General features: G+C 71.4%; 59 protein-coding genes (2 of these 59 cut by a window edge). 24 read left to right on the top strand and 35 right to left on the bottom strand.

The window, feature by feature from the left end; translation table 11 throughout:
* The 4 genes in view from AB0H62_RS22350 to AB0H62_RS22335 are tightly spaced (at most 19 nt apart) and all read right to left on the bottom strand, a layout consistent with a single transcriptional unit that may run on beyond the window.
* Positions 1 to 29 carry the beginning of a polysaccharide deacetylase gene (locus AB0H62_RS22350; RefSeq protein WP_360587872.1) on the bottom strand. Its footprint begins 805 nt before the window's first position, so only the first 29 of its 834 coding nucleotides appear in the window; its start codon is at positions 27 to 29; its stop codon lies off the left edge, out of view.
* On the bottom strand, positions 26 to 1174 hold the full coding sequence (locus AB0H62_RS22345) for a C45 family peptidase (RefSeq protein ID WP_360587870.1): 1149 nt from the start codon (positions 1172 to 1174) through the stop codon (positions 26 to 28). The genes AB0H62_RS22350 and AB0H62_RS22345 overlap by 4 nt, the downstream gene beginning before the upstream one ends.
* Positions 1175 to 1182: 8 nt before the next feature.
* Positions 1183 to 2484, bottom strand: a complete 1302-nt coding sequence (locus tag AB0H62_RS22340; RefSeq protein WP_360587868.1) for an MFS transporter — start codon at positions 2482 to 2484, stop codon at positions 1183 to 1185.
* Positions 2485 to 2503: 19 nt separating this feature from the next.
* Positions 2504 to 3223, bottom strand: coding sequence for an SDR family oxidoreductase (locus AB0H62_RS22335; protein WP_255637830.1), 720 nt, complete (start codon positions 3221 to 3223; stop codon positions 2504 to 2506).
* Between the two features lie 138 nt (positions 3224 to 3361).
* Between AB0H62_RS22335 and AB0H62_RS22330 the strand changes: the two genes are divergently transcribed.
* Positions 3362 to 3982, top strand: a complete 621-nt coding sequence (locus AB0H62_RS22330; protein ID WP_255637829.1) for a hypothetical protein — start codon at positions 3362 to 3364, stop codon at positions 3980 to 3982.
* A 9-nt stretch (positions 3983 to 3991) separates the two neighbouring features.
* Positions 3992 to 4774, top strand: a complete 783-nt coding sequence (locus AB0H62_RS22325; protein WP_220239450.1) for a methyltransferase domain-containing protein — start codon at positions 3992 to 3994, stop codon at positions 4772 to 4774.
* A gap of 37 nt (positions 4775 to 4811) precedes the next feature.
* Here the strand turns inward: AB0H62_RS22325 and AB0H62_RS22320 are convergent, their stop codons facing one another.
* Positions 4812 to 5378, bottom strand: a complete 567-nt coding sequence (locus AB0H62_RS22320) for a hypothetical protein (protein ID WP_360587865.1) — start codon at positions 5376 to 5378, stop codon at positions 4812 to 4814.
* 298 nt (positions 5379 to 5676) lie between these two features.
* Between AB0H62_RS22320 and AB0H62_RS22315 the strand changes: the two genes are divergently transcribed.
* The 3 genes from AB0H62_RS22315 to AB0H62_RS22305 all read left to right on the top strand — a co-directional run bounded on the left by AB0H62_RS22315 (position 5677) and on the right by AB0H62_RS22305 (position 8292).
* Positions 5677 to 6456, top strand: coding sequence for a serine protease (locus AB0H62_RS22315; protein ID WP_360587863.1), 780 nt, complete (start codon positions 5677 to 5679; stop codon positions 6454 to 6456).
* A 102-nt stretch (positions 6457 to 6558) separates the two neighbouring features.
* Positions 6559 to 7464 (top strand): AraC family transcriptional regulator, encoded by a 906-nt coding sequence (locus AB0H62_RS22310; RefSeq protein ID WP_360587861.1) that lies wholly within the window; start codon positions 6559 to 6561, stop codon positions 7462 to 7464.
* 102 nt (positions 7465 to 7566) lie between these two features.
* Positions 7567 to 8292 (top strand): alpha/beta fold hydrolase, encoded by a 726-nt coding sequence (locus AB0H62_RS22305; RefSeq protein ID WP_360587859.1) that lies wholly within the window; start codon positions 7567 to 7569, stop codon positions 8290 to 8292.
* A 4-nt stretch (positions 8293 to 8296) separates the two neighbouring features.
* Here the strand turns inward: AB0H62_RS22305 and AB0H62_RS22300 are convergent, their stop codons facing one another.
* The 3 genes from AB0H62_RS22300 to AB0H62_RS22290 all read right to left on the bottom strand — a co-directional run bounded on the left by AB0H62_RS22300 (position 8297) and on the right by AB0H62_RS22290 (position 11143).
* A complete protein-coding gene (locus tag AB0H62_RS22300; protein ID WP_360587857.1) occupies positions 8297 to 9505 on the bottom strand; it encodes a hypothetical protein in 1209 nt (402 codons plus the stop codon).
* 333 nt (positions 9506 to 9838) lie between these two features.
* Complete coding sequence (locus tag AB0H62_RS22295; RefSeq protein WP_360587855.1) at positions 9839 to 10246, bottom strand: MmgE/PrpD family protein; 408 nt, start codon at positions 10244 to 10246, stop codon at positions 9839 to 9841.
* 3 nt (positions 10247 to 10249) lie between these two features.
* Positions 10250 to 11143 (bottom strand): LysR substrate-binding domain-containing protein, encoded by an 894-nt coding sequence (locus AB0H62_RS22290; RefSeq protein ID WP_360587854.1) that lies wholly within the window; start codon positions 11141 to 11143, stop codon positions 10250 to 10252.
* A 229-nt stretch (positions 11144 to 11372) separates the two neighbouring features.
* Here AB0H62_RS22290 and AB0H62_RS22285 point away from each other — a divergent pair, with 229 nt between their 5' ends.
* Positions 11373 to 12656 (top strand): MFS transporter, encoded by a 1284-nt coding sequence (locus AB0H62_RS22285; RefSeq protein ID WP_360587852.1) that lies wholly within the window; start codon positions 11373 to 11375, stop codon positions 12654 to 12656.
* On the opposite strand, the gene AB0H62_RS22280 is transcribed toward AB0H62_RS22285, so the two are convergent.
* Complete coding sequence (locus AB0H62_RS22280) at positions 12622 to 12867, bottom strand: hypothetical protein (RefSeq protein WP_360587850.1); 246 nt, start codon at positions 12865 to 12867, stop codon at positions 12622 to 12624. The two genes, AB0H62_RS22285 and AB0H62_RS22280, sit on opposite strands and share 35 nt — an antisense overlap.
* Before the next feature lie 96 nt (positions 12868 to 12963).
* Here AB0H62_RS22280 and AB0H62_RS22275 point away from each other — a divergent pair, with 96 nt between their 5' ends.
* Positions 12964 to 13479 (top strand): DUF2716 domain-containing protein, encoded by a 516-nt coding sequence (locus AB0H62_RS22275; RefSeq protein WP_360587848.1) that lies wholly within the window; start codon positions 12964 to 12966, stop codon positions 13477 to 13479.
* Here AB0H62_RS22275 and AB0H62_RS22270 read toward each other — a convergent pair.
* The 8 genes from AB0H62_RS22270 to AB0H62_RS22235 all read right to left on the bottom strand — a co-directional run bounded on the left by AB0H62_RS22270 (position 13462) and on the right by AB0H62_RS22235 (position 20608).
* Positions 13462 to 14040: a TetR/AcrR family transcriptional regulator gene (locus tag AB0H62_RS22270; protein ID WP_360587846.1), complete on the bottom strand. Its 579-nt coding sequence runs from the start codon at positions 14038 to 14040 to the stop codon at positions 13462 to 13464. The two genes, AB0H62_RS22275 and AB0H62_RS22270, sit on opposite strands and share 18 nt — an antisense overlap.
* 14 nt (positions 14041 to 14054) lie before the next feature.
* Positions 14055 to 15359, bottom strand: a complete 1305-nt coding sequence (locus AB0H62_RS22265; RefSeq protein ID WP_360587844.1) for a chloride channel protein — start codon at positions 15357 to 15359, stop codon at positions 14055 to 14057.
* A 3-nt stretch (positions 15360 to 15362) separates the two neighbouring features.
* A complete protein-coding gene (locus tag AB0H62_RS22260; RefSeq protein ID WP_255637827.1) occupies positions 15363 to 15794 on the bottom strand; it encodes a nuclear transport factor 2 family protein in 432 nt (143 codons plus the stop codon).
* Between the two features lie 67 nt (positions 15795 to 15861).
* Positions 15862 to 17019 (bottom strand): acyl-CoA dehydrogenase family protein, encoded by a 1158-nt coding sequence (locus tag AB0H62_RS22255; RefSeq protein ID WP_360587842.1) that lies wholly within the window; start codon positions 17017 to 17019, stop codon positions 15862 to 15864.
* 61 nt (positions 17020 to 17080) lie between these two features.
* The gene (locus AB0H62_RS22250; RefSeq protein WP_220239437.1) at positions 17081 to 17815 is read right to left on the bottom strand and encodes an SDR family oxidoreductase; all 735 of its coding nucleotides are present in this window, start codon (positions 17813 to 17815) and stop codon (positions 17081 to 17083) included.
* Between the two features lie 45 nt (positions 17816 to 17860).
* Positions 17861 to 19039: a thiolase family protein gene (locus AB0H62_RS22245; protein WP_360587839.1), complete on the bottom strand. Its 1179-nt coding sequence runs from the start codon at positions 19037 to 19039 to the stop codon at positions 17861 to 17863.
* Between the two features lie 143 nt (positions 19040 to 19182).
* On the bottom strand, positions 19183 to 19761 hold the full coding sequence (locus AB0H62_RS22240; RefSeq protein WP_220239435.1) for a TetR/AcrR family transcriptional regulator: 579 nt from the start codon (positions 19759 to 19761) through the stop codon (positions 19183 to 19185).
* 118 nt (positions 19762 to 19879) lie between these two features.
* Complete coding sequence (locus tag AB0H62_RS22235) at positions 19880 to 20608, bottom strand: DsbA family protein (protein ID WP_354874439.1); 729 nt, start codon at positions 20606 to 20608, stop codon at positions 19880 to 19882.
* A gap of 185 nt (positions 20609 to 20793) precedes the next feature.
* Between AB0H62_RS22235 and AB0H62_RS22230 the strand changes: the two genes are divergently transcribed.
* The gene (locus AB0H62_RS22230; RefSeq protein ID WP_220239433.1) at positions 20794 to 22416 is read left to right on the top strand and encodes an AMP-binding protein; all 1623 of its coding nucleotides are present in this window, start codon (positions 20794 to 20796) and stop codon (positions 22414 to 22416) included.
* Positions 22417 to 22516: 100 nt separating this feature from the next.
* On the opposite strand, the gene AB0H62_RS22225 is transcribed toward AB0H62_RS22230, so the two are convergent.
* From AB0H62_RS22225 to AB0H62_RS22215, 3 genes are read right to left on the bottom strand one after another with little or no spacing between them, the layout of a single operon-like run.
* A complete protein-coding gene (locus AB0H62_RS22225) occupies positions 22517 to 23824 on the bottom strand; it encodes an amidohydrolase family protein (protein WP_360587837.1) in 1308 nt (435 codons plus the stop codon).
* Positions 23821 to 24723 carry an isocitrate lyase/PEP mutase family protein gene (locus AB0H62_RS22220; RefSeq protein WP_360587835.1) on the bottom strand — a complete coding sequence of 301 codons (903 nt, stop codon included), beginning with the start codon at positions 24721 to 24723 and terminating at the stop codon, positions 23821 to 23823. Before AB0H62_RS22220 ends, AB0H62_RS22225 begins: the two co-directional genes overlap by 4 nt.
* Before the next feature lie 15 nt (positions 24724 to 24738).
* Positions 24739 to 25380, bottom strand: coding sequence for a GntR family transcriptional regulator (locus AB0H62_RS22215; RefSeq protein ID WP_220239430.1), 642 nt, complete (start codon positions 25378 to 25380; stop codon positions 24739 to 24741).
* A gap of 110 nt (positions 25381 to 25490) precedes the next feature.
* Between AB0H62_RS22215 and AB0H62_RS22210 the strand changes: the two genes are divergently transcribed.
* Complete coding sequence (locus AB0H62_RS22210) at positions 25491 to 26030, top strand: GNAT family N-acetyltransferase (protein ID WP_360587832.1); 540 nt, start codon at positions 25491 to 25493, stop codon at positions 26028 to 26030.
* Here the strand turns inward: AB0H62_RS22210 and AB0H62_RS22205 are convergent.
* Together AB0H62_RS22205 and AB0H62_RS22200 are read right to left on the bottom strand one after the other, a co-directional pair.
* Positions 26005 to 26760 (bottom strand): SDR family oxidoreductase, encoded by a 756-nt coding sequence (locus AB0H62_RS22205; RefSeq protein WP_360587830.1) that lies wholly within the window; start codon positions 26758 to 26760, stop codon positions 26005 to 26007. The genes AB0H62_RS22210 and AB0H62_RS22205 overlap by 26 nt on opposite strands.
* 88 nt (positions 26761 to 26848) lie before the next feature.
* The gene (locus AB0H62_RS22200) at positions 26849 to 27712 is read right to left on the bottom strand and encodes a hypothetical protein (protein ID WP_360587828.1); all 864 of its coding nucleotides are present in this window, start codon (positions 27710 to 27712) and stop codon (positions 26849 to 26851) included.
* 142 nt (positions 27713 to 27854) lie between these two features.
* Here AB0H62_RS22200 and AB0H62_RS22195 point away from each other — a divergent pair, with 142 nt between their 5' ends.
* From AB0H62_RS22195 to AB0H62_RS22185, 3 genes are all read left to right on the top strand, one after another.
* The gene (locus AB0H62_RS22195) at positions 27855 to 28502 is read left to right on the top strand and encodes a GntR family transcriptional regulator (protein WP_220239426.1); all 648 of its coding nucleotides are present in this window, start codon (positions 27855 to 27857) and stop codon (positions 28500 to 28502) included.
* A 160-nt stretch (positions 28503 to 28662) separates the two neighbouring features.
* Positions 28663 to 29013 (top strand): VOC family protein, encoded by a 351-nt coding sequence (locus AB0H62_RS22190; RefSeq protein WP_220239425.1) that lies wholly within the window; start codon positions 28663 to 28665, stop codon positions 29011 to 29013.
* Between the two features lie 137 nt (positions 29014 to 29150).
* Entirely contained in the window at positions 29151 to 31541 is a 2391-nt protein-coding gene (locus AB0H62_RS22185) for an excinuclease ABC subunit UvrA (protein WP_360587826.1), read from the top strand.
* Here AB0H62_RS22185 and AB0H62_RS22180 read toward each other — a convergent pair.
* Both AB0H62_RS22180 and AB0H62_RS22175 read right to left on the bottom strand, forming a co-directional pair.
* Positions 31526 to 31999, bottom strand: a complete 474-nt coding sequence (locus AB0H62_RS22180; RefSeq protein ID WP_360587824.1) for a DNA topology modulation protein FlaR — start codon at positions 31997 to 31999, stop codon at positions 31526 to 31528. The two genes, AB0H62_RS22185 and AB0H62_RS22180, sit on opposite strands and share 16 nt — an antisense overlap.
* A 9-nt stretch (positions 32000 to 32008) precedes the next feature.
* On the bottom strand, positions 32009 to 32896 hold the full coding sequence (locus tag AB0H62_RS22175) for an RNA polymerase sigma-70 factor (RefSeq protein WP_360587822.1): 888 nt from the start codon (positions 32894 to 32896) through the stop codon (positions 32009 to 32011).
* A gap of 233 nt (positions 32897 to 33129) precedes the next feature.
* On the opposite strand from AB0H62_RS22175, the gene AB0H62_RS22170 reads away from it, so the two are divergent.
* On the top strand, positions 33130 to 33984 hold the full coding sequence (locus AB0H62_RS22170) for a lysozyme (RefSeq protein ID WP_220239421.1): 855 nt from the start codon (positions 33130 to 33132) through the stop codon (positions 33982 to 33984).
* On the opposite strand, the gene AB0H62_RS22165 is transcribed toward AB0H62_RS22170, so the two are convergent.
* Positions 33938 to 34912, bottom strand: a complete 975-nt coding sequence (locus tag AB0H62_RS22165) for a WYL domain-containing protein (RefSeq protein ID WP_360587820.1) — start codon at positions 34910 to 34912, stop codon at positions 33938 to 33940. The genes AB0H62_RS22170 and AB0H62_RS22165 overlap by 47 nt on opposite strands.
* Positions 34913 to 34973: 61 nt before the next feature.
* Here AB0H62_RS22165 and AB0H62_RS22160 point away from each other — a divergent pair, with 61 nt between their 5' ends.
* Both AB0H62_RS22160 and AB0H62_RS22155 read left to right on the top strand, forming a co-directional pair.
* Positions 34974 to 35510 carry a DinB family protein gene (locus AB0H62_RS22160; RefSeq protein WP_220239419.1) on the top strand — a complete coding sequence of 179 codons (537 nt, stop codon included), beginning with the start codon at positions 34974 to 34976 and terminating at the stop codon, positions 35508 to 35510.
* Positions 35507 to 36592 carry a winged helix DNA-binding domain-containing protein gene (locus tag AB0H62_RS22155; protein WP_360587818.1) on the top strand — a complete coding sequence of 362 codons (1086 nt, stop codon included), beginning with the start codon at positions 35507 to 35509 and terminating at the stop codon, positions 36590 to 36592. Before AB0H62_RS22160 ends, AB0H62_RS22155 begins: the two co-directional genes overlap by 4 nt.
* A 72-nt stretch (positions 36593 to 36664) precedes the next feature.
* On the opposite strand, the gene AB0H62_RS22150 is transcribed toward AB0H62_RS22155, so the two are convergent.
* The 4 genes from AB0H62_RS22150 to AB0H62_RS22135 form a co-directional block, all read right to left on the bottom strand.
* Positions 36665 to 36820 (bottom strand): hypothetical protein, encoded by a 156-nt coding sequence (locus AB0H62_RS22150; protein WP_360587816.1) that lies wholly within the window; start codon positions 36818 to 36820, stop codon positions 36665 to 36667.
* Positions 36821 to 37101: 281 nt separating this feature from the next.
* Positions 37102 to 38589 (bottom strand): metallophosphoesterase family protein, encoded by a 1488-nt coding sequence (locus AB0H62_RS22145; protein ID WP_266118399.1) that lies wholly within the window; start codon positions 38587 to 38589, stop codon positions 37102 to 37104.
* A gap of 147 nt (positions 38590 to 38736) precedes the next feature.
* A complete protein-coding gene (locus AB0H62_RS22140) occupies positions 38737 to 40008 on the bottom strand; it encodes a dihydrolipoamide acetyltransferase family protein (RefSeq protein WP_220239415.1) in 1272 nt (423 codons plus the stop codon).
* Positions 40009 to 40042: 34 nt separating this feature from the next.
* Positions 40043 to 42205 carry a thiamine pyrophosphate-dependent enzyme gene (locus AB0H62_RS22135; protein WP_360587814.1) on the bottom strand — a complete coding sequence of 721 codons (2163 nt, stop codon included), beginning with the start codon at positions 42203 to 42205 and terminating at the stop codon, positions 40043 to 40045.
* Positions 42206 to 42310: 105 nt separating this feature from the next.
* On the opposite strand from AB0H62_RS22135, the gene AB0H62_RS22130 reads away from it, so the two are divergent.
* From AB0H62_RS22130 to AB0H62_RS22115, 4 genes are all read left to right on the top strand, one after another.
* Complete coding sequence (locus AB0H62_RS22130; RefSeq protein WP_360587812.1) at positions 42311 to 42811, top strand: VOC family protein; 501 nt, start codon at positions 42311 to 42313, stop codon at positions 42809 to 42811.
* Between the two features lie 11 nt (positions 42812 to 42822).
* The gene (locus AB0H62_RS22125) at positions 42823 to 43488 is read left to right on the top strand and encodes a GntR family transcriptional regulator (protein WP_255637825.1); all 666 of its coding nucleotides are present in this window, start codon (positions 42823 to 42825) and stop codon (positions 43486 to 43488) included.
* A gap of 124 nt (positions 43489 to 43612) precedes the next feature.
* Positions 43613 to 43984 (top strand): cupin domain-containing protein, encoded by a 372-nt coding sequence (locus AB0H62_RS22120; RefSeq protein ID WP_360587809.1) that lies wholly within the window; start codon positions 43613 to 43615, stop codon positions 43982 to 43984.
* An 89-nt stretch (positions 43985 to 44073) separates the two neighbouring features.
* Complete coding sequence (locus AB0H62_RS22115; RefSeq protein ID WP_360587807.1) at positions 44074 to 44970, top strand: LLM class flavin-dependent oxidoreductase; 897 nt, start codon at positions 44074 to 44076, stop codon at positions 44968 to 44970.
* Here the strand turns inward: AB0H62_RS22115 and AB0H62_RS22110 are convergent.
* Positions 44967 to 45650, bottom strand: coding sequence for a response regulator transcription factor (locus AB0H62_RS22110; RefSeq protein WP_220239409.1), 684 nt, complete (start codon positions 45648 to 45650; stop codon positions 44967 to 44969). The two genes, AB0H62_RS22115 and AB0H62_RS22110, sit on opposite strands and share 4 nt — an antisense overlap.
* Positions 45647 to 46444, bottom strand: coding sequence for a sensor histidine kinase (locus AB0H62_RS22105; protein WP_220239408.1), 798 nt, complete (start codon positions 46442 to 46444; stop codon positions 45647 to 45649). The genes AB0H62_RS22110 and AB0H62_RS22105 overlap by 4 nt, the downstream gene beginning before the upstream one ends.
* A 129-nt stretch (positions 46445 to 46573) precedes the next feature.
* On the opposite strand from AB0H62_RS22105, the gene AB0H62_RS22100 reads away from it, so the two are divergent.
* Both AB0H62_RS22100 and AB0H62_RS22095 read left to right on the top strand, forming a co-directional pair.
* Positions 46574 to 47281 (top strand): ABC transporter ATP-binding protein, encoded by a 708-nt coding sequence (locus tag AB0H62_RS22100; RefSeq protein ID WP_255637822.1) that lies wholly within the window; start codon positions 46574 to 46576, stop codon positions 47279 to 47281.
* Positions 47278 to 49611, top strand: a complete 2334-nt coding sequence (locus tag AB0H62_RS22095) for an ABC transporter permease (RefSeq protein ID WP_220239407.1) — start codon at positions 47278 to 47280, stop codon at positions 49609 to 49611. The genes AB0H62_RS22100 and AB0H62_RS22095 overlap by 4 nt, the downstream gene beginning before the upstream one ends.
* A gap of 42 nt (positions 49612 to 49653) precedes the next feature.
* On the opposite strand, the gene AB0H62_RS22090 is transcribed toward AB0H62_RS22095, so the two are convergent.
* Complete coding sequence (locus tag AB0H62_RS22090) at positions 49654 to 50166, bottom strand: CGNR zinc finger domain-containing protein (protein ID WP_360587803.1); 513 nt, start codon at positions 50164 to 50166, stop codon at positions 49654 to 49656.
* Between the two features lie 101 nt (positions 50167 to 50267).
* On the opposite strand from AB0H62_RS22090, the gene AB0H62_RS22085 reads away from it, so the two are divergent.
* From AB0H62_RS22085 to AB0H62_RS22075, 3 genes are all read left to right on the top strand, one after another.
* On the top strand, positions 50268 to 52232 hold the full coding sequence (locus tag AB0H62_RS22085; RefSeq protein WP_360587801.1) for a Na+/H+ antiporter NhaA: 1965 nt from the start codon (positions 50268 to 50270) through the stop codon (positions 52230 to 52232).
* 47 nt (positions 52233 to 52279) lie between these two features.
* Positions 52280 to 52444, top strand: coding sequence for a hypothetical protein (locus AB0H62_RS22080; protein ID WP_220239404.1), 165 nt, complete (start codon positions 52280 to 52282; stop codon positions 52442 to 52444).
* A gap of 103 nt (positions 52445 to 52547) precedes the next feature.
* A complete protein-coding gene (locus AB0H62_RS22075) occupies positions 52548 to 52964 on the top strand; it encodes a DUF6010 family protein (protein ID WP_360587799.1) in 417 nt (138 codons plus the stop codon).
* On the opposite strand, the gene AB0H62_RS22070 is transcribed toward AB0H62_RS22075, so the two are convergent.
* The 3 genes from AB0H62_RS22070 to AB0H62_RS22060 form a co-directional block, all read right to left on the bottom strand.
* Positions 52961 to 53191 carry a hypothetical protein gene (locus AB0H62_RS22070; RefSeq protein WP_220239402.1) on the bottom strand — a complete coding sequence of 77 codons (231 nt, stop codon included), beginning with the start codon at positions 53189 to 53191 and terminating at the stop codon, positions 52961 to 52963. The two genes, AB0H62_RS22075 and AB0H62_RS22070, sit on opposite strands and share 4 nt — an antisense overlap.
* 73 nt (positions 53192 to 53264) lie before the next feature.
* A complete protein-coding gene (locus AB0H62_RS22065; protein WP_354874498.1) occupies positions 53265 to 54104 on the bottom strand; it encodes a CoA ester lyase in 840 nt (279 codons plus the stop codon).
* Positions 54101 to 54941: the 3' portion of a CoA transferase gene (locus AB0H62_RS22060; RefSeq protein WP_360587796.1), read on the bottom strand. Its footprint extends 368 nt past the window's final position; 841 of the gene's 1209 nt are visible here — the last part of the coding sequence; its start codon lies off the right edge, out of view — the gene reads right to left on this strand; the stop codon is at positions 54101 to 54103. The genes AB0H62_RS22065 and AB0H62_RS22060 overlap by 4 nt, the downstream gene beginning before the upstream one ends.

The raw sequence follows: 54941 nt of genomic DNA, 5'->3' as shown, positions 1-54941 counted from the left end.
TCGAACGTCAAACAGACAGTCGGGCTCATGCGACGGCGGCCTCCTCGGGCTCGAACTCGGTGCGGACACCGACGTCGGCGGGGTTCCCGTCGAAGAGCCGGTCGAGGTCCCAGCGGGTGTAGGCGTGGCGGCTCGGCGGACCGGGCGCGATCCACAGCACCCGATCGGTCAGGTCCATGACCAGCGAGTACACCGTGCAGAACTTCTCGGACGCGGGCACGTCCGGGTCGGGGTGGCGGCAGATACCGTCCGGAAACGACCACTCGTCGCGCAGCGTCGCGACGACGTCGGCCACCCGCACGCGCCGCTCGTCCAGCGCAGGCTCCAGCAGGTGGCGGGCCCGGGCCGGTCGCAGCTGCGTCAACGCGCTCGTGGCGGCTTTCTTGTCCTGCAACGGAAGGCTCGCCTGGAAGTGGTTGGAGTGCGTGATCAACCCTTGCTCAGGCAGGAGTGTGCCGAAGACGCCGGGCGCCAGCTCGAAATCGATGGACTCGCCGCCCGCGTCGGCGAGCAGCACGTTGCCCGAGGAAATGCGCTCGACGGGCAGCAACCGCCTGTGCGCCACGGACATCGTCGGCGACTGCAGCACCCCGCGCAGCAGATAGTGGTACGGCACGCCACGCCCGCCGCGGTCGAGGTCGGAGATCAGCAGATTCGCGCACACGCCCAGGCCCGCCGAGTTGAGGCCGCTCTTGGCGAACATGCCCGCCTCGGTCAGCGACAGCACGGAGAACCCGGACTCGTCGCGGGTGGCCAGCAGGAACGTGACCTCGGCCTGCTCCGGGTGCCAGTCCCAGTTCTGCGCGAGCAACGTGTGGCCGTCGGCGGTGTAGCGCCCGAGTACGGACACCGACGTGCAGCCTTCGTCGCGGTAGCCGGTGCCGTAGAGCATTTCGGTGCGCGCGTTGAGAGCAGCGAGGCGGTGCGCCGGGTGGCCGGACCCGTCGGCCATGCCGTGGAGCATCGCGGCGATCTCGGGGACGTAGGACTCGGCGACGTCGAGGTAGATCCGGCCCCAGCGGTCGATGTCGGCGTCCGACAGGCCGGCGTCGTCGTGGAAGCGGCCGACGTAGGTGGCGAGGCTGCGTTCGATGAGCTCGGCGGTCTGCGCGCCGAGCTGCTCGCCCATCTGGCGGTAGCTGCCCTGCACGACGATCAGGCGCGGGGTGGTCATGGCGGTGCTCATTTCAGCTCGGTCCGGTAGGTCTCGGGCATCCGGCAGACGGCCACGAAGGTGATGATCGCCGCGGCGGTGGGCAGCGCGGCCACCACGAGGGCGTTGCCGGTGGCGTCGATCAGCGCGGTGGCGATGAAGCCGGCGGTACCGCCGAAGGCCATCACGGAGAAGTTGTAGCCGATGCCCAGCGCCGAGTAGCGGACGTTGGTGGGGAACAGCTCGGCCAGCGCCGCGGGCCCGGGCCCGGAGAACGCGGCGAGGACGAGCGCGATGAGGATCTGGCCGAGGTAGGCGCCGGCCGTGCTGCCGGTCTGGAACAGCCACATCACCGGGAACGTCAGCACGATGAACCCGCCGGACCCGATGAGCAGCAACGGTTTGCGCCCGATCCGGTCGGACAGCACGCCGAAGAAGTAGATGGCGACCGTCAGCACCACGAGCGCGATGAGGTTCGACGCCTCGACGGTGCCGGAGTCGAGCTTCACCTGCGTTTTCAGATGCGTCGGCAGGTAGGTGAGGAAGAAGAAGTACGCGACGGTCCAGCTCACGGTGAAGAAGAACCCCAGCGCCATGGCGGACTTCTGCGTGCGCAAGGCCAGCCGCAGCGGGCTCGCGCTCACCTCACCCGCGGCCTTCTCCGCGCGGTAGAGCGGCGTGTCTTCGAGGCCGAAGCGAAGCACGAGCGCCACGACGGCGGTCAGCGCGCCGACCAGGAACGGGACGCGCCAGCCGAAGTCCTTCATGCTCTGCTCGGTCCAGAACAGCGAGTTGAGGGCGACGACCCCGGCGGCCACGAGGAAGCCGGCGGCGGTGCTGACCTGGTTGAGGCTGCCGTAGCGACCGCGGGCCTTCGGCGGGGCGTACTCGACGAGCATCGTCGCCGACCCCGCCCACTCGCCCGCCACCGCGAAGCCCTGGAACAGCCGCAGCACCACGAGCAGGATCGGGGCGGCGAGGCCGATCGTCGCGTACCCGGGCAGCAGGCCGACCAGCACGGTCGCGGCGCCCATGAGGATCACGCTCAGGATCAGCGCGGGCCGGCGGCCGACCTTGTCGCCGATGTGGCCGAACACCACCGTGCCCACCGGTCGGGCCAGGAAGCCGACCGCGAACACGGCGAAGGTCGAGAGCAGCGACGAGAACGAGTCGCCGGCGAAGAACTGCGCGGACAGGTAGACGGCCGAGTACGCGTAGACGAGGTTGTCGTACTGCTCCAGGAGATTGCCGATGCTGCTCGAGACAACGGCTCTGAGCTGGAGTCTCGGGGCGTCCGTCTCGGTGGCGGCGTGCGCGGGGTGCACGGTCATGGTTCCTCCTCGGGAAGGGTCAGGACGCCGCCAGGTACCCGCCGTCGACGGGCACCAGCGCGCCCGTGACGAACGAGGACTCCGGGCCGGCGAGGAAGGCGAGCACGTCGGCGAGCTCGCCGATCTCACCCGCACGCGCCATCGGGGCGCCGTCGACGCGGGCGCGCAACGCGTCGGGCGGCAGGTGTTCGAGCAGCGCCGTGCGGAACACCCCGGGCAGCACCGCGTTCACGCGGATCCCCCGCGGCGCGAGCTCCACCGCGGCGACCTTGGTCAGCTGGTGCACCGCGGCCTTGCTCATCTGGTAGGCCACGGACGACGGCACGGTCCCCTCGCCCCCGGGCGGCGTGGTGACGCCGTAGATGGAGCCCACGTTCACGACCGCGCCCCGGGTGGCGGCGAGGTCGTCGGCGAAGGTCTTGATGCCGCGCCACGGGCCGAACGCGTTCACGGCCAGCACGCGGGCGAAGTCGTCGTCGGAGGTGGAGAGCAGGTCGTCGCGTGCGCTGACGCCCGCGTTGTTCACCAGCAGCCCGACCGTCCCGAAGTGCTCGTGCACGTGGTCGCGCAGCCGCTCCCACGACACCGGGTCGGTCACGTCGAGGTGCACGCGGTCTTTGTCGGCGCCGTCGAACCGCAGGTCAGCGCGGACGACCGTCGCCCCCATGCGGGCCAAGCGGTCCGCGAAGCCGGCCCCGAGCCCTCCGGCCGCACCGGTCACCACCGCCAGCGTGTCCACTGCCTCTCCTCCCGATCGACGACGGTGCCGGGGAAGGTAGGCGGGCCGGCTCGGCTCGGCATCGGTCGTTCGACCGATGTGCGGCGCCGCGGGGGTTGACTCGGCTGCGAAGATCGCAGCGACCGCTGGGGAGCCGGGATGTGGGATCTGCTGCACGCGTGGCGCGAATGGTTCGCCGGCCACGACACGGCGCAGCTGCGCGTGTTCGGCATCGCCGTGCTCTGGTGGGGCCGGTTCGGGAAGACGCTGGAGTTCGTCGGCGGGCTGACGGTGGTCATCGACCTGCTGGGACGGCAGCGGATGGAGACCATCCACGCTTCGTTGCGCCATCGCCGCCGGCGGCTCGGCCACCGGCTACCGCGGTGGGTGTGGGCCCTTCTGCGCCGCCCGGCTCCCGCCGGCGAGGTCCCGGTCCCGGCCCGCCCGGAAGCGCACGAGAAGGGGCTGCGGGTGGCGTGGTTCGCGGGCACCGCCGCGATGGCGTTTTTCCTCTTCGTCGAAACTCACTACGCGTACGCACCGCCGAACGACCCCATGCCGGTGCCGGTGGAGCTGATGATCATCGTCATCCTCTCCCCGCTGGTCGGAGGCGTTGTGCTGGGCGGCGGCGGGTACGTGCTGGGATTGCTGCTCGTCGAGGGATTCGTGGTGACCACGCTCGGGCAGCTCAAGACCAGCGAAGGTCTCGAATCGCGGCTGAAATGGATCGGCCTGGTCATCTTCGTCTTCGGGTTCTCGCTGGACCTGCTCTCGTCGTAGGGTCGGGCCATGGCGATGCTGCGGTTCGACGACGAAGGCGCGAAGCTCACCGAGCGGCTTTACGCGAGCCCCGACGTCGTGGCGCAGCGGGACACGGTGCTGGCGCGGCTGGCGCCGCGGCCGGGTGAGCGGGTGCTGGACGTCGGGTCGGGGCCGGGGTACCTGCTGGAGTCCATCGCGCGGGCCGTGGGCGCGTCAGGCGCCGCGCACGGGCTGGACCCGAGTCGCGCGATGAATGAACTCGCCACCGCGCGCACACGCGAGCTGCCCTGGGTACGGCTCGACGAGGGCGAAGCGACCGCGCTGCCCTACCCGAACGATGCGTTCGACGCGGCTGTGTCCACCCAGGTCTACGAGTACGTGCCCGACGTGCCCGGCGCGTTGGCGGAGCTGCGCCGAGTGCTTCGCCCCGGCGGGCGCGTGCTGATCCTCGACACCGACGCCGACTCGCTCGTCTGGCACACCGCCGACCGCGCCCGCCACCGCCGGATTCTCGACGCCTGGGACAAGCACCTCGCGCACCCCCGGCTGCCACGCATCCTGCCGGCGCTGCTGCGGCGCGCGGGCTTCCGCGTGACCGGGCACCACGTGCACCCGATCCTGAACCTGGAGCTGACGCCCGATTCGTTCAGCGCGACGCAGATGCACATCATCGCCGACTTCGTGCCCGGCCACGGCGGCGTCACCGAGGCCGACGCCGAGGCGTGGCTCGCCGACCTGCGAGAGCGCGCCGATCGAGGCGAGTACTTCTACTGCCTCAACCGGTACCTCTTCACCGCGGAAACGGAGTGACCGGCGCGTTTCCCGCGGGCGGCTGCGAGCCGGGTGCTCACGCGCCGAAGATCAGGGCCACGATCCACACCAGAACGAAGACAACGAGTCCTGCGACCACCAAGAGCCCGACGCCGACGTACACCCACGCCACGACCACGACGATGCTCAGGTGCAGGACGCCGAACGCGCCCAGCGCCGCGAGCACGGCCAGCCCCGCCGCGGCGACGACGGTGAGGGCGATGGGCACCACCGGCACCGGGTTCAGCGGCACGATCGAGAGCAGCTCCGCCGGAACCCGCGCGGTGCGCTCCAGCGCGATCATCCCCGCCAGTACCGCACCGGCCACCAGCGCCGCGGCGAGCAGCAGGAGCAACGCCCCCGTCGCGGCGGGCGGCCCGTCCGGCGCCTCGGAGACGATCTCGAGCGCGCCCCACAGGGCCGCGACCATGCCCGCCACCCCGGCGAAGCCCACGAACAGGCTGCTCGTTTCGAAGCCACGGGAACCCCACCGGCAGGCCGCCCGGTAGGACACCGTGCTCACCACGAACCCGAGCACGATGGCGGCGCTGCCCGCCACCAGCAGCCACCAAGGAAGGCTGCCGACGGCCCCTGCCGGTGCCACTGCCGGAATCCGCCGCATTTTCCCAAATTGCGGCCCCCGTGCCGGGCAGGACAAGCCGGTTCCGGGCGTGGCTCAGCTCGCGACCTGATCTTGAGGACGGACACCCGCGCACCCGGGCCGAAAGGACCCGGAAGCCTATCGGCGGCAGTCACCATTCGACTGAGTCAGACAAAAACCAACCATCTTCGCCAATTTTCAGGTCACGACTTTCGTAGCTAACCCGCGCCCGGCGCCGTCTGGTCTGCTCAGGGACAAGATCTTGCAGGTCCCCGAAGGGAGAAGGCGAATGAGGGCAGACGTGAGGCGCGTGGTTGCCGCGCTGGCCGGGGTGGTGGCGGCGGGCGTGGTGGCCGCGGCGGGGGCGCCCGCGGCGTCCGCCGGGCAGGAGCCGCTGATCGTGGGCGGGACGCCCACCACGATCGACGAGTTCCCCGCCACGGTGATCTTCAACGTGGACGGCGCGCAGCACTGCGCGGGCAGCCTGGTGGCACCGAACAAGGTGCTGACGGCCGCGCACTGCACCGACGGCGTCAAACCCTCGCAGATGGAGATCATCGGCGGGCAGACCAACTTCTCCGACACCACGGGCGAGAAGGCGGGCGTCACGGACGTCTGGCAGAACCCCGACTTCACCATGCAGGGGATGCAGCACGACAACTCCGTGCTGACGCTGGACAAGGACCTCTCCTTCAAGCCCGCCACGCTGGTGCAGTCGGCCGACGACCCGGCCTACCAGACCGGCGCCGATGTCACCGTGGTCGGCTGGGGCACCACGTCGGAGAACGGCGACGTCTCGGACGGGCTGCTGAAGGTCACCGTGCCGGTGGCCGACAACGCCACGTGCGCCGAGGCGTACGAGAAGATCGGGGACAACTTCGACAAGGCGTCGATGTTCTGCGCGGGCGTGCCGGAAGGCGGCAAGGACTCGTGCCAGGGCGACTCGGGCGGCCCGGCCTACGTCGACGGCAAGCTGGCCGGCATCGTGTCCTGGGGCCAGGGCTGTGCGCGCGAAGGGTTCCCCGGCGTCTACACCAACGTGGGCAACGACTACCAGGTCATCAGCTCCCACCTCGGCTGACCACCGCCTCGCCGGCGGGCTGCGAACGAGCCCACCGGCGGGGTAGCCTGTGCCACCACCCGACCGGCCCCACCGACGCGGCGGCCGGGCGGAGGAGGCGCGATGGAGGGCATGACCGTCCGGCTGGACACCCGCGACGTCGACCTGGCCCGCGCCCAGGTGGCCGGCTCCTACTGCCCCCACGACCTCACCCCGCGCGGCCCGGCGTTCCACGCCCGCCACGCCGAAGCGTCCGGCGACGAGCTCGGCGTCTTCTCTCTGTCCTACGGCGGCGATCGCGTGCAGGTCGATCCCGTGCCTTTCGGTGACTTCGTGCTCTTCTCCCGTCCGCTCGCCGGCGAGCTGACCATCGGAAACGACACCCGCGTCGCCGCCGGACAGACCGTCGCTCTCGACGCGCGGTCCGCGCACGCCCTCACGTTCGGTCCCGGCTGCCGGCTCCTGACCGTGAAGCTCCCCGGCAAGCTGCTCGCCCGCGCGGCTGCCGCGTCCGGCCGGGCCGCCGACATCCGTACCGGCCCGGCGCTCGACCCCGCGCCGTGGGACGCGGTCACCCGGTTCGTCGTCCGCGAGGTGCTCCCCCACGGTCTGCTGAAAGCACCGTTCGGCACGTCGGTGGCGCAGCTCGTCGCCGTCGCGGCGCTCGACTCGTTCGGCGGCTCCGCCCCCACCCGCCGGCAGAGCAGCGCAGCCGACGTCGTCCGCCGGGCCTGCGAGTACATCGAAGCCCACGCGGGCGCCGCCGTCGGCCTGCTCGACATCGCTGCCGCGGCCGACGTCGCCCCGCGCACCCTGCAGGACCACTTCCGCGAACAGCTCGGCACGTCCCCGACGGCCCGGCTGCGGCAGGTCCGCCTCGAACGCGTGCACGCGGAACTCCTGGCCGGCACGGGAAAGTCCGTGACCGAAGTCGCGACGCGCTGGGGCTTCGGCAACCTCGGGCGCTTCGCCGCCGACTACCGCCGGACGTTCGGCACCACCCCGTCCGACGACCTGCGCCGCGCCTGAGCTCCGCGCGTTCCGGCCAAGCCGCGGATTCCGGACAGCCGCGGCCGGGCGCCCGGATTACCTTCCCCGCCAGCGCATCACCGCCTGCGAAGGGAAGACGCCATGGCCACTCTCGTTCTCGTCCACGGATCCTGGCACGACGGTCCGCTCTGGGAACCTGTCGCGAAGCACCTGCGCGACCGCGGCCACGAAGTGCACACCCCGACCGTCGCGGGCCACGGCAACGGCGTGCCCAAGAACGTCGACCACAACGATTGCACGCAGTCGATCGTCGACGCCATCACCGCCGTCGACCTGCACGACGTGGTCCTGCTCGGCCACAGCTTCGGCGGCACCGTGATCGCCCGTGTCGCCGAAGAAATCCCCGAGCGGCTCAAGCGGCTGATCTTCTGGAACGCCTTCGTCCCGGCGCCGGGCAACAGTCTCAACGACGAGCTCCCGCCCCACTACCGCGAGATGTTCGCGCAGACCGCCGCCGCGAGCGACGACAACTCGGTCGCGATGCCGTTCCCCCTGTGGCGCGAGGCGTTCATCCAGGACGCCGACGCCGAGCTGGCCGCGTCGACGCACAAGGAGCTGTCCACCGAGCCGTACCAGCCGTTCCTGGACAAGCTCGACCTCACGCGCTTCTACGCGGGCGACATCCCCAAGAGCTACATCAACGCCACCGAGGACACCGCCCTGCCGCCGGGCGAATGGGGCTGGCACCCGCGGATGTCGGGCCGGCTCGGGCTGTACCGCCTCGTGCAGCTGCGCGGCAGCCACGAGGTCATGTTCACCGCACCGGACCGGCTCGCCACCGCGATCGAGGAAGCCGCCCGCGACTGACTGGTCAGGCGCCGTACGTCGCCTGAGTCACCGCGAACACGTTGCGGTTGCCCGCGCCTTCCTGGAGCGTCCACAGTAGATCCGCGTTCGTCGCGTCTTCCCAGTACGACAGGCTTTCGCCGCTGGAGATCCACGTGTGCGTCGCCGGGCCGGTCGCCGGGGTCCAGTAGTAGAGCTTCTTCTGGCCCGAGGAGTTGAACCACCAGCGGCTGTTGTGCGAGGCGACGCCGTTGAGGTTGTACCAGGGCAGCTGCAGAGCCTCGCTCGCCGTGGTCGTGGCGGCGAACGTCGTCGCGCCCGCGGCGAACGGGAACCGGATCGCGCGCGGGGCGCGGTTCGGGTACGCGGTGCAACCGGACTGGCAGGTGTACTCCGCCATCACGATCGACTTGCTCACGCGGTCGAGCGAGATCGACGACCACGCGAGGTTGGTGCCCGACGTGGTCTTCGAGGTGATCGTGCCGACCTGCGGCAGCACGTAGGCGTAGTTGTGGGCGTAGTACACGCTGCCGGTCTGGTGCCCGATCTGCCCGGCCGTTCCGCCGGTGTTGGTCTTGAGGATCTTGCGCAGGTCGAACACGCGCATGCCGTGCCCGGTGTCGGCGACGTAAAGGTAGTCGCCGTACCAGGACACGCCGCCGGCGTGGATCGGGATGTCCTTGAAGTCCGGCGCGGCCGCGGTGCCGGTCGGCTCGACGAGGAGAATCTTGCGGTACTTGTTCGGGTACGTCGCGTCCCAGTCGACGAGCGTGATGCGGCTTCGCCCCTGGTCGCCGTCACAGCCGTCCTTGGTGTACCAGCTCACGAGCACGAGCTGGTGGCCGTCGTAGTTGCCGCTGTTCGCGGTGCCGACGGCATCGCGGCTGGTGGTGATGCCCTGCGGGTAGTTGGCGCAGTCGGAGTTGTCCGCGCTGTCGAAGCGGAACCCGTCGGACAGCCCGGCGACCGACACCGACGACGGCAGCGCCGTGCGGTCGTGGTTCGCGTTGTCCATCACCGTGTGCACGGCGGCGGTGCCCAAGGTCGAGACCAGCGCGGTGTTCACGGCGTCGAACTGGTGGTAATCCGCGCTCAGGGTGTACTGACTCGTGGGCAGATTCGTGGGCGCCGTCGCCGCGAGCGCCGGCGGCGACGCCACCACCGCTCCCCCGACGAGCACCGCGGCGGCGACCACCGCCCGCGAAGCAACCAGAACACGACGACGCACCGACATGAGACCCCCCAGGACTCGAAGCTACGTTCGCGGCCACGCTAGGCGCGGGTGGCGGGGTTCCGCAATACCCCTAATGCCGCCCTGGGGTCACAGCGAGTCAGGGGTACACCCGCCGGTCGCCGACTGTCCACTCAGTACTCATCTGCCGGTCGGGTCAGGGCGCCGACACCACGGGCGAGTATTCGGCTGCTGTGACACTGTTGCGCGGCAGGCGCGCCGCGATCCCGAAAACCGGTTTTCACCGTTGGTGAAGCCGTTTGTTCACAGCAGAGCCACTTCCACGCTCGTATCCGCGGCAGGCCCGACACACCGCACCGATTCGCGCCGCGCAGGTCACGGCTCATCCGCCGGCCGCACTAACGCGAACAAACCCCGAGGACCCGACAACGGATCCTCCGCCGCCGTGACCCCGTTGCGCGCCAGCAAGGCCGCCTCCACCCCCGTCGCGGCGGCGTGCCCGAGCTGCGCCGCGCCGAGTGGTGTGCCCTTCACCGCGGCCAGCCCAGAGGCCTGTGTCGCCGCGATTCCGATGGCGTGGCGCAGGGCCGGGCCGTGCAGGTCGAGGACGCGGGCCGCCGCCGCGGCCGCGGCGACTGTGCCCGCCGTGGTTTCGAGGCACCAGCCCGCGGCGGCGTGGTCCGGGCCGAGGCCATCGGCCACCGCGCGGGCGACCGCGTAGCCGGCAACGCCGCCCGGCGCGAACAACGACAACCCCGCGCCGGTCCGTTGCGAAAATCGCAACGGTCAGCCGCTGCCCCGCGCCACCGCGACGCTCGTGAGCGCCCGCACCATCGGCGTGACAGTGGATTTCTTGTGGTGTGCCAGGAAAATCGTACGGTGACAGCCCTCGTCGGCGATCGGGATCCGCACGACGCGCGGATGGTGGTGATCGGCCATCCGGCCCGGCACCACGGAAACTCCGAGCCCCGCGCCGACCATCGACTCGACGACGAACGGGTCGCTGCCCTCCACTGTCACGCGCGGCACGAACCCGGCACGGGCGCACGCATCGGCCAGGTGCGCGCGGCTGCTCGCGCCGAGCGCCATGGCGACGAACGACCGGTCCTTCGTTTCGCGCAGGTGCACCACTTCGTGCCTGGTCAGCGGATCCCCGATCGACACCGCGAGCAGCAGGGGTTCGGTGAACAGCGGCAGCACCACCACGTCGGGGTCGGCCGGGGCGGCCGAGCCGAGCACCACGTCGGCGTCGCCGCGCAGCAGGTGGGTGACCGCGTCCGTCGCGGAGCTCTGGTGGCAGCGGAACCTCAGGTCGGGGTGGCGTTCGAGGAGGCCCGCCAGCACCTCCGGCACGAAGCCGAGCCCGAGGGAGAACGTGTGCGCGATGCGCAGCACCTGCCGCAGATCCCCTGAAGCGGCACGCGTGGTGACGATCGCGTCGGCGCGCCTGCGCAGCACCGAGCTCGCCTCGCGCGCGAGCACCCGGCCGGCGTCGCGCAGCCGGACGCGGCGCCCGTGCTGCTCGACGAGGTCGACCCCCAGCTTGCGCTCCAGCGCGCGGACGCTGCGCTGCACCGTCGTCGCGTTGACGCCGAGCTCCTCCGCCGCGCGGACGAAGTGCTCGTTCCGGGCGAACGCGAGGAAAACCTCGAAGTCGCGAAAGGACACTTCGTCGCTCACCACAGTTGTTCTACCCGTTGCGCGGCGGCGCGGGCAGCAGGCCTCGCCGGGCGGGGCAGGAGCGTTGACTCACAGCTCACAGGGTCTTGTACCGATCGGTCGGTACGGCTATAGTTCCGCGCAACATCCCAGGTCACAGGCTTGAAGATCGCCGGCCTGGTCCGTCCGCCGCTGGTCCGGGACCGGTGGCGGCCACCACTGGCGCGCCGTTCGCGCGCCGTCTCCCCCGATGACGTTGGAGGTAGTTGTGGTTGTCGAGCAGCAGCAGGCGACGCGGGTCAGACCCGCGCGCGTGGCGTTCGCGAGTTTCGTCGGGACCGCCGTCGAGTGGTATGACTTCTTCCTCTTCGGCTCGGCGGCCACACTCGTTTTCAACGCCCAGTTCTTCCCCACGCTCAACCCGCTGGCCGGCACCCTGGCGGCCTTCGCGACGTTCGGGGTCGCCTTCGTGGCGCGCCCGCTCGGCGGCATCGTGTTCGGCCACTTCGGCGACCGGATCGGCCGCAAGCGGATGCTCTTCCTGTCGCTGCTGCTGATGGGCGGCGGCACGGTCGCCATCGGCCTGTTGCCGACGTACGGCCAGATCGGCGTCGCCGCACCGATCCTGCTGGTGCTCGTGCGGCTGCTGCAGGGCTTCGCCGTCGGCGGCGAGTGGGGCGGCGCGGTGCTGATGGCCGTCGAACACGCCCCGCCGCACCGGCGCGCGTTCTACGGCAGCTGGCCGCAGGCCGGGGTGCCCGCGGGTCTCGTGCTGTCGGCGTCGGCGTTCCTCGCGGTGCAGCAGCTGCCGAAGGACCAGCTGCTGAGCTGGGGCTGGCGCCTGCCGTTCCTGGCGAGTGCGGTGCTCATCCTCGTCGGACTGTACGTGCGGTCGCGGCTCGAGGAGTCCCCGGAGTTCAAGCGCCCCGACGTGCCCACGTTTCCTTTGCGGGACACCCTGCGACGGTCACTGCGCGCGGTGCTCGTCGGGATTTTCGCGCAGGCGGGCACGAACGTCCCATTCTACATCGCGAGCGTTTTCGTGCTGTCGTACGGGCCGAACTCCGCGGGGGTGTCCCGGGGCACGGTGCTGACCTGCCTCATCGTGGCTTCACTGGTCGACATCGCGGCCGTGCCCTTGGTCGCCATTCTCGCCGACCGCATCGGCCGCCGGAAGGTCCTCCTCGGCGGCGCGGTGTACTCGGCCGCCGTCGCGTTCCCCTTCTTCTGGCTCCTCGACTCAGGCGCGCCGGCCGCGGTGCTGCTCGCGATGTTCCTGCTCGCAACCCTGGGCCACGCCACCACCTACAGCGCCATGGCCGGCTTCCTCGCCGAGCTGTTCGGCGCGGAACACCGCTACACGGGCGTTTCGGTCGCGTACCAGGTCGGCGGCTTGATCACGAGCGGCCCGGCGCCGTTCATCGCGGCCGCGTTGTTCGCGGGGTTCTGCGGGTCGTGGGTGATCGCGCTGTACATCGTGGTGGCGTGCGCGATCACTTTCACCGCCCTGCTGCTGGCTCCCCGCCGGAATTGACCGCGCGCAGGACGACGTCGCGGGTGTGGTGAGTGCCCTCCGGCCCCGGCCTGTTCCGGGGCCGGGACTCGTGGACCAGGATCGTCCACTCGCCGCCGAGGAGCCGCGCGATCTCGTCGGGCCGGTAGTAGCCGGCGTAGTCCACGCTCTCGTCGCCGGGATCGTGCCCGGCGACGAGCAGCGTGCCCCCGGGCGCGACCGAGGCGAGCAACCGGTGCAGCGCCTCGTGCTCCGGCCGGCGCGGCAGCGCGAAGTACTTTGTTGCCGAAACGGCAATGCCCCTCGCGATGCCCGGTAGGCTCCCGTCGTGCCGGAATTCGCTTGGGTCGAACTCGACTGGGAGCTCCAGCGCGAACTGTGGGCCGAGTTCGCCACCGAATTCGGCTTCCGGCGCGGCCCCGATCCGGCCTCCTGGCCGGCGATCGAGGAGCCGGCGTCGTCGGTGTGCTGGGCGCTCGGTCCGGCGCCGATGCAGCCAGTCGCGCAACTCGTGTGCGACGTCCTGCGCGCCTGCACCGAATACTGGGACTCGGTGTTCTCACACGACTCCGCGCACCCGTCGACTCAGTACCGGCCGCACCGCGTCACGGACATCACGGACCTCGACGGCTGGGAGTACACCCACTACCCCAACGGGGACTACCTGATCTTCGTGTCGAAAGACCTGTCGTTCGGCGTCGTCGGCGATCACCACGAGAAGAGCCTGTGTTTCTTCGGTGAGACCGCCGTGCGGGCGGCCATCGAGCTGAACCGCGGGATTCTCGGCCCCCTGCTCCGCCGTGACGGGCAACGCGTCAACTCAGGCTCAACGACCGAACAGTGACGTCACCAGGGTTTCCGCGATTTCGCGCAGCTCGTCCGGCTCGTAGCGCACCCGTTCCATCACCGCGAGACCGCGCGTGGTGCTCACGACGAGCCGGGCGGCGCCGTGGAGGTCCACGGGGGACTCGACGCCGTCGTCCAGAGTGGACAGTTTGGCGTACACGAGGGTTTCCAGCTCGTCCAGCAAGGCCCGCACGGCGGACTCCGCGCGCGGCGCCTCCGTGGCCGCTTCGATGGCGGTGCGGGTGGAGAGGCAGCCGTGGGCCGGGGTGCCGGCGGTGAAAGTCTCGATGCAGTAGTCGAAGAACGACAGGAGGGCCGCGCGTTTCGTCGGCCGGTCGAGGGCCGCGGAGGCGCCGGCGAGGAAGTCGGCCGTGTATTCGCCGAAGGCGCGCAGGAAGATTTCTTCCTTGCCGCCGTAGGCGTTGTACAGGGAGCCGCGCTGGACGCCGGTGCCGGTGGCCAGGTCGAGCATCGACGTGGCGCGGAAGCCGCGGTCGGTGAAGACGTCGAGGGCGCGTGAGAGAGCCTCGCGCTCGTCGAACTGGCGTACGCCCGCCATGGAACCCCTTTCCCCTACCCGCCGGCCAGCCTAGTCGGCTCCGGAACATCGAAGACGCCGTGCCGCGTGAGCAGCCCCGCCAGCCAGCCCATCGCCGCCGCCAGCAGAATCGGCGGCAACAGGTCGAGCCCGCTGAGCTCGACCGCCAGCACGACGGCCGTCGCCGGTGCCCTCGACGCCGCGGCCAGGCACGCGGCCATCCCCGCCGCGGCGCCGCCCGCGATGGGCAGTGCCGAGCCCACCGTCGCCCCGACGAACAACGCGGGCCCGATCGTCCCGACCACCCCGCCCGCCCCGACGGTCACGCCCGTCGCGACGACCTTCACCACCGCCAGCACCAGCAACACACTCAGGCCGCCCGCCGCGGCCCCCGGCTGCCCGACGCCGGCGACACCGGGCACCGCGAACACGAGCAGCCCGACGGCCACCCCGCAGACAACAGCGCGGACCCAGCCAGAGCAGGCCCAGTGAACGAGAGTCCCGAGCCGGTCCGGCCGAGCAGCACCCACCGCGGCACGAGCATCGCCAGAACAAGAGCCACCGGCGACAACTCCAGGTCGGCCCGGGCCATCAGCCTCGCCCACCCGGTCCTCGTCGGCAACGAGACGCCGCGAGCCGGCCACCCCGCGAACCCACCCGGACCAAGCCCCACCGACGTACAACGACCACGCCAGCACCACACCGAACAGCCCCGCCACCACACCACCGAACGGAGACCCGCCCACCGCGACATCCGGCAGCCGCAGCGGTTCGCCCGGCAGCACCCAGCCCGTCAGCGCACCCGCGGCCGAGCCGATCGCCACCGCGACGAGCTCCGCCCCGCCGAGGCCCTCGACGAGCACCTCCGCCACGAGCACCACGCCCGCCAGCGGCGCGCCGAACGAAGCCGCCACCCCGCCCGCCACGGCGGCAGCCGCGACGGGACGCACCGAAGCAGGAGGCAGCCGCACCGCGCGAGCCAAAGCCGACCCCAGCGCCGCCGAGATGTGGACGACCGGGCCTTCCGCGCCACCCGAACCGCCGGAGCCGAGCATCGCGCCGGACGCCAGCGCCTTGGCGCCCGCGACCCGTCCGCGCAGGGGCGAGCCCGCGAACGCCTGGCGCACCTGCGGAATCCCGCCGCCACCGGCGTCCGGTACGAAGCGCACCACCGCCACGCACAGCAGCGCTCCGGCGACCGGCGCGAGCACGACGACGGCGGGCGGCGCACCGGCCACCAGCGACCGGAGCGCGCCCACCGTCTGTCCGAACGCAACAGCCGCGACCCCGGCGACCGCGCCGGCCAGAGCGGCCGCGAGGAGCAGCGGGCCCGAGCGCACCCGTCAGGCCGCGTTCAGGCGCTGGTGCAGCTCGTACGAAGCCCGCTCGACGTGGTTGTGCACGAGCTTGCCGTCTTCGATCTCCCACACGGCGGTGCCACTGAAGGAGATGGGCCGACCGTCCGGTTCGGACCCGAGCACACCGTTGTTGCGCCCGTGCACGTGCCACCGCGAGGCGACGCGGCTGCCGTCGTGGTTCTCGAACGTTTCGACGATCTCCAGCTCCAGGTCGTGCACCTGCTCGAGGAACGCGCCGATCCAGGCCTTGAAGTTCTCGCGGCCCTCGATGCGCACGCCCGCGTTGGTGATCACAAAGTCCTCGACCACGAAATCGTCGGCCGCTTCCGGGTTGTGCGCGTTCCAGACTTCGTTCCAGAACGATTCGACCAGCTCCGCCGAGTTCGGCATGGTGACCTCCAGAGTCATGTTTGACATTGCTGTCAAAGATAGCTCCGCAACGGCGGCACCGGGCCTGTTTGCGAGCAGCACCACACCGACGTGGCTAGCCGGCGAAGGCGTCGTCGAACCGGTAGCCGTCCAGCAGCTCCCGTGCGGCCACCAGGTACTGGATCGTGGGCGTGCCCTCCTCCAGCCAGTTGAGGCGCGCGTCGCGATACAACCGCTCGATCGGGTACTTGCGCGTGTAGCCGATGCCGCCGTGCACCAGCAGCGCCCGGTCGGTGACTCGCCCGACGGCCTCCAGCCCGAACTGCTTCAGCAGCGACGACTCGGCCGGGATCCGCTTGCCGGCGTCCCACTTGGCCCCGGCGTCGGCCAGCATGCCGCGCAGCGCGTACACGTCGGCCGCCATCTCCGCGAGGTAGCGCTGGATCGCCTGCCGCGACGCGATCGGCTTGCCGAACGTCACCCGTTCCTGCGAGTACTTCACCGAAAGCTCGAGCGCCCGCGTCGCCGTGCCGAGCGAAGACGCCGCGATGAACACCCGGCTGACCTCCAGCGCCCGCTCCAGGTGCGCACCGCCCTCACCTTCGGCGCCGACCAGCGAAGACGCGGGCACCCGCACGTCGGTGAACGTCAGCTCGCCGTGCTCGGCACCCTTGCAACCCATGGTCTCCGGCAGCGGCGCGATGGTGAACCCGGGCGCGTCCCGCGGCACGAGGAGGGCGGAAACGTCCACATCGGACGTCTTCGCGAACACCAGGAAGTGCGAGGCGATGTCGGAGTTGGTGATGAGCCACTTGCGCCCGTTCAGCACGTACTCGTCACCTTCGCGACGCGCCACAGTGGACAGATCGGCGCCAGTCCCGTTGCCGGGTTCGGTGAGCGCGAACGCCAGGGACTTCTCCCCCGTCGCCGCGCCCGGCAGGATCTCGTTCTTCTGTGCGGTGCTCCCGATCTCCGACAACGCGTGGGCGAACGAGTTGTGGACGTGCACGATCGCGCGGATCCCGCCCTGGATCTTGGCGAATTCGGCGAGGATCGGCAGGTACTGCGCGATCGACAGGCCGGAGCCGCCATACTCGCGCGGGACGATCAGGCCGAACGCGCCGCAGGCGCGCAGCGCCGGCAGCACGATGTCGTAGGGAATCTTCTCGGTGTCCTCGATCCGGTGCTCCAGCGGGTCGAGCTCCTCCCAGATCGTGGCGAAGACGGCGTCGCGCAGCTTGCGGTAGTCGTCGGCGGGCAGGCCAGTGCTCATCGGTTCCTCCTCGATTTCACGGTCTTGGATTTCACAGTCTTGGATTTCGCAGTCCTGGATCTCACAACGTCCAGCCGCCGTCGGCGGCGAGTACCGTGCCCGTGCAGAACGTGGCGTCTTCGGCGAGGAACACCGCGGCGCGGGCGATCTCCTCGACGGTGCCGAAGCGGCCGAGCACGGTGGCGTCGGCGATCTTCCGCCGCGCGCCGTCGGGGATCGCGGCGGTCAGGTCGGTCTCCACGAACCCGGGCGCCAGCACGTTCACGCGCACCCCTTGGGGCGCAAGCTCTTTCGCGAGCGATCGGGCGAAGCCCACCGCAGCGGCCTTCACACTCGCGTACGCGGTGTCACCGGGGAAGCCGACCGTTCCGACGGCGGACCCGACGAGCACGACGCTGGGGTTCGCGCCCTCGGCCAGCCACGGGATCGCCGCGCGCACCAGCGCGGCCGTGCTGCGCAAGTTCTCCTCGATCACGCGCCACCAGTCGCCGAGGTCGACGCGGGCGAGCTTGCCGCCCTGCCACACCGCGGCGTTGAGCACGAGCGAGTCGAGCCGGCCCCAGTGCCGGGCGACCTGCTCGACGAGCGCTTCGGCCGTATCGGGCACCGCGAGGTCGAAAGCCACGGGCAGCACCCGGCCGGGCGCGTCCGCGGCCAGCTTCCCGACGCGGTCCCCGCCGGAGCGATACGTGCCGGCGACCCGGAGCCCCCGGTCGAGCAGCTGCCGCGCGATGCCCTCGCCGATCCCCCGCGAAGCACCGGTGACCAGCGCGACTCTGGTGTCTTCTGCATTCATGGAATGATTGTACCGATCGGTCTGTACGGATAAGTGTGACGAAAGTCAGAGCCGCTCGACGATCATGGCGTTGGCCATGCCGCCCCACTCGCACATCGTCTGCAGCCCGAACCGGGCGCCGCGGTGTTCGAGCGCGCCGACGAGCGTGGTCAGGATCCGGGCACCGCTCGCGCCCAGCGGGTGGCCGAGCGCGATCGCTCCCCCGTGGACGTTGAGGCGCTCCGGCTCCACTTCGGTCTCGCGCTGCCAGGCCAGCGGCACCGGCGCGAACGCCTCGTTTACCTCGAACAGGTCGATGTCGCCGACGGTCAGCCTGGCCCGCGCGAGCACCGCGTGGGTGGCGGGCACCACGCCCATGAGCATGAGGATCGGGTCGTCTCCGACCACGGCCGTCGCGTGGATCCGGGCACGCGGGGTGAGCCCCAAAGCGTCAGCCTTGGCCGCACTCATCAACAGCACGCCGGCCGCGCCGTCGGAGAGCGGAGACGAGTTGCCCGGCGTGATCTTCCAGTCGATCTCGGGAAAGCGGCTCGCGGCGGCTTCGTCCACGAAGGACGGTCGCAGGCCGGCAAGGCCGTCCACCGTGGTCGACGGGCGGACGGTCTCGTCGGCCGTGAGCCCCGGCGCTTCGGCGACCGTGACCAGGTCCGGCGCGAACAAGGCCTGCGATTCGGCAGCACGACGGTGGGATTGCGCGGAAAACGCGTCCAGATCGTCGCGACCGAGCCCCCACCGCGCGCAGATCAGCTCGGCGGAGATCCCCTGCCCGACGAGCCCGCCGGGAAACCGCTCGGCCACGCGCGAGCCGAGGTGGTCGGCGTCCTGGGTGTCGGAGTGCATCGGCACGCGCGACATCGACTCCACGCCGCACGCGATCACGACGTCGGCCGCGCCGGCCTGGATCGCGTGCGCTGCGAAGTGCACGGCCTGCTGGCTCGAGCCACACTGCCGGTCGACCGTGGTCGCGGGCACCGACAGCGGCAACCCGGCGGCGAGCACGGCACTGCGGGCCGGGTTCACGGCCTGCTCTCCCGCTTTGGTCACGCAGCCGGCGATCACGTCGTCGACGAGCGCGGGGTCCAGGTCGTTGCGCGCGACGAGGCCGGCGAGAACGTCGGCCAGCAGGTGCACAGGGTGGACGTGCGAGAGCGCGCCGCCCCGCTTCCCCTTGCCGACAGGGGTGCGCAGCACATCGACGACCACCGCGTCGCGTGGTGAAGTCATGGGTCCTCCCGGTGTCCGGCGCTGGAATCACCGAGGACAATACCTGTATGGACCGGTCGGTACAAGAAATTGGGCACAAGACCGACCGTGACGGAAATTCGATCAGGAAAACGCGAGCCGAACTTGAGCGGAGCGCGCCCGGGTCAGGCGCGGATGCCCTCGATCAACGCGTCGAGGAACATGTCGGCGACCTCGTCCGGCGTCAGCTCACCGTCGGGCTCGTACCAGAGGTAGGTGTAGTTGAGCATGCCGAGGATGCCCTTCACCAGCAGGCGCGGGGTCTGGCGCAGCACCTTGGCGCGCACGCCGTTGTCCAGCGCCTGGCGCCAGTAGCCCTCATAGCGCTCGCGCGCGGTGATCACGTGGTCGCGCCACTCGCCGGTCAGCGCCGTGTACTCGCGGAAGAACACCGCCCACTCCGAGCGGTGCTCGGCGATGTTGCGCAGCAGCCCGCGGGCCATGCGCCGCAGCAGCTCCTCGGCGGCGAGGTCCTCGTCGAGCAGCTGCTCGGCGTAGGCGTTCATGGAGTCGACCTGCTCTTTGCTGATCGAGTAGAGCACGGCCTCTTTGCTGCCGATGTAGTGGTACAGCGCGCCCCGCCCGAGACCCGCGGCGGTGCCGAGCTCGGCGATCCCGGTGCCGTGGTAACCGTTCCGCGCGAACAGCTCGGCCGCGATGCCGATCACGCGTGCCCGGTTCGCCTCGAATCCCGTCACCGTCATCTCGCCGACGCCCGCCTTCACCCCTCGTGGACCGAACGTTCCAAGGATATCCGCCGGAGGCCCCGTCCCGACGCGAGGGCGAGGTCCCGGCAGGTCGACCAGCCGCGCGGGCGCAGTCTCACTTCTTCTGCCGACGGCTCCCGCCGTGCCAGTCCTCCTGCTTGCCGGCTTCGCCCGCGCTGACGCCGAAGGCCGGCAGCTGCGGCTGCTCGCGCAGGCTGCGCTTGAGCTCGGCGAAACCCGGGAAACGCGACAGCGCCACGACGTGGTCCCACAGCTCGACCGCCTCGTCGTCAGAGGGCAGCCGGCTGATCACCGGGCCGAACAGCGCGGTGCCGCGCGGCGGCTCGAAGTGCAGGATCGGCGTGCCGACGTCCTTGCCCGTCAGCGTCAGGGCGACGTCGGTCTCCGCCTGGATCACGGCGTCCCAGGTGTCGTCCTCGAGCGCGTCGGCGTACTCGTGCGGAAGCCCGCAGGCGTCGAGTGCCATGGTCGCGAGGTCGCGCACGCCTCGGTGCACCGCGGCGGCCGTGCCACCGGGGACGGCGTCCTGCTCGAACGTCTCCTGCCCCAGCTTCTCGTAGAAGGCGCCGATCGGCTCGGGTCCGTGGTCGCGGCGGATCCGCGCGGCCACGCGCAGCAGCTTCAGCCCCGACGTGTGCGACTCCTCGTACTCCGGCGGGAAGTGCGCTGCGTAGTCGATGTGCGAGTTGAGCAGGCGCAACGAGATGAACCGCCACTCGACGTCGTACTGCTTCAGCCGCGCGACGGTGCGCACCCACTTGCTCGTCATCCAGGCGAAGGGGCAGACGGGGTCGAAGTAGAAGTGCAGATCGGGGTCGCTCATGCGGTGAGCGTACCGGTGCTTGGACCGATCGATCCAGATCACACGGCTGCGTCGCGCGTCTCTCCGCTGCCACTGAACCAGCGACCCTTGTTTATACCGATCGGTACAAGCATAATCGCCAACCAGGAGAAGTGCTCGGACCGATCGGTCCAACGACCGTGTTCGGCGAAGGAGGTTGGGCGACGATGCTCGACGGGACAGCCACGGCAACACCCGGCGCGGACGGGCTGGTGCACCGGCCGGTCTGCGCGCGGGTCACGATCGCGGAGCTCTACGAACGGGCCTACCGCCAGTTCGGCTCACGCGTCGCCGTGCGCGACGGCGACACCGCGCTCACCTACCGCGAGCTCGGCGACCGCGTGCACCGCGTCGCCGGTGGGCTCACCGCGCTGGGCTTGCGCCGAGGTGACCGCGGTGTGCTGTTGTTGGCGAACGGACTCGAGTTCTTCGAATCCGAACACGCCCTGTTCGCAAGCGGACTCGTGCGCACCGCGCTCAGCACCAGGCTGCACGTGCGCGAAGTCGTCCACATCCTCAACGACTGCGCCGCGTCCGTCGTGTTCGCCGATGCCGCGTGGGCCGGGCAGCTCGCCGGGATCCGCGCCGAACTCCCCCACCTCCGGTACGTCGTCGCGGTCGCGGCCGGCCCGGGCGACACCACACTGGACGAACTGCGCGCGGCCGAACCCGCTCGACCGGTGAAGCCCGACGCCGGCGACCCCGCGGCGATCCTCTACACGAGCGGCACGACCGGCCTGCCGAAAGGCGCCACGCTCAGCCACGCCGCCTGGGCGGCCATGGTGCGCAACGAACTCCTCGAGCTGCCACCGGCGGCCGACGACGATCTCGTACTGCACGTCGCGCCGCTGAGCCACCTGAGCGGATACGTGGCGCCGGCGTACTTCGTGCGCGGCGCCACACACCTCACCTGCGCCAAGTTCGACCCCGCAGTGGTGCTGGAACTGATCGAATCCCACCACGTGACCATCCTCCCGATGGTGCCGACGATGCTGAACCTGCTCGTCCTCTCCGCCGAGCAGCGGCCCGGCGACTACTCCTCCCTGCACACCGTGGTGTACGCCGGTTCGCCGATCGCCCCGGACCGGCTCGCCCGCGCCCGTGCGGAGTTCGGCGACGTGTTCGTGCAGTTCTACGGGCTGAGCGAGCTGCCGATCCCGATCGCGTGCCTCTCGGCGCGAGACCACGCGTTCGACCCAGCCGGCGGGATCCCGGCGCGGCTGGGGTCGGCGGGCCGGGTCAGCCCGTTCGTGGAGGTCAAGCTCGTCGACGACACCGGCGCCGAAGTCGGCCACGGCGAGATCGGCGAGATCACCGTGCGCGGTGACCAGACGATGATGGGCTACTGGCACCTGCCCGACGCGACGGCCGCGATCCTCGGTCCGGACGGGTGGGCCGGCACCGGCGACCTCGGCCGGTTCGACGACGAGGGTTACCTGTACCTGGTGGACCGCAAGAAGGACATGGTGGTCACCGGCGGGTTCAACGTCTACCCGACGGAGATCGAGAACGTGGTGTCGACCGTCGCCGGAGTCTCGGAGGTCGCCGTGGTCGGCGTGCCCGACGAGACGTGGGGCGAGGCGCTGAAGGCGATCGTGGTGGTGCGCGCCGGGTTCACGGTGACGGCGGACGATGTGATCGCCATGTGCGCGCAACACCTGGCCGGCTACAAGAAGCCCCGCTCGGTCGAGTTCGTCGACGAGCTGCCGAAGACCGGTTCGGGCAAGATCATGCGGCGCCGCCTGCGAGACCGGTACTGGGCGGACAGCGCCCGCAAGGTCGGCGGCTGACCACAGTGGACGGCATGGCCGGACCACACCGTCCCCCGGGACTGTCCACGGCGGAAGGCCGGTACCCGTCCGGGCACCGGCCTTCCGCGTATCGCGTCGGTCAGGCGTTCTGCCAGCCCTTGCGCAGCCCTTCCCGGTCGACGCGAGTGCCTTCGAGGTACACGTCGGCGATACGGCGGGTCGCGGTGATGTCCTCCAGCGGATCCTCGTCCAGGACAACGAAGTCCGCCCGCTTGCCCACCGTGAGCGAACCGCGGTCGGCCAGCCCCAGCAGCTCGGCCGACACCTCCGTGGCCAGCCGCAGCGCCGCCAGCGGCGACAACCCGGCCGCCACCAGAGCCTCCAGCTCACGGTGCTCGGCGAAGCCGATGATCTGCGCGAGCAGGCCCGTGTCGGCGGAGAACACCAGCCGCACGCCCGCGTCGGCCAGGGCGACGAGCGTCTTCTCCATGCCGCGGTAGGCCGCGCCGGTGTCGAACAGCGGTTCCGGCGCCTTCTCGCGGATCGTCGCGCGCAAGGTCTCCACCGCGTCGCGCGGGAGGATGTCCGCGAACGCGGGCTCGTCCAGCCAGTCCTCGCCCGGCGGGCGCTGGATGGCCATCGACGTGAACACCGCGACGTTGTTGTCCTTGAGCAGCGCGATGAGCTCGTCGTCGGTGCCCGTGCGCGGCAGGTGCGCGATGATGTCGGCACCCGCGCGGATGACGGCCTTCGCCTCCTCGAGCGTGTAGATGTGCGCGGCGACGGTGATGCCGTGGGCGTGCGCCTCGTCGATCACGGCCTCGTAGATCTCCGGGCCGAGCTTCTCCTTGGTGCCGTGGCGGCTGTCGAGCCAGAACTTCACGGCATCGACCCGCTTCTCGGCCAGGCCGCGCACGAACGCGCGCACCTCGTCGGGGCCGGTCGCCTCGTGCACAGCGTCGGCGGCGAAGAACGGCCCGCCATTGGTGTCGCCCGGGGTCGGCGCGACGATTCCGGCGCCCGCCGTGAACAGCTGCGCGACGTCACGCTCGCCGAGGGCGCCGGCGCGCTGGTCGTCGCGGACGGCGAGCTCGGTGTCGTCGCGGTCGGTGCCGAGCGACTGGAACGTGCTGACGCCGTAGTACGCGAGCCGGTGCAGGTGGTCGACGACGTTGGCGCGCGAGTAGAAGCTCGCGTCCGACGTGGTGCCGCGCATGTACCCGATGTGGCCGTGCGGGTTCACGATCGCGGGGATCACCGTCTTGCCGCGCAAGGAAACCACTGCGCCTTCCGCCACAGTGCCTTCCACCACGGTGCCTTCCGCCACGATGTCCGCCGCCGCGCCGACCTGCCGGATCACCCCGTCGCGAACGACCAGCGCCGCGTCGTCGAGCACCTGCTCGCCGGTGATCAGGCGCGCTCCCGTGTAGACGGTCTCGCCGCTCACGCCGGCGCCTCCTGTCCGCTCGCGTACCGCGCACTGCGCTTTTCGTACTCGTCGTAGCCCATGGCGGCTTCGAACGCGTGCTGCTCGGTGACGAGGTGCTTCACCGCGGCCACGTCGTTGCGTTCCCGCAGCGCGTCGAGCACCGCCGCGACGTTCTTCGACGCGGCCCCGATCACCGTGTACCACAACAGAACCACGTCGGCACCGGCCTCGCCGTACTGCGCGATCGTGCTCGACGGTTCGTCCGAACCCGGCACGTCGAGCAGATCCCCGGGCACCATCACGGGCACCGGGATCCGGTCCCGCACGCGCTTGAGGTCGGTCGCCGGGATGGCGGGCGCGAACACCATGTCCGCACCGGCCGCGGCGTAGGCCTCGAGCCGGCGCACGCAGCCTTCGAGGTCGTGCTCGACCCACGCCGCGTCGGAGCGGGCGATCACGAGAAAGTCGGGATCGGTGCGGGCGTCGACCGCCGCGCGCACCTTGTTCGCCATCTGCTCCACCGAAAGCAGCCCGGCGGGCATCGACGTGTGCTTGCCACCCAGGTTGTCCTCGATGTGCACGCCGGCAACGCCCGCGTCCTCGAAGACCTTCACGGCGCGCCAGACGTTCGGGGCGTCGTAGAAACCGTTCTCCGCGTCGGCGAGCACGGGGACGCCGACGGCGTCGACGACGCGGCGCGCCTGCTCGGCGATCTCGTTCAAGGTGAGGAGCCCGACGTCGGGCAGCCCGAACGCCGACGCGGCGGCGGCGAAACTGCCCAGGTAGGTCGCGGGGTAACCGGCTTTTTCGACGAGGCGGGCGCTGAAGGCGTCGTACGCTCCTGGCAGCACCAGCGGCCCGGGTCCGGCGAGGAGGGCTTTGAACGCCTTCCTGCGCTCGTGCGGTGTGTTCGGCATGGAACTTCCTTCTCGTCAGACGAGGAAATCGCGGTAGCGGCGCAACCGCTTGCGGGCGGTTTTCATGTTGTGGCGCTTGAGCTCTTCGGCCCGGACGGCGTCACCGCGCACGAGGGCTTCGATGATGTCGCGGTGCTCGGCGAGGCTCTCCTCCATCCGGCCCGGGGTCATGAGGATCCGGCGCCGCAGCAGGTGCGCCTGGTCCTGGATGCCGGCGAGGGTCTCGGCGAGGAAATCCTGCTCCGCCAAGCGGATCACGGTGTCGCGGTAGGAGTCGATGGCCGCGAGGAACGTCTCGAGGTCACCGCTGGCGGCCGCGTCGTCGAGCCGGCTGGGCGCGAAAAGCTCCTGCAGCGCCTTCCAGTCCTGCTGTTCGGCCTGCTGTGCCGCGAGCCGCGCGGCTAGGCCTTCCATCACCTCGAGGACGTCGTAGATCTCCTCCAGGCGGCCGAAGTCGACCTTTGCCACGACCGTGCCGACGTTGGGGATCCGCTCCACCAGCTTGCGCGACTCGAGCGCGAGCAGGGCCGATCGGACGGCGTTGCGGGTGGTGCCGAGCTCGGCGGCCAGCTTCACTTCCGGCAGCCGGCTGCCCGGCGTGAAGTCCCCGCGCAACAGCCGCTCCCGCAGGTGCAGCTCGACCTCTTCGCTCTTCATGGCCGTCCCTTCGTGCTGCCACCCAGGATACGAGCGTGTCGCCTGGATTGTCAACAATGCAAGCGCCACTATTGTCGCGTGGCTCTGGTCACGCTCGCTAGGGTGGAGCCGTGACGATCTTGGTGCGCAAGTCCGGACCGGCGGACCGACCGGCGGTCCTCGCGCTGCTCGACGGCGCCCGCGGACTCGACCTGACCCCTGAAGAACGCGCCGCGCAGGGCTTCGTGCAGGGCAGCTTCGACGAGGAAAAGCTCTCCGGGTTCGACACCACCACCGGCGTCTACCTCGCCGAGGACGACGGCGAACCGGCCGGCGTCGCCCTGACGTCACCGGCGGACTCGGCCGGCGACGGCCCGCCCGGGCGCACCGTCGAGGTCGCGCGCGCCGCGGGCCTGACCGAAGGCGTGTTCCTCTACGGCCCCGTCACGGTCGCGCCGGCCCACCGCGGCCAGGGCGTGGTGCGGCTGCTGCTCGCCGCCGTGGCCGAACACCTCGCCGACCACACCGCGGGCGTGCTGTTCGTCGAACGCGCCAACGAGAAGTCGCTGGCCGTCCACACGCACGTCGGCATGAAACACGTCGGCGACTTCACGCACGCGGGCCGGGAGTACGCGGTCTTCTCGTTCACTCCGGCGCAGTTCCGCGCCTGACGCGCTCGCTCAGCCACTGCTCGAACTCGGCGGCGACGATGCGCTCGTCGTGCACCCCGGCCGCCTCGGCCGAGGCCAGCCACACGATGGGCGGCCCCATCACCTCCGGCTCCAGGAAGCGGTGGCCGGCCGGCGCGTCCGGCAGCATCCCCGTGACGGTAGCGCCGCCGGGCAGCAGCAGGTTCACCGTGACGCCGGTGCCGCGCAGGTCCGCCGCCATCACTCGCGACAGCGACTCGCTGCCCGCGCGCGACGGGCCGTACGGCACGAACCCGGCCCTGCTCATGGTCGTCTCGCTCACCGCGATGTTCACGATCCGTCCGCCACCCGCGGCCAGCATCCGCGGCGTGACCTCGCGCGCCACGAGGAAGTAGCCCGTCAGATTCGTCTCGACCACCTGGCGGAAAACCTCGACCGGGACTTCCCAGAACCCCCGCGGCTCGGTCATGAACCGCGGGTTGACCGTGCGCATGCCGAGCCCGGCGTTGTTCACCAGCAGGTCGAGCCCACCGAGCCGCGACCACGTCTCCTCGACGGCGCGCGCCACCGACGTCTCGTCGCGCACGTCCAGCTCGACCCCGAACGCCCCCGGCAGCTCGGCGGCGACCTCGCGCGCCCGCTGCCCCGACCGTCCGCTCACCGCGACGCGCGCCCCGGCTCCGGCGAGCGCGGTCGCCATGGCGAGTCCGAGGCCACTGGTCGCGCCCGTCACTAGCACCTTCGTTTCCATCGCACCGACGCTAGGAGCTGGTGCGCGCTCCAGGTCAAGCGGGCAGCGGCCGAAGTGGTCGCCGAACACCGTCCTAAGAGGACAGGCCTCAGCAGGCGCAGCGGATCGTGAACTCCTTCTCTTGCCCCTCCAGCGTCATGACGTGCGCGTTGAGGTTCGCCCGCACGCTCCCCCGGATCTCGTTGTCGACGCGGTACAGGTCGGTCACCAGCGCTTCCCAGTCCCGGCCGCCGTCGGCCGCCCACTGGAACGGCAGCCGGCGCAGCGACCACTCGTCGGCCGGGTCCACGGCGGCGCCGGTCTCCACCGCGGCGCGGACGATGGCGCGTTGCTGCTCGGCCTCGCGGGGCCGGCCGCACGGACAGCCGAGTGGGAAGTCGAGGAACGTCGCACGAGGGGCTTTGACCGCCGAAGCCGCGCGGTGCAGCGTGGTGAGGCTGGTGGTCGGCAGGCCACGACGTTCGATCGCGCGCGCCAGGACCCCGCCGGCGACGTGGCACTGCGGGCAGAACGGCACGAGGTCCACACCCATCGCGGCGAACTCGTCGACGATCCTCGGCGCGGTCTCCGTGGCGAGCTCGTCGTACTGCGAGATCGAGCCGACCATGGACACCGCGTGGTCGGCGTAGCGGCCGATCACGCCCGCGCGCTCGAGGTCGAGCATCGTGTCGCGCGGATACGCGACGTTCGGGTCGGCCAGCGCGAACGCGCGGATCGGCGTCATGTGCGCGAACAGCACGTCCGACAGGTCCCGCTCGCGCGGCAGCAGGCGGTAGGACAGGTCGCTGCGCTGCTCCAGGCGCTTCTGGTCCGGGTAGTAGGCGCCGCACGTGACGAGCAGCCCGACGGTCGCGTCGGCCGGCGGTTTGCGCAGCGGGGTGAGCTCCGGCGCGCCGAACCCCGCCACGTTCGCGTCGAAGTCGTAGGTCCGGGAGTCAGCCTGGGTGGTCATGGGTGATCCGTTCCTTCCTCGTGGTCGGTCAAGATCAAGGCTACGCCAGATATTCGAATATTAATTATATGTTCGAATAATGACCTGAACGGACGAGCGTGGCCACCCCGGCTCCGGGCTCGAACATTCGTAGGATGGGCAGGTGCCCGACAAGGAGACCCGCAACGAGCGCGTGTACCTGAGCCTGCGCGAGGAGATCCTCTCCGGCGCGCGCGAACCGGGCTCGCCGCTGCGCACGGCGGAGCTGTGCAAACGCTTCGAGTGCAGCGTCGGCGTCGCGCGCGAGAGCCTGCTGCGCCTCGCCGAGCGCGACCTGGTGCAGGAGCGGCCGATGCAGGGCTTCCGCGTCGCGGCCCTGTCGGAGGCAGACCTTCGGGACCTCACCGAGGCCCGGCTGGAGATCGAGACGCTCGCGTTGAAACATTCGGTGCGCGAGGGCGACGCGGCGTGGGAGGCGCACGTGGTCGGCGCGCACCACCTGCTGCTCGTCACCCCGCGCGCGGACGACCCGCAGCCCTCCGTCGCCGCCGGCAAGGCCCACGGCGCGTTCCACACCGCACTGCTCGAAGGCTGCCGCAACCAGCGCATCCTCGCGATGGCCTACCGGCTGCGCGACAAGGGCGAGCTCTACCGCCGCTGGTCCGTCGCGGAGCCGGCCGGCGAGCGCGACGTCGACGCCGAGCACCGCGGCCTGCTCGACGCCGTGCTCGCCCGCGACGCCGACCTCGCGGCCGACCGCCTCGCCGCCCACCTCAAGACGACCCACGACGTGCTCGTGAAGGGCCTCTGACGCGCGTCCACTGTGGCCGGTCCACGCACCGTCCACACCCGGGGACACACCGTTGCGAGGGTGAACCGAGCAGGAATCGAGAAGCGCTCACGCGGGCGTCGCGGTTAGCGTCGAAGACACGCACTCGAACCGCTCGAACCTACGAACCCCGGGAGCCACCATGTCCGCCACGCAGGGCATCAAGACCGTGTTGCACTCCGTCTCCGACCTGAGCAAGGCCAAGGAGGTCTACACCGCGCTGCTCGGGATCGCGCCACAGGCCGACAGCGAGTACTACGTCGGCTTCGACACCGCCGGCCAGCACATCGGCCTCGTGCCGAACGGCGGTCCGCAGGCCTCGCCCTCGCCCGTGGCCTACTGGCACGTCGACGACATCGAGGCGAAGCTGGCCGAGGTGACCGCGGCGGGCGCCGTGGTGCGGGAGCAGCCGAAGAACGTCGGCGGCGGGCGCCTCGTCGCCACCTTCACCGACCCGGACGGCAACGTGCTGGGCCTGGTCCAGGACCGCTGAGCCGCCGCCCGCTCCGGGTGAGCGGGCATCCGACCGGCCACGAGCACCCCGGTCGAGCTGGTTGAATCGACGCCAGCCGCTCCACCGACCCCGTCGACGCCGCACGCGCGGCCCCCGTCCCAGCAGAGGGAGACCCGATGACCAAGGCCACGGCGAAGGCCCAGCCCTCGTCCGCGCCGCAGGGCGCCGACAGCCACGACATGATCCGTGTGCACGGCGCGCGCGTGAACAACCTCAAGGACGTCAGCGTCGAGCTCCCGAAACGCCGCCTGACCGTGTTCACCGGCGTGTCCGGCTCGGGCAAGAGCTCGCTGGTTTTCGGCACGATCGCCGCGGAGTCGCAGCGGCTGATCAACGAGACCTACAGCGCCTTCGTGCAGGGCTTCATGCCCACGCTCGCCCGGCCCGACGTCGACGTGCTCGAAGGCCTCACCACGGCGATCATCGTGGACCAGGAGCGGATGGGCGCCGACCCGCGGTCCACTGTGGGCACGGCGACCGACGCCAACGCGATGCTGCGGATCCTCTTCAGCCGCCTCGGCAAGCCGTACATCGGTTCGCCGCAAGCGTTTTCCTTCAACGTCGCCTCGATCAGCGGCGGCGGCGCGGTGACTTTCGAACGCGCCGGGCGGACGGTGAAGGAGCGCCGCAGCTTCAGCATCACCGGCGGCATGTGCCCGCGGTGCGAGGGCCGCGGCAAGGTCAACGACATCGACCTCACCGCGCTCTACGACGAGAACAAGTCGCTCAACGAAGGCGCCATCACCATCCCCGGCTACAGCATGGAGGGCTGGTACGGCCGCATCTTCCGCGGCAGCGGCTTCTTCGACCCGGACAAGCCGATCAAGAAGTTCACGAAAAAACAGCTGAACGACCTGGTGTACAAGGAACCGACGAAGATCAAGGTCGAGGGCATCAACCTCACCTACTCGGGCCTCGTGCCCGCGATCCAGAAGTCGTTCCTGTCCAAGGACGTCGACGCGATGCAGCCGCACATCCGCGCGTTCGTGGAGCGAGCGGTCACCTTCACCACCTGCCCGGAGTGCGAAGGCACGCGCCTGTCGGCGGAAGCGCGCTCGTCGAAGATCGGCGAGCTCTCCATCGCCGACGCGTGCGCCCTGCAGATCAGCGACCTCGCCGAGTGGGTGAGCGGACTGAAGGAACCGTCGGTCGCTCCCCTGCTGACGTCGCTGCGGCACACGCTCGACTCGTTCGTCGAGATCGGGCTGGGCTACCTCTCGCTCGACCGGCCGTCGGGCACCCTCTCGGGCGGCGAAGCGCAGCGCACCAAGATGATCCGCCACCTCGGGTCGTCGCTGACCGACGTGACCTACGTGTTCGACGAGCCGAGCATCGGCCTGCACCCGCACGACATCCAGCGCATGAACGGCCTGCTGCGGCAGCTGCGGGACAAGGGCAACACGGTGCTCGTCGTGGAGCACAAGCCGGAGACGATCGCGATCGGCGACCACGTCGTCGACCTCGGCCCCGACGCGGGCAGCGGCGGCGGCGAGGTCGTGTACGAGGGCAGCGTCGAGGGCCTGCGCAAGTCCGGCACCCGCACCGGGCGTCACCTCGACGACCGCGCGAAGGTCAAGCCATCGGTGCGCACGCCGTCGGGCGCGCTCGAGGTGCGCGGCGCGAGCACGCACAACCTGCAAGACGTGGACGTCGACATCCCGCTCGGCGTGCTCGTGGTCGTCACGGGCGTGGCGGGTTCGGGCAAGAGCTCACTCATCCACGGCTCGGTCTCCGGCGGCGACGACGTGGTGACCGTGGACCAGGCTGCGATCCGCGGCTCGCGGCGCAGCAACCCGGCCACCTACACCGGCCTGCTGGAGCCGATCCGCAAGGCTTTCGCGAAGGCCAACGGCGTGAAGCCGGCCCTGTTCAGCGCCAACTCCGAGGGCGCGTGCCCGAACTGCAACGGCGCGGGCGTCGTCTACACCGACCTCGCGATGATGGCCGGCGTCGCCACGCCGTGCGAGGTGTGCGAGGGCAAGCGGTTCCAGGCCGAGGTGCTGGAGTACCACCTGGGCGGGCGCGACATCAGCGAGGTGCTCACGATGTCGGTGGCCGAGGCCGAGGAGTTCTTCGGCGACGGCGAGGCGAAACTCCCTGCGGCGCACAAGATCCTGCAGCGCCTGGCCGACGTCGGGCTCGGCTACCTCACGCTCGGCCAGCCGCTCACCACACTCTCGGGCGGCGAGCGCCAGCGGATCAAGCTGGCCACGAACATGGGCGCCGACGGCGGCGTCTACGTGCTCGACGAGCCGACCGCCGGCCTGCATCTGGCCGACGTCGAACAGCTGCTGGGCCTGCTGGACCGGCTCGTCGAGGCCGGCAAGTCCGTGATCGTCATCGAGCACCACCAGGCCGTGATGGCCCACGCCGACTGGATCATCGACCTCGGCCCCGGCGCCGGCCACGACGGCGGGCGCGTCGTGTTCGAGGGCACGCCGGCCGACCTCGTCGCGAAGCGCGCGACACTGACCGGCGAGCACCTGGCGGACTACGTCGGCGCCTGATCCACGCGGCTCAGGAACCCCTCGACAGCGCGGGGGCTCCTGAGCCGGTGCACGGTGGCGTGCTTGGCGTGCTCGGCGAGGGCGGCATCGACGACAGGCAGCGCGCGGCGGCGGTAGGTGACGAGCCAGTGCCAGAAGGCCCGGTTCTCCTTTCCGCGGCGCAGCGCTCGCCAGGCGCAGCGCCAGAGCGGGAAGTCGAGCACCACGACGGTGTCGGCCTTTTCGAGGCGGGGTTTCAGCACGTCGTACGGACCGAGGTCACCGTCGAGGATCCAGCGCGACTCGCCGGCCAGCTGTTCCTGGACCTCGGCCCACCGCTCGGCCGGCATCGGGGCGAGGTCCGGCAGCCAGAACAGCGCGTCGAGCTCCACAACGGGCAGGTCGAGGGCGGCGCCGAGGCGCGTGGCGAACGTCGACTTGCCCGCGCCACCACGGCCGAGGAGGACGACCCGCCGCACGGCAGCGCGTCAGTCCGTGGGCAGCGCGGCGGTCAGCTTGCCGGGGTTGAGCATCCAGAGGATCTTGTCGATGCCGTCTTCCGTGGAGGTGAAGCTGATGACGCCGTACACGGCGCCGTCGCGGCTGAGCACCGCGGCGAGCTCGCCGTTGACCTGGGTGAAGACGATGTCGGCGTCCGTCCAGAAGAACGGCTGGTACGCGCGGATGACCTTCGCGAGCGTGGCCGGGCCGAAGATCGCCGAGCGCGCGGCCCGGGCGACGCCGCCGCCGTCGGAGTAGCTCACCACGTCGGAGGCGAAGAGCTGCTCCAGCGCCGGCAGGTCTCCGGCCTGCGCGGCGGCGAGGAACGCGGCGAGCAGCTTCTTCCGCTCCGCCTCGCTCACGGGCTTGCGCTTCTCCGCCGCGAGGTGCTTGCGGGCGCGGCTCACGTACTGGCGTGCCGTGACCTCGGTGGTCTGGATGATCTCGGCGATCTGCGAGTACGGGTAGTCGAACGCCTCCCGCAGCACGTACGCGGCGCGCTCGGTCGGCGTGAGCTTCTCCAGCAGCATCAGCACGGCGACCTCCAGCGCGGCGGCGCGCTCGGCGCCGAGCTGCGGGTCGGCCGTCGTGTCGACGGGCTCGGGCAGCCAGGGCCCGATGTAGGTCTCGCGCCGCGCGTACGCGGTGCGCGTGGCGTTGATCGCCTGGCGCGTGGTCGTGGTCGCGAGGTAGGCGGCCGGGTTCTCGACCACCGAGCGGTCGGCCTTCTGCCAGCGCAGCCACACCTCCTGCAGCACGTCCTCCGCGTCGGCCGCGCTGCCGAGCATGCGGTACGCGATGCCGAACAGCCGCGGGCGCACCTGCGCGAAGACCTCGGCCGCATCGTCGAGAGTGGCGCTTCCGCTCTCTTCCATACCCCCGGCAGCCCTTCCGACGACGTGTGCGACTGACGAAGCCAGCTTACGCCGAGCCCGGAACCGGCCGGTGATCATCCACCGCGATGACCGCTGTGACGTGGTGCTACTTTGCCGGACCGGCTGTCTGTCCACAGTGGAGCATTCCACGATCGAGTGACAGAAGGCTCGCGAAGTGTCCACACCGGAGGCACGATGATCACGGACCTGCCAGTGACAGGATCGGAGCCGGAATGCGAACAGTGCCGGGAAACGACCGTGGCGGCCGATGGCGGCGGTCTTTGCTGATCGTCGCCGGGGTGCTGGTGCCGGGAGGGCTGCTGACGGCGCCCGCCTCGGCTGCTCCGGCAGCCGACTACTCACTCGCCGGAGACACCTACGCGGGCGCGCAGATCGCGGCGCACGAAGGGGTGCACGGGGGTCCTGACCTGGCCCGGGCCGACGTCGACCAGACGCTCGGCCACGACGTGAGCGGGCACACGGGCGCCGTCGACTGGAAGGCCGCGAGCGGGTCGGGCGCGCGGTTCACCTACGTCAAGGCGACGGAGGGCACGGGGTTCGTCAACCCGCAGTTCGGCGGGCAGTACGACGGCGCGCACGCCGCCGGGATCGTCCGCGGCGCCTACCACTTCGCGCGGCCCGACGTGTCCGGCGGCGCGGAGCAGGCCGAGTACTTCATCGCGCACGGCGGGGCCTGGCGTGGGGACGGCAAAACGCTGCCAGGCGCGCTCGACATCGAGTACAACCCGTACGGCGATGCCTGTTACGGCAAGAGCCCGGCCGACATGACCAACTGGATCGCCGACTTCACGCGCACCTACCTCGCGAAGGAAGGCCGCAGCGCACTGATCTACACGTCCACCACGTGGTGGAAACTCTGTACCGGCAACACGAACCGCTTCGGCGACACGGATCCGCTGTGGCTCGCGCGCTACGCACCGCAGATCGGCGAGCTGCCGGCGGGCTGGGACAAGCAGAGCATCTGGCAGTTCTCCCGCACCGGCGGCCTGCCGGGCGACCAGAACTACTACAACGGCCCGTTCAACCGGGTCCAGGCGCTGGCGAGCGGGCCGTCCGCCGCGGCCTGACCCCGGCGCGAAAGCGGCGCGCGAGCACCTCGAACGCCTCCGCCAGCTCGGGCGGTCCGACGACCTCCAGGTCCGCGTCGAACCGCCCGAAGGCGGCGGCCAGGGCGGCCCACGACCACGAGCCCAGCTCCAGGCGGCACCGGTCCGGGCCGGCCTCCTCGACGACGGCGTCCCCGGCGTAGCGCGACACCGCGGCGGCGGGCAGGTCGAGGAGCACCGAGCCGCGACAGGGCCAGCCGCTGGCGGAGCCCTGGAACCGGCTGGTCACGAAGGCGGCGACGCTGCCGCCGGGCAGCTCGCGCGGGGTGAACCGCGGGCCGGTCGGAGTGCGGGGCGTGAGGCGGTCGGCGCGGAAGACGCGCCAGTCGCCGCGGTCGAGGTCCCAGGCCACGAGGTACCAGAGGCCGCCGCGGGCGACGAGGTGGTGCGGTTCGACGCACCGCGGCGCGGGGCCGGACGGGTAGTCGAAGCGCAGCACCTCGCTCGCGTGGACGGCGGCGCCCAGCGCGGCGAGGACGTCACCGCCGACCTGCGGACCCGGCCGGGCCAGCGCGGTCACGCGGACGCTGTCGATCCGGTGCCGCAGCCGGGCGGGCATCACCTGGCGCACCGTCGTCAACGCCCGCGCGGCCGCTTCCTCGATGCCCGCGCCGGCGGTGGTCGCCAGCTGCAGGGCGACGGCGAGCGCGACGGCCTGCTCGTCGTCGAACAGCAGCGGTGGCAGCTGCGCGCCGGCATCGAGGCGGTAGCCGCCGTCGGGTCCTTTGGTCGCGACGATCGGATATCCCAGCTCCCGCAGGCGATCGACGTCACGGCGGACGGTGCGCGGGCTGATGGCGAGCCGCTCGGCCAGCGCCGCGCCCGGCCAGTCGCGGCGCGCCTGCAGCAGCGAGAGCAACGCCAGGAGGCGGGCGGAAGTCTTCGGCACGGTTTCATCTTGACGGAAGAAGCGGCCACTTCCTGTCCGCTACCCCTGCGACGATGACGTCATGACCGAAAAGACCGAACTCCTCGTCCAGCTCGCCCACGCTCGGGAGACGCTGAAGGCGAGCGTCCGCGACCTCACCGACGAGCAGCTGGGCAAGCGCCCCACCGTCAGCGAGCTGTGCCTCGGCGGGCTCGTCAAGCACGTCGCGTCGATGGAGGAGCAGTGGCTGCGCTTCGCGGTCGAAGGCGCTTCAGCGATGAGCTACGAGCTGCCCGACGGCGTGACGTGGGCCGATTTCGCGGCCGGGACCGCGCGCGAGTATCCGAAGTGGGCGATCGAGCACCAAGCGGAATTCAGCATGCAGCCCGGCGACACGCTCGCCGGCATCTTGAAGCGCTACGACGAGGTCGCGGCGCGGACCGAGGAGATCGTCGCCGCCGTGCCCGATCTGGCGGCCGCGCACCCGCTGCCGGAGGCGCCGTGGCACGAGGCCGGAGCCGAGCGCAGTGTGCGCGGGGTCCTGCTGCACGTGATCGTCGAGACCGCGCAGCACGCGGGCCACGCGGACCTGCTGCGCGAAACGCTTGAGGCGTCGTGACGGTGCTGGACAGTCGCGCGCTCAACCGCGCGACGCTCGCCCGCCAGCTGCTGCTGGAGCGCGCCGATCTGCCCGCGCTCGACGCCGTCGCGCACCTGTGCGGGCTGCAGGCGCAGGAGCCGCAGGAACCGTTCACGGGCCTGTGGTCGCGGTTGCGGGCGTTCGAGCCGGCCGAACTGTCGGAACTCCTCGTCGGGCGGCAGGTGGTCCGGACCCATCTCATGCGCCGCACCGTCCACCTCGTCACCGCCGACGACGCCCTCGCCTGGCGCACCCGCCACGACGCGATGCTGCGCCAGCGCGTGCTCGGCGTCTACCGGCGTGAGCTCGGCGGCGTCGACCTCACGGAGCTCGCCGCGGCGGGCCGCGCCGTCCTCGCCGACGGCGAACCGCGGTCAATGCCCGAGCTCGCGCGGGCCGTGGCGGACCGCTGGCCGGCGCCGGGACCACGCGCGCTGGGCGAGATGCTGGTCGCCGCGCTCGTGCCCGTGGTGCAGCTGCCGCCGCGCGGGGTCTGGCGGCAGAAGGCGGGCGTGCGGTACCTACCCCTGTCCGCCTGGCTCGGCCGCGACGTCCCGGCTCCCCCGGACGACGTCGTCGGCGCCGACCTGGTCCGCCGCTACCTCGCCGCCTACGGCCCCGCCGCCACCGCCGACCTGCGCGCGTGGTCCGGCCTCGCCGGGCTGCCCGCCGCCGTCGCCTCGGTGCGCGACGAACTGGTGTCCTTCCGCGACGACCGCGGCCGCGAACTGCTGGACCTCTCCGGCGCCCCGCGCCCCGCTCCGGACACCCCGGCGCCCGTCCGCTTCCTCCCCGCGTTCGACAACGCGCTGCTCGGCTACTCCGACCGCACCCGCATCGTCGACGACGCCCACCGCAACCTTTCCGTCGCGGGCTCCCGCGTCCTCCTCGTGGACGGCCACGTCACGGCGACGTGGACCGTCGAGGAGGGCACGGTGGTGGTGACACCGTTGCGCCGGCTGACTCGCACGGAGCGCGCGGCCGTCTGCGACGAAGGTGAGGCGGTGGCACTGTTCCTGTCCGACGGGGAGCACCGGGGCGTCCGGATCGAAAGCCGGTGACCCGCGGTACTAGGACCACCGGACGATGGTGACCGGCCCCGGGGCGGCGTGACGATTGACGGCATGACGAACTCACCGCAGAAACAGCACGCAGCGGACCCGGCGCCGGGTCGTCGGGGTGGCCGCGGCGACGGTGGCGGCAGCCGGGATCGTGACGGCGGTCGTGGGCGGCGGAGCGGCCGCGGGGTCACCGGAGCCCGCGGCCAAGCCGGCCGCTTTCGTGTCCACTGAGGACAATCCGCATCCCGAGGACCGGACCACGGCGGCGACCACCTCCGCAGCGCCGGTCTCCACGACTCATCCGGAAACGCACCGCAACCACGTCGAGCCCGGAGACGACCACGGCCGTCACCTCGAGCCGGGTGACGACCGCGGGCGCCACAATGAGCCCGGGGACGACCACGGCGGCCGGGGTGACGACAGCGGCCATGGCGGTCCCGGCCGACGCTAAAGGACAATCCACAAACGACGGTGCCACCGCCGGAAACCCGGCAGTGGCACCGACCCCGTCAGTGGTGCGGCCGCTTCAGGCCGGTCAGGTCGCGCTTGACCACCGTGTTGCGGTCGCCCACGGTGTTGCCGAAGGCGAACTGCGGCCAGTAGCCCATGATCTCCTGGCGGCTGCGCTCGCTCCACTGGCGGGCGAGCGCGCTGCGGGACTTGTAGAAGTTCAGCGCGTAGCCGTGGGTGTGCAGGCGCAGGATGGAGAACCCGCCCGGGTATTCCTTGGCCGCGGCCACTTCCTGCAGCGTCACGCGCGGCGCCGTCGGGCTGATCGTGCGGTGGTTGCGGTGGGTGTGGCCCGCGTGGTGCAGGAACACGCCCGGCGTCTGCGAGTACCAGTCGAGGATCTGCGCGGCCTGGGTGGCGTCGACGGAGCTGCCCGCGGTGATCGGGAACGCCGAGTCCTGCATCACGAGCGGGTGGTGGCCGAAGACGAGCGTCGGCTGGTCGCGGTGCTTCTTGAGGTCGGTGCGGAACCAGTCGAGCTGCTCGGGCGACAGGCCGCCGGCGTCGCCGCCGTTGCCGGGCTTGTCGTAGGTGTCGAGGCCGATCACGTGCAGGCCGGACAGGTCGCGGGAGAAGTACGTGCGCTCGGTGTGCGGGAAGTACGCGTCGTGGAAGCAGTCGTTGCCCTGCCACTGCCCGACGCGGCAGGTCGAGTACGCGTCGCCGATGTGCGCGCGGTCGTGGTTGCCGCGCGTGACGAAGTAGTCCTCCTGGTAGCGGCCGAAGCGCGAGAGCAGGTGCCCGGCACGGCTGAGGTCGGTCGGCACGGCCTCGGCGGAGATGTCACCGGCGGCGAGCAGGTAGCGCGGGTCGAAGCGCTTCACGTCCTGCACCAGCGATTCCAGCATCACCTCCGGGTACGGCGGCAGGCCGGGCACCTGCGAGATCCCGATGTACTGCGGCTGCCCGCCGACGAGCCCGGCCTGCGTCTCGCCCATGTGGGTGTCGTTGCACAGCACCACCGAGAACACGTGGCTGCCCTCGGGTGGCTGCGGCGTCGTGAACTCGAACGGTCCCGTCGTGCCGAGGCCGCGGTCCGTGGTGCCCACGGCGTTGCCGGCGATGAGCGTGAACGCGGTGGGCGCGGCGAGCTTGCCGTTGGAACGAGCCTGGTAGTAGTACGTCTCGCCCGGCTCGAGGTCGTGCAGTTCGACGTAGTGGTACGGGGTGTGACCGGTGATGTCGTGCGCCACCCGGTTGAGGCGGTTGGGGTTGGTGCCGTAGCGGACTTCGCCGTCGGAGTCGGCCGGGACCATGCGGCCGAGCCCGTCGTCGGTGCCGGCGCGGCCGGTGTACCACGTGATCACGGCGCGGTCCTCCGCGAGCGTCACGAGTTCGAGATTGACGGGCGTCACCGGGCCCGCACCTTGGGAGTCGGTCGCGGCCAGCGCGCGGGCGGGGTCGAGCAACGTGGTCGAACCCGCCGCAGCGGCGGCGTACGCGGTCCAGCGCAACAGGTCTCGGCGGGTGAAATCGCAAGCAGGCATGCGCTGCAAGCTAAAGCCGCCCGTTGAACGGAACACCGCAAGTGGGCGAAGCGCGAGTGTCGACACTCGGAAGTCGGCTGCCGCCGAAGTGATCGACCGGAGCCGGTTCCGCCCGCCGGAACATCGGGCGGGCGGAACCGGGCCGGGTCAGGCGACCAGCCGCAGCGGCTGTTCGAGCGCGTCGACCAGCACGCCCAGCCACGAGGCCGCCAGCGCCCCGTCGATCGCGCGGTGGTCGACCGCCAGCGTGAGCGCCAGCTGCGTCGCCACCGTCAGCTCGCCGTCCACCACGACCGCACCGGGTTTCCCGGCCCCCACCGCGAGGATCGACGACTGCGGCGGGTTGATGATGGCCGTGAAGTCGTCCACGCCGTACATGCCGAGGTTGCTCACCGCGATCGAGCCGCCTTCGAGGTCCTGCTGCTTGAGCTTGCCCTCGTCGGCCTGGGTCGCGAAACCCTTGACCTGGCGCGAAATCGCGCTCGGCGCCAGCTTCTCCACCCCGCGCACGACCGGCGTGACCAGGCCCCGTTCGGACGCGATCGCGACGCCGACGTCGACCGAGTCGTACTTGCGCAGCGCGTCCTCGGTCCAGATGACGTTGGCGTCGGGCACCTCGGTGTGCGCGACGGCCACGGCCCGGATGATCAGGTCGTTGACCGAGATCCGCGCCGGCGACACCTCGTTGAGCTGCTTGCGCAGAGCCAGCAGCGCGTCGATCCGCGCGGTGCGCCGCACCGAGAAGTGCGGCACAGTCTGCTTGCTCATCGTGAGCCGGCTCGCGATCGCGCGGCGGATCCGGGTGTGCGGGATCTCGGTGAACGCCGCGCCTGCCGCGGGTTCACGGCGGGCGGGTGCCGGTTCGGCCACGAGCTGTTCGCGTGCCGGTTGCGGCGTCGGTTCGGGCTGAGGCGTCACCGGTGCCGGCCGGTCCGCTCGCGCGATCGCGGCCTCCACGTCCTTGCGCACGATGCGCCCGTTCGGCCCGGTCCCGGCTACCTCCTCGAGCCCGATCCCAGCTTCCTTCAACATCTTGCGCGCCAGGGGACTCGCGAAAATCCGCTCACGTGAAGCGTTCGACGCAGCCGGTGCCGGCTCGGACTGAGCCGGCTCGGACTGGGCCGAACCGTTCTGCGCAACCGAACCTCCCAGCTCCGCCAGCAGCCCGCTCACGTCCTCTCCCACGGCACCCAGCACGGCGATCGGCGTGCCGACCTCCACCGTCGTGCCGCGGTCCACCAGCTGCCGCAGCACGGTCGAGCCGGCTTCGGCCTCGACTTCCACGGCTGCCTTGTCCGTCTCCAGCACGGCCAGTGCCGTGCCGGCGTCGAACGCCTCGTTCTCGGGCACCAGCCACTCGCTCAGCACGGCCTCGGTCGACCCCGTGGCGACTTCGGGCACCCGCAACAGCGTTGCCATCGTTGGAACTCCTCGCTGCCGGTCGCAGTTGCGGTCAGTCGGACAGGCGCCGCAGCGCCGCGGTCACTTCCTCGGTCCGCGCGATCGCCGCGCGTTCGAGGACCTTGCTGATGCTGGGCGACGCCTCGCCGCCGGTGACGCGCTCGATCGGCGCGTCGAGCCAGTCGAACAGGCGGCGCTGGATCTCGTCGGCGAGCTTCCCGCCGTACGAAGTGCCGATGGCGCCTTGCTCCACGATCAGCACCCGGTTGGTCTTGCGGACGCTGCGTTCGATCGTGTCCCAGTCGAGGCTCGCGCGGTCGAGCCAGCGCAGGTCGATCAGGTCGGCGCTCACGCCGGTCTCGTCCAGGGCCTCGAGGCAGTGCCCGACCATGGACAGGTAGCTGATCACGGTGAGGTCGTCACCGGTGCGGCGCAGCGCGGCCTTGCCGACGGGGATGCGGTAGTCGAAGTCGTCGACCGGCGCGGTGCCCGTGGTGGCGTAGAGGTCCACGTGTTCCAGCACCACGACCGGGTCGTCGCAGGCCAGGGCGGTGTTCATCAGGCCGACGTAATCGAACGGGTTCGACGGCGCCACGACCCGCAGCCCGGGTGCGGTGGTGAGGATCCCGGCCGGGTCCATCGAGTGCTGCGAGCCGTAGCCGGTGCCCGCGGCGAGCTTGCTGCGCAGCACGAACGGCACGCTGCCGGTCCCGCCGAACATGTGGCGTGCCTTGGCGACCTGGTTGAAGAGCTGGTCGGCGGCGACCCACATGAAGTCGGCGTACATGAACTCGACGATCGGGCGCGAGCGGCCGTCGATGGCCATGCCGCCGGCGAGACCGGTGAACGCGTTCTCGCTGATCGGGGTGCCCAGCACGCGCTCGGGTGCCGTTTCGATGGCCCTTTTGGTGGCGCCGTTGGTGCCGCCCTTGAGCCGGTCGACGTCCTCGCCGAGCACGACCACGCGCTCGTCGGTCTCCAGCCGCCGGGCGAGGACATCGCTGACGGCGTCGATGAACCGGCGCTCCTTCAACGCCCCGCTGAAGGACTCGGGTTCCTCGTAACGGCTTCCGTCCAGTTCGGACAGATCTCCGCGCACGCCGACGTCGACGAAGGCCGGGTCCGGCCACGCGGAGTCCTTGATGCGGCACTTGCCGTCCGGGCCGTCTTCGAGGAAGCTGTCGCCGATCTCGTGCAGCGTCCGGGTGATCTCTTCGTCGAACGCCTTGAGCTGGTCGTCGTCGGCGAGGCCGCGGCGCACGACGTGGCCTCGCAACAGGTCGATCGGGTCGCGGTCGCGCCAGGACTTCTCTTCTTCCTTCGTGCGGTAGCCGAAGGCGCTGCCCGGGTACGGGCCGTTCTGGTGGAAGTAGCGGTAGACCTCGGCCTCGACGATGGTCGGGCCGTTGCCCGCGCGCATGTGGGCCACGGCCTCGCTCATCGCCAGGTGCACGGCGAGTGGATCCATTCCGTCCACCTGCCAGCTCGGGATGTGGAACCCGAGGCCGCGCGCGGAGAGCCGGGACTCGGCCGTGGCCGTGTCGACCGGCGTGGACACCGCGTACTGGTTGTTCTCGATGAAGAAGCAGACGGGCAGCTTCCACGCGGCGGCGAGGTTGAACGTCTCGAGCACCGAGCCGATGTTCACGGCACCGTCGCCGAAGTAGGTGACGGTGACCGCGTCGGTGCCGGTGTGACGCTGGTTCCACGCGAAGCCCGCGGCCTGCGGCACTCCCCCGCCGACGATCGCGTTGGTGCCCATCGCGCCGGCCTCGCGCCACTGCAGGTGCATCGACCCGCCGCGCCCGCTGCCGTAGCCCTCGGCCAGGCCGCAGATCTCGGCCAGCGTGCGGCGCAGCACCGTGCGCACCTCGTCGTCGATCGCCGGCAGCCCGGTGGGCTCCGGGGCGACGTGGCCGAAGGCCTTGGCGAGGAACTGGTGGTGGCCGCGGTGCGAGCCGTTCACGAAGTCGTCGCTGCGCAGCGGGGAGATCGAGCCGACCGCGCCGCCCTCCTGGCCGATGCTCGAGTGCGCCGGGCCGTGCACGAGGCCCCGGCCCGCGAGCTCCAGCACGTACTCCTCGAACGACCGGATCCACTGCGCCCGCCCGAGCAGGCTCAACAGCAGGTCCGGTGCGGCATCGTCCCAGTCCTCCGGCGTGGCGCGCAGGCGGATCCAGGGCGCGCCGGCGACCAGTGACTCGTGAGTGGCCATCAGGGCTCCTCATCTTCGAATGGATCCATTGCGAAAGGCTTGACGGAGACTATGCCGTCAAGTAGCCATGAAAAGCAAGCGAATGGATCCATTGGAGGTGTGCTCATGCCGATCCCCGGGGTGACGGGCGTCGACCACTTCGGCCTTACGGTGCCGGACCTCGACCAAGCCCACGAGTTCTTCACCGAGGTGCTGGGCTGCGAATACCTGTACCGGCTCGGGCCCTACGAGCACGACGACAGCTGGATGAGCGAGCACCTCGGCGTCGACGACAAAGCGGTGATGCGGCGCCTGCACTTCTACCGGCTCGGCGGCAAGGCGATCTTCGAGGTGTTCCAGTACGAGGCGCCGGAGCAGAACCCCGTACCGCCGCGCAACTCCGACGTCGGCGGGCACCACATCGCGCTGTACGTGGAGGATCTCGACGCCGCCGTCGCCGATCTGCACCGCCGCGGCCTGCGCGTGCTCGGGGAGCCGACCACCAGCAGCGGCGCGAGCGAAGGGCAGCGGTGGGTGTACTTCCTGTCACCGTGGGGCCTGCAGTGTGAGCTAGTGTCCTATCCGAACGGAAAGGCCTTCGACCACCGTCCGGAGGCGTTCGATTGAGAGGAACCGGCGTGGCCGTACCCGCGGGCGTGGCGAGCCAGCGCGTCGCCGACGAGCTGCGAGAGCGGATTCTCGACGGCCGCCTCGCCCCGGGCACGCGCATCATCCAGGACGAGCTGGCCGAGGAGCTGCGCACCAGCCGCCTGCCGGTCCGCGAAGCCCTGCGCATCCTGGAGTCCCGAGGTCTGGTGACCCTGCGCGCCAACTCCGGCGCGTGGGTCACGTCCATGGACGTGCGCGAGTGCGAGCTGTCGTACAAGATGCGCGAGCGGCTGGAACCCTTGCTACTGGCCGAATCCGCGCCCCGCCTGTCCGATGAGGACATCGACGAGCTGGAGGCGCTCGAGGACCGCATCGAGCGGACCGACGACGTCGAAGAGTTCCTCGTGCTCGACCGGCAGCTGCACTGGACGGTCTACCGCCACCACGACGCCCACGACCTCGCCGCGATCCTCAACCGCCTGTGGGACACGACGCAGCACTACCGCCGGGCCTTCACGCGGCTGGCCGGGGAACGCCGCAGCTGGATCATCCGCGCGGAGCACCGGCTGCTCATCGAGGCGCTGCGCCAGCGCGATCACGCATCGGCCGAGCGCATCCTGGAGCTGCACATCCGCCGGACGCGGGTGGAGCTGGTGAGGCACCCGGAGGTGTTCGCGGTTCCCGTCCCGTCCTGAAGGGAGGTTAACGGTTAGGCTGTTCGACCCCGCCGGCGAGCGGGCCGAGTCTCCGGAGCCGAAGCGCGGACGGCCGGCCCTGTCGTCGAGCAACGGCGGATCTGTGGCGGCCGGCGAGTTCCCGGTGCCGCAGAAGCTGATCAGCGCGCCGCTGGTGCAGCTGGGCGAGACCCGCGGCACGCTCAAGCTCGGAGGCGGCATCACGTGGGAGCGGCTCACGCCGCGTGACGTGCCCGGCGCCGACTTCCTCAAGATCACCTACGACGTCGGCGGCGCGTCGTGCCCCGAAGGCCGGCGCCAGACGCACCCCGGCCACGAGTTCGGTTACGTCCTCAGCGGCCGCCTCGGGGTCACCGTCGGGTTCGACACCACCGAGATCGGCCCGGGCGACTCCGTCTACTTCGACTCGGCCACTCCGCACCGCCTGTTCGACGCGGGTGACGAGCCCGCCGTCGGCGTCTGGATGGTGCACGCGCCGTTCGGCTCGCCGGAGTAAAGCCCCTCCCCACGGTATGCTCCGTCACGACAGTGGTCATTCTCGCTGATAGTCAAAATGTGTGACCACCTCGACCGGAAGGTACCGCCATGACTCGCCTGGCTTTCGGGTTCTCGCTCGTGCCGACGCTCGACGTCGGCGCGCGTCGCGAGCTGGCGGTGGCCGCGGAGGAGCACGGGCTGGAGTTCCTGGGCATCCAGGACCACCCGTACGTGCCGGAGTACCTAGACACCTTCGTGCTCGCGGGCGCTCTGCTGGCCGCCACCCGCCGCATCCACGTGTTCCCCGACGTGACGAACCTGCCGCTGCGCCCGCCCGCGATGCTCGCCAAGGCCGCCGCCTCGCTCGACCTCACGTCCGGCGGGCGCTTCGAGCTCGCCGTCGGCGCGGGCGGCTACTGGGACGCGATCGAGCGCCTCGGCGTCGAACGGCGCTCGCGGGCCGAGGCCAACGCCGCTCTCGAGGAGGCCTTCGAGCTCATGCGGGCGATCTGGCGGGCCGACCGCCGGCCCCTCCACCACCGCGGCGTTCACTACACAGTGGACGGTCTCGTGCCCGGGCCCCGGCCCGCGCACCCGATCGAGCTCTGGACCGGCGCGCAGGGACCGAAGGCGCTGGCCCTGACCGGCCGCGTCGCCGACGGCTGGGCCGCGCCGATCCCGTCCTACCTGCCCTACGAGCAGTGGGGTCCGGCGCACGCGATCCTGGACGAGGCCGCGGCGGCCGCCGGCCGGCAGCCGTCGGACGTGCGGCGGATCTGCCAGGTCGTCGGCACGATCACCAACGCGCCCGGCACCCTCCAGGTCGCCGCCGGCGCCGAACCCGTGCGCGGCGACGCGGCCCAGTGGGCCGAGTTCTTGACGCGCTCGGCCACCGGCCTGCCCTTCACGACGTTCGTCTTCTGGCCGGAGAACCAGACGATCGACCAGGTGCTGCGCTTCGCGCGAGACGTCGTGCCGGCGGTCCGGCAGGCGGTCGAGGGCTAAGCCGGCGGGTCCCCGGGCGACACCAGGCCGGTTTCGTAGGCCAGCACCACCGCTTGGGCGCGGTCGCGCAGGGACAGCTTCGCGAAGATGCGCGCGACGTGGGTTTTGATCGTCGCCTCGCTCAGGGTGAGGTCGGTGGCCAGCTCGGTGTTGGACCGGCCCCGGCCCAGCAGCGTCAGGACTTCGAGCTCGCGCGGGGTCAGCGCGGACAGGTTTCGGTGCGTCGGCGGAGCTGCCGCGGCCGGAGCGGGAGCGGCGGCCGCGGCGAACCGTTCCACGAGCCGCCGCGTGATCGAGGGCGCCAGCAGCGCGTCGCCGGTGTCGACGAGCCGGACGGCGGCCACGAGGTGTTCCGGCGTCACGTCCTTCAGCAGGAAGCCGCTCGCTCCGGCGGCGAGGGCTTGGTAGACGTAGCTGTCGAGGTCGAACGTCGTCAGCATCAGCACCTTGCAGCGCGGGTCGTCGGCCAGGACGCGGCGCGCGGCTTCGAGACCGTCCATGGCGGGCATGCGGATGTCCATGAGCACGACGTCCGGGTGCAGCTCCCGCACCAGCTCCACCGCGGCCACCCCGTCGGCCGCTTCACCGACCACGTCGATGCCGCCGGCCGTGAGGATCATGCGAAAGCCCGTGCGGACCAGGCCTTGGTCGTCGGCGATGACGACGCGCGGGGCGGTCACGGGCGCTCCAGCGGGATCCGGGCGCGCACGCGGAACCCGCCCCCGAGGCGGCGCCGCGCGTCGAGGTCACCGCCGAAGGCCGCGACGCGTTCCCGCAGCCCGAGCAAGCCACGCCCCTCCCCCTGCGAGGAGGACGCGGCGGCCGAACCGCCCGTGAGCACGCTCGGCCCGCTGTTCACCACCTCGACCCGCAGGTAGTGGTCGGTGTAGCGCACCGTCACCTCGGCCTTCCCCCCGTCACCGTGCTTGAGCGCGTTGGTCAGCGCCTCCTGGATGATCCGGTACGCCGTCAAGTCCACTCCGGACGGCAGCGACCGCGGCTCGCCCGACACGCGCACCTCCACCGGCAGCCCGGCGAACGCGATCCGGTCGACGAGCGGGCTCAGCCGCGCGAGGCTGGGCTGCGGCGCGAGGTCGGGCGGCTCCTCGCCGTCGGCCGGCGGTGCGAGCAGGCCGAGCAGGTTCCGCAGCTCCGTCATCGTGTCGCGGCCGGCGGTCTCGACCTCCCGCAACGCCTCGGCCGCCTGCGCGGGCTCGGTCTCGACCACCAGGCGCGCGGCGCCGGCCTGCACGAGCATCACGCTCACGTTGTGGCTCACGATGTCGTGCAGCTCGCGGGCGATCCGCGCGCGTTCGGCGTCGACGGCCTGCTGTGCGGCGCTTTCCCGCTCCCGCTCCAGCAGCCACCCGCGCTGCTCCAGCGCACGGGCGGCCGCGCGCCGCGCGAGAATCAGCCGCACGGCCAGCACCACCGCGACCAGGCACGCCACGGCCGCGACCCCGAGTTCCCACACACCTTGACTCTCCCAGGCCGCCGCGTCCGCCGCATCAACCCGGCGGCTACATCCCCAGGATGACCACGTTCGGCGGTTACCTCCCCGGACTGATGCCCCGGCGGCGAAGCTGCTTCAGGATTGCGTGCTGTGACCAGTGACGAGAGCAGAGCGAACCCGGTGGTGCAGCTGTCCGCCGTGCGCAAGGAGTACAGCGATTCGGTGGCCCTCGACGGGGTCTCGCTGGGGATCCGCGCCGGCGAGGCGGTCGCGGTGATGGGGCCGTCGGGCAGCGGGAAGTCGACGCTGCTGAACATGGTGGCCGGGCTGGACCGGCCGACGTCCGGGTCCGTCGTGGTCAATGGCGAAGATCTCGGCAAGCTCAGCGAGACGGGGCTCGCGCTGTTCCGCCGCCGGCGCATCGGCATGATCTTCCAGTTCTTCAACCTGCTCGACGACCTCCCGGCGCTCGACAACGTCGCCCTCGCCGCGCAGCTGACCGGCACTTCGGCCGCGCAGGCCCGAGCCCGGGCGCTGGAGCTGCTCGACGAGCTCGGCATCGCCGGCCGGCGCAACATCCACCCCGCGCAGCTCAGCGGCGGCGAACGCCAGCGCGTGGCCGTGGCCCGGGCACTGATGAACCGGCCCGCGCTGCTGCTGGCCGACGAACCCACCGGCGCGCTGGACAGCCGCTCCGGCGAGCAGGTGATGGACCTGCTGCTCGACCTCAACCAGATCGGGCAGACGCTGCTGCTCGTCACGCACGACGAGCGGCTCGCGAAGCAGTGCGCCACGCGCGTGGTCCAGGTCGTCGACGGCCGGATCGCCGCGACCTCGGGTCTGGAGCGCAGCTCGTGAGCGCCGTGTGGCGGGTCGCGCGCGCCGCGGTCCGGCGCCGGCGAGTGCAGACGGCCGTGATCGGCGTCGTGGTCGCGGTGTCGACCGGCACGATCGTGCTCGCGCTCGGGCTGCTGGTGTCGGCGTCGGGGCCGTTCCAGCGGGCGCACGCGGAGCAGAACGGCGCGCACCTCGTCGTCGCCTACGACACCACGCGGGTGTCGGGCGAGCAGCTCGCCGACGCCTCCACCCGGCCCGGGGTCGAGGCGTCGGCCGGGCCGTTCGGGCAGGTCACGCTGGACACGGCGAAGAGCGTCGCGGCGCGGGCGGGCAGCCTGACCACGGTCGGGCGCGCGGACCCCGAAGGCGCCGTCGACCGGCTCGACGTGTGGGCGGGCCGATGGGCCACCGCGCCCGGGGAGATCGTGCTGAACTTCCCGCGCGGTTCCGGCGACCTGGTTCCCGTGGGTTCGCGGATCGAGATCCCGGGTAAGCCCGTGCTCACCGTCGTCGGGTTCGCGTATTCGGTGAGCGCGTCCGCCGACGCGTGGGTGACGCCGGCGCAGCTGTCGGCGCTGCGGCCGACCACGGCGCAGGTGCTCTACCGCTTCACCCACGCCGCCACGGCTGCGGAGGTCGACACGGGTCAGGCCGAGGTGACGGCAGGGTTGCCGGCGAGGTCCGTGCTCGGCGAGCAGTCCTACCTGACCGTCGAGGAACGGCTCAACTCCGACGTCGGCCCGTACGTGCCGTTCCTGGTCCCGTTCGGGATCCTCGGGCTCGCGGTGGCCGTGCTGATCGTCGCCAACGTGGTGAGCGGCGCGGTGGTGTCCGGGTTCCGCGACATCGGGGTGCTCAAGTCGCTCGGGTTCACGCCGAACCAGGTGATGGCCGTGTACCTGCTGATGGTGTTCGTCCCCGCCGCCCTCGGCTGCGTCGTCGGGACGATCGGCGGCAATCTCGTCGCCAAGCCAGTACTGGCGGACGCGTTCAGCGCGTTCGGCGCGGGCGACGTCGGGATCGACGCCTGGGTCGACGTCGTCGCGCTGGTGGGCTTGCCGCTGGTCGTCGTGCTGGCCGCGCTGGTTTCCGCACTGCGGGCCCGCCGGCTGCCGGCGACCGCGGCGATCAGCGCGGGCAGCGGACCTCGGTTCGGGCGCGCGCTCGCCGTCCAGCGGCGGCTCGCAGGCACCCGGCTGCCGCGGTCGATCAGCCTCGGCCTCGGCGTCCCGTTCGCCCGCCCGGCGCGCAGCGCGCTGACGCTGGCGGCGATCGTGCTCGGGGTCATGACGGTGACGCTGTCGATCGGCGTCACGCTGTCGGTGAACGCGTACAACAACGCGATGCGGCCCGCTCACCCCGACCGCGTCGAGTTCCTGGCCGGCCTGCCCGACGGGCTCACCAGTCCGGCCGGGCTGGCCGGTCCGCGTCCGGCTCCGGCGCTCGGCGACTCCGCCGACGAGGCGATGCTGCGTTCGCTGCCCGGTTCCGCCCGGGTCGCCGCCTCGGCCGAGCGCACCGTGCACCTGCTCGGCAGCCAGGAGAACCCCTCGGTCACCTTCTCCCGCGGGGATTCGGCGGCGCTGGGGCCGGAGATCCTCGACGGCCGGTGGGCGGCACGCGCGGGGGAAGCCGCCGCGCCGTCCCGGTTCCTCAACCAGCGCGGGCTCGCCCTCGGCGACACGATCACGGTGGAGCTGGGCGGAAATCGCACGCAGCTCACGCTCGTCGGAGTCACGCTGACCAACAACGACCAGGCGATCTACGCCGACTGGTCGACCCTCGACGTCCTCGCGCCGGGCACCCGCGCGGAGACCTACGACGTGCAGCTGGCTCCCGGCGCCGACCGCGCGGCGCTCGCGAGCGCGGTGCACGCCCGCGACCCCGGGCTGGAGGTCGTTCCCCCGCGTGACGGCACGTCTTCGCAGGCCGTGCTCCTGGTCAGCAGCGCGTCGGTCCTGACGCTGGTGCTCGCGATCGTCGCGGCGCTGGGAGTGTTCAACACCGTGGTGCTCAACGCCCACGAACGCCGGCGCGACTTGGGGATGCTCAAGGCGATCGGGATGACGCCGCGCCAGGTGACGGTCATGATGATCACCTCGATGGGGGCACTGGGCGTGGTCGGCGGGCTGCTCGGGCTGCCACTCGGCTTCTTCGTCCACCGGCTGGTCGGGCCGGCCATGCTGCGCGCCGCCCAGTCGGACGTGTTCGGGTTCGTGATCGACGTCTATCGCGCGCCGATGCTCGTGGTGCTGGGGCTGGCCGGGGTCGTCATCGCCGTGCTGGGCGCGCTCATCCCCGCCGCACGCGCGGCTCGGCTGCCGATCGCGAAGGTGCTGCACAACGAATGAAGCCCTGGAGCGGGCCCTGTCGCCGGGGGGGCAGGGCCCACTTCAGTCCACTTCGGACTGCCGGGCGCGGCGGTAGTGCCGGCGCGCCTTGAGGCGGTTACCGCACGTGGCCATCGAGCACCAGCGGGCGGTGTTGGCCTTGCTGTGGTCGATGAGGAACACGCGGCACTCCGGGTTGGCGCAGGGGCGCAGGCGGCCGGACTCGCGGAGGCCGTCCCAGGTGAGGACCGCGCGCGCCGCGGCGGCGTGGCCCGCGGGGGCATCGAGGGTCCAGCCGATGCCGTCGGCGCCGAGGGTCGCGAGGTAGCCGACGCCCTCGACGAAGCGCCCTACGGACGACGGTTCCGCATCGCCGCGCACCACCTCCTGCAGCGTCGCGCGCAGGTCGAGCAGGGTGCGCCACTCCCCCTCCGTCGCCGGCTGCCCGTGGGCGGACAGCCAGCGCAGGGCTTCGGCCGCGTCCGCCAGGTCGTCGTGCGGCGTGCCGTCGACGAGCGCCGTGGTGTTCAGCAGGTCGAGGACCAGCGTCTCGTCGTTCTCCACCGTTCTCTCCACCGCTCCACCCTCCGATTGATCTAACCCTCAAATTCCCTCTTGACAGGTTAGTTCTACCATGTTTGAGTTCTAACTACCACCAGCGACTTTAAGGGTTAGACATGAACGTGACGCCGATGCACCCGCGGACCAGCGAAGCCATGTCGATGTCGGAGATGAGCCAGCCCGAGATGTCGATGGGCCGGATGTCGATGTCCGGGCCGTCGTCGAGCTCGCTGCGGACGTTCCTGCGGACCGAGTCCGGCAGCGCCGGGATCCTCGTCGCGGCGATCGTGATGGCCCTGGCCTGGGCGAACCTGGCGCCCGGCGCGTACGACGCCGTGTGGAACTGGGTGCTGAGCGTGCGGATCGGGCCGCTGAGCGCCGCGTTGCCGGTGCGCGACTGGGTCAACAGCGGCCTGATGACGCTGTTCTTCCTGGTGGTGGGGCTGGAGGCGCGGCGCGAGTTCGACCTCGGCGACCTGCGCGAACGGCGCCGCCTGATCCTGCCCGCCGTCGCCGGGCTGGCCGGCATGGCGGTGCCCGTGCTGATCTACCTGGCGCTCAACGGCGGCGGGCCCGGCGCGCACGGCTGGGGCGCGGCGATGTCGACCGACACCGCGCTGGCGCTGGGCGTGTTCACCGTGGTCGGGCGCGGCGCGCCAGAGCGGATCCGCACATTCGTGCTCACCGTGTTCGTGGTGGACGACATCGTGGCCCTGGTGGTCATCGCGCTGGCCTACAGCGGGCATGTGGACCTCATGGCCGTCGGGATCGCCGCCGCCGCGTACGCCGGGGTGCTGGCGAGCCGCAGGCTCGACTACCGCTACCGCAAGCCCGTGTTCACCGCGCTGGCGCTGACGGTGTGGGGCGCGCTGCTGACCAGCGGGATCGACCCGGTCGTGGCCGGTCTGGCGGTGGGGCTGGCGACATCGGCGTACGTGCCGAAGCGCGATTCGCTGGAGGAGGCGACCACCCTGGTGCGTCTGTTCCGTGAGCAGCCCACCGCGGAGACGGCCAGCTCGGCGAGCAAGCGGCTGAGCGCCACGCTGTCGGCCAACGCCCGCCTGCGCCACGCCTTCCACCGCGTGACGAGCTACGTCGTCGTCCCGCTGTTCGCGCTGGCCAACGCCGGCATCACGGTGAACACCGAGGTACTGGCGAGCGCGGTCACGGCACCGATCACCGTCGGGATCTTCCTCGCCTACGTGCTGGGCAAGCCCGTCGCGGTGTTCGGCACCTCGTGGCTGCTGACCCGCCTCAGCGGCGGCGCGCTGCGGCCGCCGGTCGGCTGGGCCGGCGTGCTGAGCGGCGGCGCGATGGCGGGCGTCGGGTTCACCGTGTCGCTGCTGATCGCCGACCTCGCCTTCACCGGGCGGGAGCTGGAGGAGGCGAAGCTCGGTGTCCTCGCCGCGGCGGCGGGCGCGGCGCTGCTGACCTTCCTGGTGCAGAAGCTCACCGCCGCGCTGCCGGAAGAGGTACGGACCCGCGCACTGCTCGGCGACGCTCCCCTGCTGACCGACCTCGTCGCTCCGGTCGACCTGAGCCGCGACCACGTGCGAGGGCCGGAGGACGCCACGGTGACCGTGGTCGAGTACGGCGACTTCGAGTGCCCGTGGACCGGCATGGCGGCGCCGACCGCGCGCGAGCTGCTGGCCGAGAACAGCGACATCCGCTACGTGTGGCGCCACCTGCCCCTGCACGACATCCACCCCCACGCACAGCTGGCCGCCGAGGCCGCCGAGGCTGCGGGCGCGCAGGGCGCGTTCTGGCCGATGCACGACCTGCTGCTGGGCAACCAGACCGACCTGCACTTCGACGCCCTCGTCGGCTACGCCGAGCAGCTGGGCCTCGACGTCGACCGGTTCCGCGACGACCTGCTGCGCCGCCGCTTCGCCGGCCACGTCGAGCGGGACGTCGAGTCGGCCGACCTCAGCGGCGTGGCCGGGACCCCGACGTTCTTCGTCAACGACCAGCGCCACGACGGCCGGCAGGACCTCGCGACGCTGACCACCGTGATCACCAGCGCCCGCAGCCGCGTGGCCGCGTTCGCCCCCGCGGCGGCGATCGAGGCCGCCGCGGCCTGAGCACCGTCCACAAGAGACCTGTCCACTCGGGACACCCGGAGGAAGTCATGTCCGCTCACACCAGCACCAAGACCACCGCCCCGGCCGAGATCGGCACCACGGGCGCGCTGAGCCCGGCACTCGGCCTCATCCCTGGCATCTACGTCACCCGTCAGGGCGCTCGGCTGCCCTTCTGGCCACACCGTCGGCACGCCGCGCCGAAGCCGCGCTGAACCCGGTACGCAGCAGCGGATTCCCGTCGGTTGGCGGGAATCCGCTGCTGTCTGGCGCGGAGGCCGGTAGTGGGCGCGCCCCGGGCTTCCTAGCGTGACGACCATGACCGAAGTGCTGCTGCCGATCGCGATCGGCCTGGTGTACGTGCTGCTCTCGTCCCTGATCCCCGAGCCGCACCGGCGGAAGTTCAACGCCCTCATGGTCGCCGGAGCGGGCGCGGCCTACCTGTCCGGCGGCGAGCTGGGAGTGTGGGAAGTGGTGTTCTGCGCCGTGCTGACGCTGGTCGCCTTCCGCGGGCTGGACTCGTGGACGTTCATCGGGATCGGGTGGCTGCTGCACACGGCGTGGGACGTCGTCCACCACCTCAAGGGCGCGCCGATCCTGCCGTTCGCGGCGGACTCGTCGTTCGGGTGCGCGCTGACGGACCCGGTGATCGCGCTGTGGGCCTTCACGGGCGGGCGCAGTCCCTGGGTGTGGCTGCGCCGGAAGGCTCCGGCCGCTGCCGCGGTGGGCGGCTAGTCGCTGCGGCCACGCAGGGTCAGCACCACGCGGAGCACGTGCTCGACGGCCGAGGGGAAGATCGCCGCGCGCAGCTCACCGCGCGTGGCGAGGTTCTGCGACGCGAACTCCAGCATGCGCTCGGGCCCCAGCCGCCGGACGACCAGCGCCGCGATCTCCTCCAGTTCGAGGTCGGGGTTGTCCAGGCGCCGCAGCGCGAACTCGACCACGAGCTCCTCGTCGGTCATGGCCCCTCCCTCCGGACTCGTCGATGCCCAGAGTAGTCGAAGACGGGACGGGCTTTCCTGTGTTCGAGATCGCTTACGCGGGATCCGGCTGGGCCAGCGCCAGCACCGTGCGCGCACGCTCGACCATCGCGACATCGAGGAACGTCCCGTCGGCCAGCGCGATCGCCCCGACCCCGGCCGCCGTGGCGTCGGCGACGCGCGCGACGACCTCACTGGCCCGCGCCACCTCCTCCGCGCTCGGCAGGAACGCGGCGCGGATCGTGGCGAGCTGGCCCGGGTGGATCGCCGTGCGCCCACGGAACCCGAGCGCGCGCCCGGCCCGGCACGACGCCGCCAGCCCTTCAAGGTCGCGCACGTTGGTGTAAGCCGACATCGCCGGCGGCGCCAGCCGCGCGGCCCGCGCCGCCACGATCACGCGGCTGCGCGCCCACGTGAGCCCGGCCTCGTCGTCCACGCCCAGGTCCGACCGCAGATCCGCCTCCCCGAGCCCGATCGACGCCACCTGCGGCGACGCGGTCGCGATCTGCAACGCCCGCTCCACCCCCAGCGCCGACTCGATCAACGGGTGCAGCTCCCGCCCCGGCAACGCCGCCGCGAGCGCCAGCACCTCCTCGGCCGCCTCCACCTTCGGCATCCGCACCCCGACCGCCACCGGCAGCCCCGCGAGCGCCGCCACGTCCGCCTCGTGCCACGGCGTGCTGGGGTGATTCACGCGCACCTGCACCCGGCGCCCCTCGGGCAGGCCGGCCAGCAGCCGCACGACGTTCTCGCGCGCCACCTCCTTGTGCGCCGGCGCCACAGCGTCCTCGAGATCCACCAGCACCACGTCGGCCTCCGACGCGAGCGCCTTCTCCACCCGATCGGGCCGGTCGGCCGGGGCGTAGAGGAAGGTCAACGGCGGGGTCGCGCTCATACCGCGCCCCCGTCCCGAAGTTCGGCGATGCGCTCCGCCGAGAAGCCCAGTTCCTTCAGCACGGTGTCGGTGTCGGCGCCGTGGGGGCGGCCGGTGAAGCCGATGACGCCGTCGTTGTCGGAGAGACGGAAGAGCGGGCCCTGCATGAGCATCGGGCCGAGCTCGGGGTCGTCGATCTCGTGGATGGTGCCGAGGGCGCGGAACTGGGGGTCGGCGACGATGTCGGCGGCGTCGTAGATGGGGGCGACCGCGGCCTGCGCCTCCTCGAACGCGGCGACGACCTCGGCGCGGCTGCGCTGGGCGATCCAGCCGCCCACGGCGTCGTCGAGCTCGTCGGCGTGCTGCGCGCGGTCGGCGCCGCGCGCGAACCACGGCTGGTCGGCCAGGTCGGGCCGGCCGACGAGCCGCACCACGCGTTCGGCCACCGACTGCGCGGAGGTGGACACGGCGACCCACTGCCCGTCGGCGGTGCGGTAGGTGTTGCGCGGCGCGTTGTTGATGGACCGGTTGCCCGTGCGCGGCTGCACCGTCTGAAGCTGGTCCCACCGCGTGATCTGCGGGCCGAGCATCGCGAGGATCGGCTCGATGATCGCGGTGTCCACGACCTGCCCGCGCCCGCTGGTGGCACGGGCCGAAAGCGCGACCATGATCGCGTAAGCCGTTGCCAGGGAGGCGACGCCGTCGGCGAGGCCGAACGGCGGGAGCGTCGGCGGGCCGTCCGGCTCGCCCGTGGTGGCGGCGAACCCGCTCATCGCCTCGGCGAGCGTGCCGAAGCCGGGGCGCGAGCGGTACGGGCCGAACTGGCCGAACCCGGTCACGCGCGCGAGCACGAGCCGC

Source organism: Amycolatopsis sp. NPDC050768, from assembly GCF_040654155.1.
GTDB lineage: Bacteria > Actinomycetota > Actinomycetes > Mycobacteriales > Pseudonocardiaceae > Amycolatopsis.
This window is presented reverse-complemented; position numbering and strand designations above follow the sequence as displayed.

Coding starts and splice junctions, on each gene's coding strand:
- AB0H62_RS22075 (WP_360587799.1), top strand. CDS start 52,548: ATGACCGAAGTGCTGCTGCCGATCGCGATCGGCCTGGTGTACGTGCTG.
- AB0H62_RS22080 (WP_220239404.1), top strand. CDS start 52,280: ATGTCCGCTCACACCAGCACCAAGACCACCGCCCCGGCCGAGATCGGC.
- AB0H62_RS22145 (WP_266118399.1), bottom strand. CDS start 38,589: ATGCCTGCTTGCGATTTCACCCGCCGAGACCTGTTGCGCTGGACCGCG.
- AB0H62_RS22260 (WP_255637827.1), bottom strand. CDS start 15,794: ATGTCAAACATGACTCTGGAGGTCACCATGCCGAACTCGGCGGAGCTG.
- AB0H62_RS22115 (WP_360587807.1), top strand. CDS start 44,074: ATGACTCGCCTGGCTTTCGGGTTCTCGCTCGTGCCGACGCTCGACGTC.
- AB0H62_RS22130 (WP_360587812.1), top strand. CDS start 42,311: ATGCCGATCCCCGGGGTGACGGGCGTCGACCACTTCGGCCTTACGGTG.
- AB0H62_RS22220 (WP_360587835.1), bottom strand. CDS start 24,723: ATGCCGAACACACCGCACGAGCGCAGGAAGGCGTTCAAAGCCCTCCTC.
- AB0H62_RS22330 (WP_255637829.1), top strand. CDS start 3,362: ATGTGGGATCTGCTGCACGCGTGGCGCGAATGGTTCGCCGGCCACGAC.
- AB0H62_RS22085 (WP_360587801.1), top strand. CDS start 50,268: ATGAACGTGACGCCGATGCACCCGCGGACCAGCGAAGCCATGTCGATG.
- AB0H62_RS22205 (WP_360587830.1), bottom strand. CDS start 26,760: ATGGAAACGAAGGTGCTAGTGACGGGCGCGACCAGTGGCCTCGGACTC.
- AB0H62_RS22175 (WP_360587822.1), bottom strand. CDS start 32,896: ATGGAAGAGAGCGGAAGCGCCACTCTCGACGATGCGGCCGAGGTCTTC.
- AB0H62_RS22305 (WP_360587859.1), top strand. CDS start 7,567: ATGGCCACTCTCGTTCTCGTCCACGGATCCTGGCACGACGGTCCGCTC.
- AB0H62_RS22160 (WP_220239419.1), top strand. CDS start 34,974: ATGACCGAAAAGACCGAACTCCTCGTCCAGCTCGCCCACGCTCGGGAG.
- AB0H62_RS22200 (WP_360587828.1), bottom strand. CDS start 27,712: ATGACCACCCAGGCTGACTCCCGGACCTACGACTTCGACGCGAACGTG.
- AB0H62_RS22245 (WP_360587839.1), bottom strand. CDS start 19,039: ATGACTTCACCACGCGACGCGGTGGTCGTCGATGTGCTGCGCACCCCT.
- AB0H62_RS22070 (WP_220239402.1), bottom strand. CDS start 53,191: ATGACCGACGAGGAGCTCGTGGTCGAGTTCGCGCTGCGGCGCCTGGAC.
- AB0H62_RS22135 (WP_360587814.1), bottom strand. CDS start 42,205: ATGGCCACTCACGAGTCACTGGTCGCCGGCGCGCCCTGGATCCGCCTG.
- AB0H62_RS22270 (WP_360587846.1), bottom strand. CDS start 14,040: ATGGCGGGCGTACGCCAGTTCGACGAGCGCGAGGCTCTCTCACGCGCC.
- AB0H62_RS22345 (WP_360587870.1), bottom strand. CDS start 1,174: ATGACCACCCCGCGCCTGATCGTCGTGCAGGGCAGCTACCGCCAGATG.
- AB0H62_RS22310 (WP_360587861.1), top strand. CDS start 6,559: ATGGAGGGCATGACCGTCCGGCTGGACACCCGCGACGTCGACCTGGCC.
- AB0H62_RS22215 (WP_220239430.1), bottom strand. CDS start 25,380: ATGAAGAGCGAAGAGGTCGAGCTGCACCTGCGGGAGCGGCTGTTGCGC.
- AB0H62_RS22285 (WP_360587852.1), top strand. CDS start 11,373: ATGACGTTGGAGGTAGTTGTGGTTGTCGAGCAGCAGCAGGCGACGCGG.
- AB0H62_RS22300 (WP_360587857.1), bottom strand. CDS start 9,505: ATGTCGGTGCGTCGTCGTGTTCTGGTTGCTTCGCGGGCGGTGGTCGCC.
- AB0H62_RS22140 (WP_220239415.1), bottom strand. CDS start 40,008: ATGGCAACGCTGTTGCGGGTGCCCGAAGTCGCCACGGGGTCGACCGAG.
- AB0H62_RS22170 (WP_220239421.1), top strand. CDS start 33,130: ATGCGAACAGTGCCGGGAAACGACCGTGGCGGCCGATGGCGGCGGTCT.
- AB0H62_RS22235 (WP_354874439.1), bottom strand. CDS start 20,608: ATGAGCGACCCCGATCTGCACTTCTACTTCGACCCCGTCTGCCCCTTC.
- AB0H62_RS22230 (WP_220239433.1), top strand. CDS start 20,794: ATGCTCGACGGGACAGCCACGGCAACACCCGGCGCGGACGGGCTGGTG.
- AB0H62_RS22065 (WP_354874498.1), bottom strand. CDS start 54,104: ATGAGCGCGACCCCGCCGTTGACCTTCCTCTACGCCCCGGCCGACCGG.
- AB0H62_RS22240 (WP_220239435.1), bottom strand. CDS start 19,761: ATGACGGTGACGGGATTCGAGGCGAACCGGGCACGCGTGATCGGCATC.
- AB0H62_RS22255 (WP_360587842.1), bottom strand. CDS start 17,019: ATGAGCACTGGCCTGCCCGCCGACGACTACCGCAAGCTGCGCGACGCC.
- AB0H62_RS22190 (WP_220239425.1), top strand. CDS start 28,663: ATGTCCGCCACGCAGGGCATCAAGACCGTGTTGCACTCCGTCTCCGAC.
- AB0H62_RS22185 (WP_360587826.1), top strand. CDS start 29,151: ATGACCAAGGCCACGGCGAAGGCCCAGCCCTCGTCCGCGCCGCAGGGC.
- AB0H62_RS22250 (WP_220239437.1), bottom strand. CDS start 17,815: ATGAATGCAGAAGACACCAGAGTCGCGCTGGTCACCGGTGCTTCGCGG.
- AB0H62_RS22340 (WP_360587868.1), bottom strand. CDS start 2,484: ATGACCGTGCACCCCGCGCACGCCGCCACCGAGACGGACGCCCCGAGA.
- AB0H62_RS22325 (WP_220239450.1), top strand. CDS start 3,992: ATGGCGATGCTGCGGTTCGACGACGAAGGCGCGAAGCTCACCGAGCGG.